This window comes from Nocardia brasiliensis, assembly GCF_011801125.1.
Classification (GTDB): Bacteria; Actinomycetota; Actinomycetes; order Mycobacteriales; family Mycobacteriaceae; genus Nocardia; species Nocardia brasiliensis_C.
The window spans coordinates 2,001,259-2,058,929 of the sequence record NZ_CP046171.1; the positions used below are offsets into that span (position 1 = coordinate 2,001,259).

A 57,671-nucleotide genomic window follows, 5' to 3' on the forward strand; every position below is an offset into this window, starting at 1 on the left:
CAGGTGTCGGAGGTGACCTCGCTCGGCCTGGTGCAGATGACCAGGAAGAAGCTGGGCACCGGTCTGGTCGAGGCGTTCTCCACCACCTGCGAGCACTGCCACGGTCGCGGCATCCTGGTGCACGCGTACCCGGTCGAGCCCTCCTCCGGTGAGGACGGCTCGGGACGCGGTGCGCGCGAAGGCGGTTCGCGTCGTCGGCGGGGCCGCGACAAGGGCGCCGCCCCGGCCGCACCCGCGGCGACGGCCAACGGAACCGCACCCGCGGAGTCCGAGGAGGACATCGCGGTCAAGCGGGCCCACCCGGTCGCGCTGGCGATGGCCGCGCACCACGGCGAGGATGCGGCGGCCGAGGAGTCGAAGGCGGTCGAGGAGTCGAAGGCGGTCGAGGAGTCGAAGGCGGTCGAGACCGAGGCGGACTCGGTCGCGGCGGCGGATGCGGCGGTCGGGGCGCAAACCCCTGCGGCCGAACCCGAAGCCGCCGACGCGCCGGAGGCCACGACCGAGGTCGTCGGCACCGAGGCCGCGGTGGCCGTGCCCGCGCAGGACGAGCAGACCGAACCGGCCGAGGTCGTCGAGGTCGAACCGGACGGGGCGCAGGCCGCTGCGCCGGCCCCCGAGCCGGAGCCCGTCGCCGCCCCACGGGTCGAGAGCCCCGCGGCGAGCAACGGCGCGCCGGAACCGGCGCCGCGCACCACGCGGCGGCGACGGGTGGCCCGCTCGGTGTCCGCGCCCGCCGCCGACAGCAGCGGCGCGGTGTTCGTGCTGCCGACCGCGGAGCACGCGCCCGCGCCCACCGTCGACTACACCGCCGATGTGCCGGTGGTGGTGCCCGAGCGCAGGCCGCGCAGGCGTGCGGTCGCGCGGCCCGCCGGGCCGCCGCCGGAAGAGTCGTAGCAGCTGATCCGTCAGCCTGATTCGGCCGGTCGCGCCCCCTGGGGTACGGCCGGCCGAATCGTTTGCCGGAGGGCCGGTTCGGCGGGCCGCACCGGGTGGCCTGTTCGGCTGCCCGGCACCGAAACCGCTGGCCGCCGGGTTGCTCGCGGGCTGCCGACGGCCGGATTGTGTCGTTGCCGGGGTGCTCTGGTAACCTTGGTCGGTCGCTGCCTGGCGATGGGCGTTATACCACGCCCCGCGCAGCAAGCCAGCCAAGAACATCTCGCGTCGCGAACTTGCGCCGCGAGAAGAAACATGACTGTACTTATTCGAGTGGAGGAAGCCGACCGATGGCAACGTACGCGATCGTCAAGACCGGCGGAAAGCAGTACAAGGTCGCGGTCGGTGACCTGGTGAAGGTCGAGAAGATCGAGGGTAAGCCGGGCACGTCCGTCTCCCTGGATCCGGTTCTCGTCGTCGACGGGGCCGACCTGACCACCGACGCCGCCAAGCTGGCCAAGGTCTCCGTGGCCGCGGAGGTCGTCGAGCAGACCAAGGGCCCGAAGATCCGCATCCACAAGTTCAAGAACAAGACCGGCTACCACAAGCGTCAGGGTCACCGTCAGCCGCTGACGGTCATCAAGGTCACCGGCATCAAGTAAGACATCCCGAGGAGATTCAGCTATGGCACACAAGAAGGGTGCATCCAGCTCCCGGAACGGTCGCGATTCCAACGCCCAGCGACTCGGCGTGAAGCGCTTCGGCGGCCAGAAGGTCAACGCGGGCGAGATCCTGGTGCGTCAGCGCGGTACCCACTTCCACCCCGGCGTGAATGTCGGCCGTGGCGGGGACGACACCCTGTTCGCCCTCGCGGCGGGCGCCGTCGAGTTCGGCACCAAGCGTGGACGCAAGACCGTCAACATCGTCGTCGCGGAGCCGGTCGAGGCCTAGGCCTTACCTCTCCAGACAACAGCCGAGCGGGTCAGGGTCGCGAACCCTGGCCCGTTTTGTGTTTTCCGCGGCCCCGTGCGTTTTCGGGCACCGCCTCAGCCAACGACCAGTCCTGAAGGAGGATGATCGCCACATGTCCAAGTTCATCGACCGTGTCGTACTGCACGTGCGGGCAGGCAAGGGCGGACACGGATGTGCCTCGGTGCTCCGCGAGAAGTTCATGCCGCTCGGCGGCCCCAACGGCGGCAACGGCGGCCACGGCGGGAACGTGATCCTCGAGGTCGACCCCAACGTGCACACCCTGCTGGACTTCCACTTCCACCCGCACGCCAAGGCGGGCAACGGCAAGCCGGGCGAGGGCGGCAACCGCGACGGCAAGCAGGGCACCGACCTGCTGCTCAAAGTGCCCGACGGCACCATGGTGCTCGACAACGAGGGCAAGGTCCTGATGGACCTCGTCGGCGCGGGCAACCGCTACATCGCGGCGCGGGGTGGCCGCGGTGGCCTCGGCAACGCCGCGCTCGCCTCGAAGGCGCGCAAAGCCCCCGGCTTCGCGCTGCTCGGCGAGGACGGCGAGGAGTGCGACCTCGTCCTCGAACTGAAGTCCGTGGCCGATGTCGGCCTGGTCGGCTTTCCGTCGGCGGGCAAGTCTTCGCTGGTGTCCGTGCTGTCGGCGGCCAAGCCGAAGATCGCGGACTACCCGTTCACCACCCTGGTGCCCAATCTCGGCGTGGTGCTCAGCGGCGACACCACCTTCACCGTCGCCGACGTGCCCGGCCTGATTCCTGGTGCGAGCGAAGGCCGTGGTCTCGGCCTCGACTTCCTGCGCCATCTGGAACGGTGCGCGGTACTCGCGCACGTCGTCGACTGCGCCACCCTCGAACCCGGCCGCGATCCCGTTTCGGACGTGGACGCGCTCGAAGCCGAACTCGCCGCCTACAAACCGGCGCTCAGCGCCGACGCCGCCCTCGGTGACCTCGCGGATCGCCCGCGTGTGGTGATCCTGAACAAGGTCGACGTCCCGGACGCCGCCGAACTCGCCGAGATGGTCACCCCGGAGTTCACCGCGCGCGGCTGGCCCGTCTTCGAGATCTCGGCGGTGAGCCGAGCGGGCTTGCGTCCCTTGACTTTCGCGCTCGCCGACCTGGTGCTCCAGTATCGTGCGGCGCATCCGAAGGCGGCGCCTGCGCGCCCGGTGATCCGGCCGATCGCGGTCAACGAGACCGGGTTCAGTGTCATCGCCGACCCGGAGGAGCCGGGCGGCTTCATCGTGCGCGGCCCGCAGCCGGAACGCTGGGTCAAGCAGACCCAGTTCGACAACGACGAGGCCGTCGGCTACCTCGCCGACCGGCTCGCGCGTCTCGGCGTGGAAGACGAACTGGTCAAGCAGGGTGCCGAGCCGGGCGCCCCGGTGACCATCGGCAACGTGACCTTCGAATGGGAACCGCAGATCTCGGCGGGCATCGACATGGTGCCCACCGGTCGCGGCACCGACATCCGCCTGGAGCAGGACAACCGGATCAGCGCCGCCGAGCGCAAGCACGCCTCCCGTGTGCGCCGCGGTCTGGTCAAGGACGACGAGGAGTAGACCCGTGTCCCGATCCGGCTTGCCCGTACCCGCGGCCGACCCGGATCGCCGGGTCGGCCCGGAGCGGATCGCGATGGTGCGGCTTGTGGGTGCGGTGTCGGTGGATTCGATTGCGGGGCAGGGAGTTCGAGGGCTATGACGGGGAATTCTGGTGTGACCGAGGTGGATTCGAACCTGAGCGCGGCGCGGCAGGCGATCGCGTCCGCGCGCCGGGTGGTCGTGAAGATCGGGTCGTCCGCGCTCACCAGCCTCGAGGGCGGGATCGACCTCGCCAGGCTGGACCGGCTCGCCGACGCGGTGGAAGCGCGGATGCGCGCGGGATCCGATGTGGTGGTGGTGTCTTCGGGTGCCATCGGGGCGGGCATCGCACCGCTGGGGCTCAGCAGCCGCCCGCGTGATCTCGCTACCAAACAGGCGGCGGCCAGCGTCGGCCAGCTCGCGCTGGCGCACGCGTGGGGTACTTCCTTCGCGCGCTACCGCCGTACGGTCGGCCAGGTTCTGCTCAGCGCGGACGATTTCGCGCGGCGCGAGCACCATCGCAACGCGCAGCGCACCCTGGACCGGCTGCGTTCGCTCGGCGCGGTCGCCGTGGTGAACGAAAACGACACCGTCGCAACCGAAGAGATCCGTTTCGGCGACAACGATCGGCTCGCGGCCCTGGTCGCGCACCTGGTCGGCGCCGACGCGCTTGTGCTGCTCTCCGATGTCGAAGGCCTCTACGACGGCGACCCGCGTAAGGGCGCCGCGAACTTCATCCCCGAGGTGCGCAGCAGCGCCGACCTCGACGGTGTGATCGCGGGCAGCGGTGGCGCGCTCGGCACCGGCGGTATGGCCTCCAAACTGTCCGCTGCCCGGCTGGCCGCCGACGCCGGCGTGCCCGTCCTGCTCGCCGCCGCCACCGCCGCGAACGTCGCGCTGACCAGCGGCACGGTCGGCACCGCCTTCGCCGCCCGCCCGGTTCGCCTGTCCGCCCGCAAGTTCTGGGTCCGCCATGCCGCCGACAGCCGCGGCGCGCTGCTCATCGATGACGGTGCCGCACACGCCGTGGTGGCCCGGCGCTCCCTGCTGGCCGCGGGCGTCACCGACCTCCGTGGCCGCTTCTACGGCGGCGACGTGGTGGATCTCGTCACCGCCGACGACCGTGTCGTCGCGCGCGGCGTGGTGGCCTACGACAGCACCGAACTCACCACCATGCTCGGCCGCTCCACGGCGGAACTCCCGGAAACCATGCAGCGCCCCGTGATCCACGCCGACGATCTGGTCAAGGTCTGATCCGCGCGGCTGCACCAATTCCGTTCGGCCGCACGCACGGTCAGGCGTAACGGCCGCCTATCGCGCGTGCGGACACGGCCGGTGCCGCTGGAATCAACGGCGGCCCAGGCGGATCGGGCCCTACTTCTGTGAGGGGACCACGCCGGGTTGGTTCGTGGTCGACGGGGGTTGCTGCTGTTCGTCTTCCGAGGGAATGGGGCCGGTGACACCGGGCTGGCCGCCCGGGTCGGGGAGCGGCACCGAGGACTGGCCGGGTGCCGGTGCCTGCGGTGGCGGAGCGACCGGCGGGGCGTCGCGGGTCGGCGGAGCCGGGGGTTCGTGGGTGGGCGGCGGCGGTGGTGGCGCCTGGGTGGTGGGCGCGGGCGGCGGTGCGTCCTGGGTGCTCGGCGGCGGTGCCTGGGTCGTCGGGGGAGCCTGCGTGGTCGGCGGCGCGGGGGTGGTCGGCGGCGCGGGTGCCTGGTCGGGCGCCGGTGTCGAAGGACGCTGTGGCGCTTGTGATTCCGGTGTCGAAGGCGCGTGGGGTTGCCCGTTCGGGGCAGTCGGCGCCTGACTGTTCGGGGCCGACGGCGAGCTGTCCTGCGGTATCGACGGCTGCGCGTCCTGCGGTAAGTGCCGGGGTGCCTGGCGCTGCGGCTGCGGCGGCGCCGACTGGATGCCGGGCTGCGCCGGCGGGGCCGGTAATGCCGGAACCGCCTTGCCCGCCGTGCCATACGCGGGCTTGTAGACCATGTTCATGGCCAGCACCGCTTCTTGGCGCAGTGCCTCCTCGGCCATCTGCGCATCGATGACGTGCGCGGCTTCCAGGAGCTTGGCGACGGTGCCGATCGGACCGGTGCCACCGGGCGGCGCGACGGCGATCTTGACCGCTTCGGCGGCCGCGGCGACCGCGCCGAGGCGGGCGCCGACCTGGCCCATGATCGCGGCGAGTTCGTCGACGGAGGCGGCGAAGCTGCGGGTGCTCTCGTAGGCGGCGTCGGCCGCGGCGCCTTGCCATTCCATCGAATTCATCACCCGGTCGGTGCTGGTGCGGGTGAGCGGGAAGGAGGTGCTGAGCGTGCCGGCCACCTCCAGCCATGCGACCGACGCGCGTAGCACCTCGGCGGCGTCGATCTGCTGAACCTTGGCGTAGATCTCCTCGTGCCGCATCGACTCGAAGTGCTCCATCGAGCTGATGTAGTCGGGGTCGACGCCTGTCATCGCGGCACCCGGGAGGCGACGGCGCGCAGCGCGGCGGCGTTGGCGGCATCGGCTTCTTCGAGTAACCCGCCGCTGATCAGGAAGGCTTCTTTCATCCGGTAGGCGGCCTCGATGTAGTGATCGAGCAACGCCGCGGCATCTCGTGCCTTGTGATTGAACCCGGCCTGTAACTGCTGGGCGGAGACGAATCCACCGAATCCACCGAGTTCAGCGGCGGATTCGAGGCGCTGCTGCAGGTAGCTCAGCCGCTCGGCCTGGCGTTCGTACATCTGCGCGCACTCCCGCGCCGCAGCCGGATCGAACTGGACTGTTCCTGCTTGGGCCGCCTGTTTGAACCGGGTGATATCGGCTCGGCTGGTCTCGATCGTCATCGCACACCCCTGAGATGGTCGGTCCGCCCCAGACTATCCCGAAGCCGAGCATCCGGTCAGCAGTGGTCGGCCGCTCATCGTCACGGCTGGATGCGTTTCTGCAATTGCGCGGCGATCTGCTCGGCCGAGGCGGGTGTGATGTGGACCTCCTTGCCCGCCCGGATCAAGTAACGTCCGTCACCTTTCACGTCGATCCAGGTGTAGTGGATAGGCGGTGCCGGCGTCGACTGATCCAGCTGTGGCTCGATCCGGATGTGGCCCTCCGCAGAGTGCGGCTTGAGCAGCAGCTTGCGGATGCGCGGCGCGGTGGGGCGCTCGGCGCGGACCACCTCTTCGTCGCGGACCGCCTCGGTGGGCGCGACACGCGCGGGTTCGTGTCCCGGTGGGGTACTGGGCAGCAGACCGGCGATCCTGGCCCCCAGCTTGCCGCTGTGGCCGATGGCCAGGCGTACCCGGCCACCGAACTGCGGCGTCGGGCCGGGCTCCTGTACGGCCAGGACAGCCCGGTCGTAGATGGCCGCGGCCAGCAGTCGCAGCTCACTGCCCGGCGTGTGCCCGCCGCCGATGGCCACGATCCTGGTCTGTGGCGCCGCCAGGATGCGCAGGCAGGCGCTCAGATCTGGATCGGCGCGCAGCGGCAACCGCTCGTCGAGGGTGGCACGCAGGCGATCGGCCTCGTCCTCGGTGCGCGGGGTCTCCAGGATGCGTAATGGATACGGGTGCCGATCGAGCTCGGTTTCCCGCCAGACGTGGGCGAACTCGTCCGGAGTGAAGGTCCAACTCACCGCCCGAATCACATCCTCACCGAACCCACCGACGCTGCTCGTAGCTTAGCGGTCGCGGTGCGGTCGGCGCACCGAGCACCTAAGATTGTGGGCTAACAATGCGGTGATTTCTCGGATATATCCAGACAACCCCTATTTGCTTTTGCTCGGCTCGCCCGTGTTGCGGCGGCTTGCCGCGACACGATGACCAAGGGGTGACGGGAGGAATCAGTGCACGTGCTTGGACCATGGACCGATACCGCGACGATCGCCGAGCTCGGCGGTGGTAAAGCGCGGGGCCTGCATAGCCTGGGGCAGTGCGGGTTTCGAGTCCCGGACTGGACCGTGCTCGGCACCGATGTGTTCGCGCGGTTCACCGCCGAGAGCGGACTCGCCCAGGCGGTGGACACGATCGTTTCACTCGATGATCTCGATGCCGCGCTTGCCGTCGCGGCCACTTTTCGAGCCGAAATCGCCGCGAAATCGTTACCTTCGGATATCGGTGTTTTGATCGCCGAGGCATATCGCAAGCTCGGTAGCGGGGCGATAGCGGTGCGCTCGTCCGTGGTCGCCGAGGACGGTCCTGACCACTCGTACGCGGGCCAGTTCGACTCGTTCCTGAACGTCAACGGCCTGGACGCGGTCCTCGACCGGGTGCGCGACTGCTGGGCCTCGGCCTTCTCGGAGCGGTCGCTGCGCTACGCGTTCGCGAACAAGCAACCGCCCGCCGCCGCGGTGGCGGTGGTCTTGCAACGGCTGGTCCCCGCGCGTGCCAGCGGTGTTCTGTTCACCGCGAACCCGATCAGCGGCGCGCGCGAGGAGTTGTTGCTCAGCGCGGTCTACGGATTGGGCGAGGGCCTGGTGTCCGGTGCGGTGGACGCCGACTCGGTGGTGATCGACAAGAGTTCGGGCACGGTGCTGGAAACCGTGCTGGGAGACAAGGATCAGTCCTACACGGTCACGGCCGATCAGGGGTACACGATCAGCGAGGTCGAGCCGGCTCGACGCGCGCAAGCCGCGCTCACCGCGGGCGAGATCGCCGAGATCGCGGAACTGGGCACAAAATTGGAAGCCGAGTTCGGGGCGCCGCAGGACGTGGAGTGGGCGATCGACGGCGACGGACTGTGGTTCTTGCAGGCACGCCCGATCACGACGGCGCTGACGAGCCTGCCGCCCGGCGCGGTGCTCCGCGGCGCGGGCGAGGCGGTGCCCGAGGGCGAGCGCCGAATCTGGGACAACTCCAACATCATCGAGAGTTTCAGCGGGATCACCTCGCCGCTCACCTACACCACCGCCGCCGACATCTACGGCCGGGTGTACGACGGCTACGCGCGCTCGCTGCGGGTGCCGAGCGCGCAGCTGCGCCAGACCGAGCAGTGGACTCCGGTGCTGCTCGGCTATTTTCACGGCCGGGTGTACTACAACCTGCTGCACTGGTATCGGATGGTCGGCATCGCACCCGGCTATCCGCTGAACCGCAAGGTGCTAGAGGCCGCGCTCGGCGTGGCCGAGCCGCTGCCGGACGACGTCGCGAAGACGTTGCGGCCGTTCACCTTCGGCAATCCGCTGGCCCGGCTGCGGTCGCGGGCGGTGACCACGGTGACCTACCTGCGCCGGTTGTTCGGCATCGACGAGCTGGTCGAGCAGTTCATGACCGAGTTCTACCGGGTCTACGACGAGTACGACGCGATCGACTACACCGCGCTCTCCGGCGCGCAAGCCTATGCGGCCTACCGGAAGGTGGATCGCGATCTGGTCGAGCGCTGGGGACCGCTGATGGTGCTCGACGCGATCCTGTTGACCTTGACCGGGTCGATGTTCCTGCTCACCAAGCTGTTCCTGCCGAAGGCGCCGGAGTGGTTCCTGTACGCGGTGGTCGGGCCGGGCGCCGATGTCGAGTCCGCGGAACCGGCCCGTGCGATGAAGGCGCTCGCCGATGCCGCCCGGCTCGATCCGGAACTCACGCGGCTGGTGAATTCGACTGCGCCGGAGCAGATCTACCCGGCCCTGGCACAGCACCCGGAGTTCCGCGCGCAGGTCGACGCCTACATCGACCGGTACGGCTACCGCAGCCTGGACGAGCTGAAGCTGGAAACGCCGGACCTGCGCGAAGATCCGGCGAGCCTGTTCATCATGCTGCGCAGCGCCCTGCCCGACGCGCCGCTCGGGCACCGCGACGAGGCCGAGGAGTACCTCGACGCGCACCTGGGCGGACTGCGTCGCCGGATCTATGAACGGTTGCGCGGCAAGGTTTCCCGCTGCGCGGCCCATCGCGAGCGGCTGCGGTTCTGCCGGACCCGCGCGTTCGGCATGGTCAAGCGGATGATCCGGGCGATGGGCCGGGATCTGGCCGGACGCGGCGTCATCGACGAATTCTCCGACGTGTTCTACTTGACCGTGCAGGAGTTGCGCGGCTGCTACGAGGGCGCCGACACCACGTCGATGCGCGCACTCGTCGCCGCCAGGAAGGCGCAGCGCGCCAAGGACGCCGGATTGGTGGCGCCCGCGCGGTTCGTCACCGTCGGTTCGGTGTTCGGCCGAGCCGAACTCGCGGAGCAGGGGTGGGTGCCGGTCACCGACACCCCGGCGGCCGAGGCGGGGACCGTGCTGGCGGGCACGCCGTCGGCTTCTGGCGTCGTGACCGGGACCGCGGTGGTCGTGGACGAGCCGCGCGACGTAGCCGGTGGCATCCTGGTGGCCTATCGCACCGATCCCGGTTGGGTGGCCGCGCTGCCCTCGGCGGCGGCGCTGGTCATCGAGCGTGGTAGCCCGCTCACCCATGTGGCGATCGTGGCGCGGGAACTGGGCGTGCCTACGGTGGTCCAGATCAAGGACGTCACCAAGGCGATCCGGACCGGTATGCGGATCCGGGTCGATGGCACCAGCGGCACCGTGACCGTGCTGGCCGAAGGAGAGGACCACGATGCGTGACGACAAAGATGTTGCCGCCGTCCGTAATTGGCTGGCCGATCCGGCCGGCGAGGCCGGGATCTACCTGGCCGACGAGGCCGACGGCTGGGAGTACCGCAGCTACGCCGAGCTCGCCGAGTCGACCTGGTCGATCGCGGCGCTGATGCGCGAGCACGGCATGAGCAGCGGCGACGGCGCCTGCGTGATCATGCCGACCGGATTCCCCTGTGTCGCCGCGTTCTACGCGGTCTGGGCGTGCGGCGGGGTGTTCACGCCGGTCGCGCCGCCGATGTTCGGCGACCTGGACCAGATCGTCGCGCACATCGCAGGGATCCTGACCCAGGCCGCGCCGCGGCTGGTGGTCACCTCGATCGAGTTCGAGCAGCTGGTGCGCCAGGCGGCGACCGCGGCCGGGCGCACCGACGAGCCGCTGGTGATCAACGCGGCGGCGCTGCCCGAATGCCCGCCCGCGCAACGGGAGTTCGGCGCACCCGACGAGTGCGCGCTGCTGCAGTTCACCTCCGGCTCCACCGCCGCCCCGCGCGGTGTGCGGGTGAGCTGGCACAACCTGGCGAACAACATCGCGATGATCTCCGCGCTGGTCGAGTGGCAGCCGGGCGAGGCGATGGTCTCGTGGCTGCCGCTCTACCACGATATGGGTCTGGTCGGCGCGTTCCTGACCACCGTCACCAATCAGGGCGATCTGTATCTGATGCGGCCGGACCAGTTCGTCCGCGACCCGGTCCGCTGGTTGCGCGCGATGGCGCACGCCCAGCACTCGCCGTCGCCCTCGTTCGCGCTCGGCTATGTGGCACACCGGGTTTCCCCCGCCGAGATCGCCGATCTGGACCTGTCCGGTTGGCGCACGCTGGCGGTCGGCTCGGAACCGGTCGAGATCGCCGATCTTCAGTCCTTCGCCGAACTCACCGGCCCGCAGGGTTTTTCGATGAGCGCCTACACGCTCGCGTACGGGCTGGCGGAGTCGACGCTGATGGTCACCTCCTCGGCGCGGCATCGCCCGATCACCGCGTTGCGCATCGATACGCCGACGCTGCGCTTCGGCGAGCCGATCACGGTGCTCGAGCAGCGGCTGCTGGATGACACCCACCGGGTCGAGGGCGCGGGCTGGATCACCGGCCTCGGCTACTCCACCCCGGAGTCCACCGTCACGGTGGTCGACGAGGAGGGCCGTCCGCTGCCGGACGGCACCCTCGGCGAGATGGTGGTGGTCGGCGATTCGGTCGCGCTCGGCTACTCCGACGAATCCGCGTCCGCATCCACCCGGATCAGCGACGGCGCACTGTACTCCGGCGACGCCGGATTCCTGCACCGCGGTGAGGTTTTCGTGCTCGGCCGGATGGGGTCGAGCCTGAAGGTGCGCGGCCGGTCGGTGTTCATGGAGGACATCGAGTCCCGGGTCGCGCAGGAAACCGGCATCACCAAGGGCAAGCTGGCCGCGGTCGCGATCACCGAGCCTGGCGCCCAGGGCATCGCGCTGTTCGCCGAGTCCAAGCCGGGGGACTGGATCGCCGAGGCACGCAAGATCATTCGCAGCGAGCTCGGTCCCGCCCAGACCGTCAGCATCGTCACCGGCCCGCGCGGCATCATCCGCCGCACCTCCAGCGGCAAACCGCGCCGCAGGCACATGTGGGAGCAGTTCCGCACCGGCGCACTGGCCGACGCGGTCGCTCACGAAGAAACGGTGGGCGCAGGCGAGCGGGCCGCCCAGGAGACCGACTCGGACCTACCCGTGCCGACCATGGCGATCGATCGGGCAGCCCAGCTGCTCGACAAAGCGATGGACAGCGTTGTCGTGCCGCGGGATTCGACCGTGCTGTTCGAGGGGTCGCTGGCCGAGGGCTTCGGCAACGACGGTTCCGACGTGGACTTCCTGGTGCTCGCGCCCGGCGACGAGGATCTGCCGACGCTGCCGACCGTGCTCTTCATCGACGGCCGCCGGGTGGAGGTGCGGACCCGCTCGGCCGCACAGCTGCGCGGCCAGCTCGAACAGGTCGCCAAGGCCACCACCGCGGCGGAACTGGACGAGGATCTGCTCAACCGCTGTCAGCGGTTCCTGCGGGCGACCGTGGTGCGCACCGGCAGTCAGGACGTCGGCGAATTGCGGGCGCTGCTCCCGCACGCCGCGTTCGCCGCGCTGCTCGCCGAGTGGTGGCACGACCGCGCCAGGCAGGCGCTGCGGTACGCCGTGGCGTTGCGTGCGCTGCACGCCCGCGACGAGGCGGTCGAATGGGCCCGCGACGGCCTGCTCCAAGCGATGAAGGGCTGGGCGGCGCGCCGCGGCGAGAGCTACGTGGAGACCAAATGGCTGCCGCGCCAGCTGGATCGGATCGGCGCCGACGATCTCATCGACCGCTACCGCGCGCTCGCCGATCCGGCGGCCTGGTCCGGTGCGGACACCGGCCGCGACACCGCGACGGCACCGGCCGAGGACGCGACCTGGGCCCAGTTGTTCACCCTGGCCGGGGAACTCGGGGTCGACGGCGTCGTCGACGATCCCGACCAGATCCTGTTCACCCGCGTGCCCGACGTGACCACCTGGCACATCGGCCCGCGCGTGCACGTCATGCGGGACAACAGCGACGTCTTCGTGCTTTCCGACGACGCCGCGCGCGCCTGGCGCTCGGTGGTGTTCCGGCATTCGATCGCGGCGGTGCTCGGGCGCGCTCAGCACGACAGCACCGCGGCCTTGGCCGAGTTCCTGCGGCTCGGGTTCGTCGGCCTGCAGTGGCGCGGCGGTGAAAAGCTCACGCCCGCTTTGGCGCTCTGCAAGCGCGCCAAGCCGTACACGCCGGTGCCCGCCGCGCTCGCACCCGCGCTCGGCGTGACCGGTGCGGCGCGCACGGACGTGCTCGTGACGCTCTCGCCGTTGCCCGCGCGCCGGTTCACCGAGTGCGCGTTGAACCTGGTGTGGTCGAACATCGTGCTGGAGAACGCCAGGGAGGACCTGGCGGGCGCGATCAAGAACGCGCAGGGCGCGGTCGCCGACATCGCCGCGCATCGGATGATCGCGATGGCCGTGCGGGTGGTGTTGTCCGCCTACGGTATTCACCCGCTGCCCGCCGATGTCGCCCCTGTGGCGACGCTGCACCGCCTGCTGCCGTCGACGTCCCGGCACCGGGACGAGCTGCTCGCCCGGCTGGAATCGGCACGGCGGGTGCGATTCTCGGAGCTGGTGGACGGCGGCGACGCGCTGGCCGGGCTCGCCGCTGTCGACGAGTTCGTCACGCTGGTGCGTTCGGTGGCCGCCGACCCGGCCGCCACCGGCTTCCCCGCCTCGTTCGACTCGCGCGAGCAATGGCGTCGCACGCTGGCGATCGGCTACGACTGGTTGCGCATCGCCGGCTATCTGAACACCGAGCTGCCCCTCGACGAGGCCCGCGACCTGCTGGCTTCCGGTGGGCAGCAACCGCATCTACGCAACGAGGAGGTGCAGGCATGACCGCAGTCGCCGATGCCGCGGTGGCCGAACGGGTCCGGGCGCTGGTCCAGCGGATGGCGCCCGACCCGCGGGCGGTCGCCACGGACGACCAGCGACTCGTCGAGGACATGGGCTTCGACTCGCTGCGTTTGATGGAGCTGACGGTGGTGCTGGAGCGGTCCTTCGACTTGCCCCGCTACCGGCCCGAGCAGCTCGTCGGCGTGCGCCGGGTCGGCGAGGTCGTCACGCTGGTCACCGGTACGCTCGCCGCGGAGGGACGCGCATGAGTGGGCGGGATACGGTGTTGCTCACCGGGGCCTCGGGCCTGGTCGGCGCGGAGGTCGTCGCGCGGCTTGCCGCGGCGAGCAGGCCGGTCGCCGCGGTGCTGCACAGCAATTCGCGGATCATCCGCAACGACGGCACGGTGCTCGGCGCGGGCCGCGCGGTCGCGGGCGACATCCGCGCCGCGGGACTCGGTCTGGCCGAGCCGGATCGGGCCGATCTCGCCGACCGCGTCGGCATCATCGTGCACTGCGCCGCGACGACCGCCTTCGACGCTTCCGCGACCGATTACGACGAGCTCAACGTGCGGGGCACGGCCAACGCGATCGAGCTGGCGCGGGCGTGGGACGTGCCGCTCGTGCACGTCAGCACCGCCTACGTGTGCGGTGAACGCAGCGGCACCGTCGCCGAGAGCGACCTCGACGCGGGCCAGTCGTTCGGAAACGGCTACGAGCAGAGCAAGTTCCGGGCCGAGCAGCTGGTGCGGGCGGCGGGGGAGCAGGGACTGCGCTGGGCGATCGTGCGGCCGGGCATCGTCACCGGCGCGAGCGACACCGGCGCGATCCGCGAGTACAAGAACCTCTACACCGTCGTCAAACTCATGGTGGAGGGCAAGCTGCGCTCGCTGCCCGGCCGCTACGACGCGACGCTCGCGCTGGCCCCGGTAGACCACGTCGCCGACGTGATCGCCGCCGCCGTACTGGATTTCGATTCCGCGTACGGGCGCACCTTCCACGCTGTCGGCCGGGATTCCCTGTCGCTGCGCGAGGTTTCGGACGTGCTCGCCGAGTACCCGTCGTTCGAGGTCGCGACTTTCGTGCCCGCCGGGACCTTCGACGAGAACGACCTCGACGGGATCGAGCGCGAGTACTACCGGCGCATCGGTGTGCTCTACACCAGCTATTTCCGCCGCCGGTTGCGTTTCGACACGGCGAATACCGAAGTGCTGCTGGGCAATCCCGCGCCGGAAAGTGGCAAGGAGTACCTGCGATCGCTGTTGGACTACTGCCTGGAGTCCGGCTACCTTGGCGTGCCGCTGCCTTCGATCGAAGAAGTGCTGGCGAGCACCGAGGTCGGCGAGGTGGCCCGATGAGCGCGCCGATCGAGCGGCTGCTCGCGACGCTGACTCCGCAGCCGGAGAAGGTGAAAGCCTATGCCGCCGACACCTATCTGCTGGAGACCGTCGACCAGCTCGACCGGCTGGGTGTGGACGCCGCGAAGTTCGCCCGTGAACATTCGCTGCTACTGCTCAAGCCGGACGCGATCGTCGCCAGAGCGGTCGGGCCGACCCTGAAATGGCTGGCCGACAACGACTTCCAGGTCGTCTCCGCGTTCCGGGCCGGTGTGGATCGGCACCTGGCCCGCGCGCTGTGGTACTTCGCGTGGAACATCGCCTCGCCCGAACGCCGCACGCTGGCCGATCTGCTCGTCGGTGTCTCCGACGTGCTGGTGCTGGTCGTGCGCGGCGCGGACGGGGAGCTGCCGGTCTCGGTGCGGCTCACCGAGGCAAAGGGACCGACCGATCCGCGTAAACGCGAGGCGGGCCAGCTGCGATATCTCCTCGGTAGACACAATTACCTGCTCAACCTGGTGCATTCGCCCGACGATCCGGCGGACGTGCTCCGTGAGCTCGCCATCTATCTGGACGAGCACCGGCGGGCGGCGGTGATCGCGCAGGCGAATGCGGGTGCGGATCGCTCGGCCGAGGCGCTCGCGCTCACCAATGCGCTGTACACCGCGGTCCCCGCACGCAGTTTCGATCGCGCGGACGCGACCGAACAGATCCTGGGCGACCTGAAACGGGCCGGTGCGCCTGCCCCCGATGACTTCGACCCACATGCGGACGACGAGTGCGCGCGGCTGCTGTACGCCGCGTGGGCCGAAGGCCGAGAACTCGATCCGTGGTCGGTGATCGTGCTCGGGTCTTATGTACTCCCGATGCGGGCCGGTACCCAGCAGCAGACGCTGCGACCGGTATCCGCTGACGATTGGTTGGAGGGACGACCGTGACGGCAAATGTGGAAACGGTGAAGACGGCAACCCATCTACGCACCATCTCGCGTGCGCTGGCGCACCGGTGCGCGGTGTCGGAGGTGTTCGTCACCTCGCTCGACGCCGTCGGCGAGCACGAGTTCGTGGTCGGTGCCCAATTGCCGCGGATGCACGCGTATTACAGCGACCACGCCGGAACGCTGGGTTTGCGTCACGATCCGCTGCTGGTGATGGAGGCGGCCAGACAGGCCGCGATCGCGCTCAGCCACGAGTTCTACGGTGTCCCCGCCGAAATGGGGTTCATCGTGCGCACCTTCAACGGCACCGGCGCCGACACCGCGGCCTGGACGGTGGGCACCGCGCCCGCCGACCTGGTCATGCGGGTGCGGGTGCCGCGCAGGCACGTGCGCGGTGACACGTTGCAGGGATTGGACATGGTGCTCGAAATCGATTGCGGCACTGAGTCGATGATGACCGTGGACGGGTCGTTCTCCTGGGTGACGCCGCGGCAGTGGGCGGCGCTGCGCTCGGCGTTCCGCAAGAGCATCGACCTCGGGGCGTACGTCGGTGCCTCGGCGCTCGGTGAGCGGGCCGCGGCGGCTGACGTCGGGCGGGAGAACTGGCGCAACGTCGTGATCGGGCCGCCGCGACTGGAGGGCAACACCGCAAGGGCGGTGCTCGTCCCGGATCTGGGGCATCCGTTCCTGTTCGATCACGAACTCGACCACGTGCCCGGCAGCCTGCTGATCGAGGCGTGCAGGCAGACCGCCTTGGCCATGGTGCTGCACCGCGCCCCGCAATTGGAATGTGTCGGAAGCTCTTTCGATCGTTTCGTCGAGCTGGACCGGCCAGCGGAATGCGTCGCCGAGATCACCGGGCAGCAGGCCGACCGCACCGTGATCCACTGCGAGATCTGGCAGGCCGACGCCGTGGCGGCCGAGATCGATCTCGAATTCGCCGACGACGAACTAGGTTTCGGCGCCGACGAGCCGGAGGCGAGCCGTTGACGGGCGCCGAACTGCTCACCACCACCCGGTCCACCCGCCGCCGTCTCGACCTGTCCCGTCCGGTCGATCGGCAGGACCTGCTCGACTGTTTGGACATCGCGGTGCAGGCGCCCAGCGGCAGCAATCGGCAACCGTGGCGGTTCCTCATCGTGCAGGACGGTGAAACGAAGCGGCAGATCGGGGAGTTCTACCGCAAAAGCTTCGCCGCCAACCTGTCCGGTCGCACACCGCGGCCCGACCAGCTCGGTGACCTCGCCTCGGGTCAGTACCTCGCCGATCATCTGGCCGAGGTGCCCGCGCTGGTGTTCGTCTGCTCGCTCGGCCGCCCGCCGGAGCCCGCCGCGCCGCCGCGCCTGGCCAGCTTCTACGGATCGATCTATCCCGCGGTGTGGAACTTCATGCTGGCGTTGCGCACCCGCGGACTCGGATCCTGCCTGACCACCGCGCACCTGGCCTACGAACGGGAAATCGCGGAGCTGCTCGGGATTCCGTACGACGAGGTGGCCCAGGTGGCCATGGTGCCGGTCGCGCATCTGCTGCCCGGCCGCGACCGGCCGGGGCGGCGCACCCCGGCCGCCGAGCTGACCAGCTGGGACCGGTGGGCGTGACCGGCCCGCTGGCCTCGATCGCGCGGATAGTGCGGTTCACCGCGGTGATGTACAAGCCGCACTATCTGCTCTACGGCGTGCTGTGGGTGCTGGCGCTGGAGGGCACGGCTTCGCTGGTGACACAGCCGGATTCGGCGTGGCGGCCGACCTGGCACACCGTGCTCCGGATCGTCGTCGTCGCGTTCGTGCTGCTGTACCTGCGCATGGTCGACGAGCAGAAGGACCTCGAGTACGACCGCGTGCACAATCCGGACCGGCCGCTGGTGACCGGCGCGGTGAGCGCGGGAGAGCTGCGGGCGGCGATGGGTGTCATCGCCGTCGGCGCGATCGCGGGCAGTCTCGTGCTTTCGGTCGGTTCGGCCGTGATGATCGCCGTGGCAATGGCTTACGGGTTGGCGCTGTGGGGCATGGAGCGCCTGTCCGGCACGGTGCGCGACGCGATCATGGTGAACCTGATCGTCACCTACCCCGTGCAGCTGCTCGTGACCGCCTACGTGGTGGTTTCGGCCATCGACACCGGTGAGGTCCGGGCGCATTGGCAGGCCGCGGCCGTGGCCGTCGTGTTCGCGGGCGCGTTCCTGCAATTCGAATTCGCCAGGAAGACTTCGCGGGAGCGCCGGCCGGGCGAGATGCTGTACTCGAACGCGCTGGGCGCCAACGGGAGTGTGGCGGCGATGCTGGCGTGCGCGGCGATCGCGGTGCTGTGCGACATCTTGCTGGTCCGACCGTGGGACTTCGCGGTGCCCGCGGCGTCGGTCGCGTGGGTGCCGGTGGCGTTGCTGTCGCTGCCGCTGCTCGGTGCGGTGAAGTTCCTGCGTTCGACGCGGACCGACTATCCCTTCGGGCCCGCGGTGCTGTTCATCCTGTCGTTGTATCTGACCTTGATCGTGCAGGCGTTGCTGCTGCCGTAGCGAACTCGTGCCGGTGCGGTCGGCCGTGTCGGCCGTTGTCGCGGGGGAATACCAGGGACGATCGGAGTTTCGGCGTCACACCACGGAAGAGAGGATCGCTGTGAGTATCCTGCTGAAGCGGATCGGCGGAGGTGGCTGTCTGGTCACACTCGCCTCCGGATTGCTGATCGCGGGCTCGGGGTCCGCGCAGGGCGACCCCGGCGCGTGCTACATCGACCAGGGGCTGACCGACGCGGTCGCGCGATGCCACGATGGGGACGGCGCCTCCGTCCTGGAGATCGAATGCGTCGGCCTGATGACACCGAGTACGCCGGACGGCCAGATCTTCGGCGCGTACTCGGGCACGGATTCCGTGCCTTCCCCGGTCGGCCAGCCCATGCGCGCCTCGTGCATCTCCGACGACACCCTCGGCTTCACCACCCGAGCCTTCGTCACCCCGAAGTAGCCGACCACTCATCGGGCACCCCGCAACGAAGCGGGTTGGCCCCTCCTAATTCCCTTGTACCACAACCAGATACGCGGGAAGGCATGTCGTGTGGGCCCAACTCGCTCGGCTACCACCGGAACGGATTACGCCGCCGGGGCGGCGGCGCGGATGTGTCCAGTCGCGCACCCGCACGAGTCCACCTGTCGACCAGGCGGCGGTGCGCGTCCGACTCGCAGTGCAGCACCACCCGGAACCCTCTCGGCGTAGGCGAGGTGACTCCGGAGCCGGTCGAAACCAGCCCCGACGGCTCCGCCGATTCCTGTCTGATGAATTCGAGTCTGTCGATCAGAACAGCCAAGGCCGCCTTGTCTTTCGCCAAGGTCGCATCCGCGTGCCACACCGAGACCGCGTATCCCTGCGGACGGGCGGCAGCCAATCATCGAGATCTGTCATGCATTCATCGAAGGCAGCCCAGTTCTGCCCGAAATACCAGGGAAACTGGAACGCGGCCGCGAACTCCGCGAACAGTTCGGTGGTCGTCCGCATTCGCTGACCGCGGACGTGTACAACCCGGTACCCCTCGTCCGCCACGCGGCCTTCCGTTTGACTGAAATCTGCCAGGCGTGCCTGCACGACCTCGAAGGGCAGGTCCGATGACCGGTCGACCATTGTTACCTCCGGAGCGTTGGGTGGGGCTCTTCGGGGCAGGGAGTTGTGGTGCGGTCGGGAGTCGGGCTCGTGTCGTCGACTGTAGCCAGGTGGTGGAGTGTCGGCGGGACAGCGGGCCGCGGGTGCTCAACTCATTTTGGTCGCGGTGAGCATGACGGTTGTGTAGTGGCAGACGAAATTGCCGCCGGATCGGTCTATGACCGCGCCTAGTTCGGTGCGGACCTCGTTGAGTGCGGTTTGCGGTAGGCGGGTGGTGGCGCCGGTGGTGGCGGCGTAGTCGAGCCATTCGTCGCGGGTGTAGGGCTGGGTCCATTCGAAGCTCCGGTGCTGTGGCTCGTCGAATGCGGCCGTCGCGCGGATGCCGTCGGCGGCCTTGTCACACATCGCGGTGTACATCTCGACGCCGGACATCTTGGGGAGACGGGCGATCGGGGAGTCGGGGAACATCCGCCGGAACACGTCGGTGAGCGCCTGTTCGAGTGCGGGCGGTGGTTGCTGCACGTTCCAGAACAGGGCGAGGGTGCCGCCGGGACGCAGCGCGGCGGCCGCTTTGTGCGCGCCCGCGACGGGATCGACCCAGTGCCAGGTCTGCCCGGCGACGACCGCGTCGAAGGCGCGTCCCGCCGGATCCCAGTTCTCGAAGGTGGCCACCTCGACCTCGGTGCCGGTGCGTCGCGCGAATTCGGCCATGCGCGAATCGGGTTCGACGCCGAGCACGGTACAGCCCGCGGCCTGGAACTGTCGCGCGACGATGCCGGTGCCGATACCCACGTCGAGGACATCGCGCCCCCGCCCGGCCGCGACGACCGCCGCGATCAGCTCGGCCGGATAGCGCGGGCGGGAACGGTCGTAGCGTGCGGCGTCGACACCGAACGATTCCGCGATCGCGCGGGCCTGATGTGCTTGCGGTTCGGCCGAGGGTGATTGCTCAGACGGTATAGTGGGCATGTGCCCACTATAAGTGGGCACATGCCCACTCGACAAGGGGTGGGCACGTCGACGAAGGAGACACACGGTGCCAACGGGAGTAGCGATGCGTGACGTGCGCGCACAGCTGTTCGACGCCGCCGAGCGGATCTTGCGCGAGGCCGGCCCGAGCGCGCTGACCAGCCGCGCGGTGACCACCGAGGCGGGGTGTGCGAAGGGCGTGCTGCACCGGCACTTCACCGACTTCGACGATTTCCTTGCCGAGCTGGTGCTGGATCGGGCCGCGAAGATCGAACAGCTCGCCGCGGGCTTGCAGGTGTCGGCGGGTAGCGGTGCGGTCGTCGAGAACCTCTCGGACGCACTGAGATCGGTGTTCGAGTCGGTCGCGGTGGCGATCGTCGCGCTGGTCGCGTTCCGGGACGAGCTGCGCGCCAGGCTACGTCAGCGCTGGCCGATCGGGCTGCCGCTGATGGCGGAGGCGACGGCCATGATCGGCGGCTACCTCACGGCCGAACGCGCGCACGGCCGGATCGCCGCGGCCGCCGACATCGACGCGCTCGCACTGGCTTTGATCGGCACCGGGCATCTGTTGTTCGCCGACCGCACGGGCCCGCCGCCGGATGACGCCGCCGTCACCAGGGCGGTGACGACGGTCGTCGGCGGTGCGCTGGCCGCCGAGTAACGGCGCGTACGTGTCAGGCTTCAGCTCGGCACGGCTTCCAAAATATTGTCCGGTGACACCGTCGGAATCACCCGCTGCAACGTGAAGCCGTAGCGCGCCAAGAACTCTCGATACTCCGCGGCCGTGCGTTCGCGCCCGCCGACGTTGACCAGCATCTCCAGATCGACGAACTTGCCCGGATGCGGGCGGTGATTCTCCGGCAGCACCAGTTCGACGATCACCAGGCGCGCATCGGGTTTCATCGCCGCGCGGACCGCGCCCAGAATGCATCCCGCGTCCTGCTCCGGCCAGTCGTGCAGGATGTGCTTGAGGATGTAGACGTCGCCGCCCTGCGGGACGGTGTCGAAGAACGAGCCGCGCTCGATGGTGCAGCGCTCGGCCACGCCGCGGACGGCCAGATGCGCGGCCGCGGCCTCGGCGACCTCCGGCAGATCGAACAGGATTCCGGTGGATCGCGGTGCGCCGCGCAGGATTTCGGCGATGAGCGTGCCCTCCCCGCCGCCGATGTCCACCACGGTGTCGATGCGGGTGAAGTCGTAGGCCGCGAGCAGCGGACCGAGCGAGAGGGTGCCGATGCTGGTCATCGCGTTGTCGAAGAGCTTGCCGAGCTGCCGGTTCGCCTGCACGTGTTCGAAGAACGACATGCCGTGCAGCGCTTGGCCGACCGGCTTGCCGGTGCGCACCGCGTCGACCAGATGGGACCAGTGGTCGCGGTGCAGTGCGGAGCCGAAGAACAGCGCGGCGTCGCGCAGCGAGACGGCGCTGTCGCTACGCAATGCCTTGGCCATCGGCGTGAGCGCGTACCTGCCGTCCCGGCGGCGGGCGAAGATGCCGTGCGCGATGAGCAGCCGCAGCAGCCGGTGCAGCCCGTCCTCGTCGGCCCCGATCCGTTCGGCCAGTTCGGCGCCGGTGCGCGGGCCGTCGGCGAGCGCGTCGGCGACGCCGAGTTCGGCGGCGGCGTGGATCGCCTGGGTGAGCCAGCCCGCGGCGAGCAGTTCCATCACCGCGATATGGCCGGGGACCAGCTTGCGATAGGCGACGGCCACCCCGTAGCGGATCAGCTCGACGGCGCGGACCACCACGTGCGGTGGAGTTCTCGATTGCCCGGATGCCATGGGTGGCTCCATCCCCTCGACGGTCGGCACCGCCGTGTCGGACCGGTGCCCGTGCGGCGTGTCGCCGCACCAGCGCTCATCGAGCTCCGCGCTGGTGCGCTGTGAACAAACGCGCCCCACGTAGCGTACGTGGTCGAGGTACGGCCGGCGGGCGATCCGAACGTCGTTCGAGCGCGACCCTCAGAACGTCCAGCGGGTGGCACCGCCGGGATCCACCGTGGACACCGCGGTGGCCGACTGAGCCGTGATCCGATAGACGTGCCACGGCGGCGAGCCCGCCGACGGCGCACTGTAGGCGGCGGTGAGTGCCAGTCCGGTCGCGTCCGGCGCGGCGGGCCATCCGTCGGCGGCGTACTTCGCGGCGACCGCGGCCACCACCGCCGGGTCGGTGACCTGGCTCGCTGTGCCCTCGACGGCGAGATCGAAGTCGTGCAGCGAGAGGCTGACCGCGCAGCGCGGATCGCGAGCGAGGTTGCGGCCCTTGCGGCTTCGCGCACCCGTCGTGAACACGAGCGTGCCCTCGTGCCACAGCGCGCCGACCGCGGTCATGTGCGGGCGGCCGTCCGGGTCGATCGTGGTGAGCCAATAGGTGTGGCGGTTCGGGCCGCCGGTATCGGGTGCCTGGGGAATGTTCTGCTCGAGCGCGGCCTGGATGTTCGCCCAATCCAGCGCGGGCACCGAGTAGAGGTCTGCGAGGTTCTTGGTATCCATACCTCTGCTGACGAGATCGCGCGGCCGATTTCATCGGTCACGGCGCGAGGTGCAACACCACCGGGATCCGCGTCGGCGCGGGCACGAAATCGCGGTTCGACGCGGTGACCTGGTAGAGCGGGTCGGCGACGGGCTGCCAGCGGGCGAAGAGCGCGGCGGTGGCCAGGGTGATGGTCATCAGGGCGAAGCCGCTGCCAGGGCAGTGCCGATGGCCGACGCCGAACGGCAGAATCGCCTTCTTGTCGATCTCCTCGACCCGGTCGGGCAGCCACCGGCCGGGGTCGAAGGTTTCCGGGTCGGGGTAGTGGCGCGGGTCGTGGTGGATCAGGTACGGGCTGAACGCCACGGTCGCGCCGTCGGGCAGGATCGTCTCGCCCAGCGTGATCGGCCCATCGGCGGTCTGCGTGCTGACCCACGGACCCCAGTAGCGCAGCGTCTCCATGATGACCGCGCGCAGGTAGGGCAGGCGCGTGACGTGTTCGGCGGTGACCGGTCCCGAGCCGACGACTTCGCGTATCTCCCTGCGTATTTCGGCGGCGATCCGGGGTTGGCGCATGATCTCGTGGCACACCCAGCCGAGGATCGATGCGGTCGAGCCGACACCGGCGGCGAGCATCAGCAGCAGTTCGTCGATGATCTCCTCGTCGGTGAGCCGGACTCCGGTCTCGGGGTCACGATGGCGGACCAGCTCGGAGAGCACGTCGTGGAAATCGCGGTCGGCGCGGCGATATTCGGCGACCACGGTGCCGAGTTGGGCGCGTAGCCGGCGCGCCGTGCGGGCGAAGCGGCGGTTGGCCAGTGGCCGCATCCCGCGGATCGGGGCAGGTAGCGCGGCCCGTTGGATCACCTGGCCGAGCAGCCACGGGATGTTCTGCTGCACTTCGTGTTTGGCCTGAGCGCCGAATTCGGCGGTGAACAAGGTCGAGGAGATGATGTCGAGCACCACGCGGTGTGCCTCGTCGGCGAGGTCGAGCTGTTGTCCCGGCCGCAGTGACGCCGACCAGGTGTTCGCGAGATCGGCCGCGACCACGGCGTATTCGTGCAGCCGGCGCTGCCGCAGGGCGGGCGCGATCATCCGGCGGCGCAACTCGTGCGGCTTACCGCTGAGCACATTGGACGCCTCGCGGATGACCCCCTCGATCGCCTCGCGCAGCTCCTCGCGATGGAATCGGCCCGCCTCGCCGAAACCCACCGCGCGGATCAACTCCGGGGTGGTGAGCAGATAGACCGGGCGTGACCCGAGATAGATCCGCACGATCGGCCCGAGTTCGGCAAGGCCGGTGACGAAACGCGGTCCGTCGCGCAGCACGACCGCGGTGTGGCCGAGCAGCGGTCGCCGGTGCGGCGCGGTGGGCACGTTCGGAACAGGCGGTGGCACAGCGGATTCGGCAGCGGTGCTCAGCTCGCCGTAGACCGCCAGGATCGCGGCGGTGAGCCGGGATTGGCGCGCGACGTCGGTGCGCTCGGTGAGGATCTTGCGCATCGGCGCCAGCAATTCGGGGTCGTCGGCCAGTTCCCGCAGGGTCGCGGCGATCGCCGCCACCGACGGGTCGGCGGTGCGGACGCCGCCGCCCTCGGGCACGGTCTCGGCGAGGTCGGGATCGCAGTAGACGACCGGAAGCCGCATCGCCGCCGCCTCCAGCAGCGCCATGCCTTGGGTATCGAAACCCGAAGAGGGGAACAGCAATACATCGTGGACGGCCATCGCGGCCAGGCACTCGGCCTGACCGACCCCGCCGTGCAGGCGCACCCGCGCGCCGAGATCGCGGGCCTCGATCAGCGCCTGTGCCCGATCGGCGAGATCGCCGGAGCCGTAGATGTCGAACTCGCAGTTCGGCACCGCGCCGACCGCCTCGATCGCCTCGATCAGGCGCTTCTCGCCGGAAAGCCGGGCACACCACAGCACCCGTAGCGATCGGGTAGGCGCGGGAGCGAGGTCGCCCGCGGCCGTCGCCCGCGCGCTGTCGAGCAGCTCGTCGTCGATGCCGTTGGAGATCACCCGGAGCGGACGATCCAGGCCGTGGGCGCGCAGTCGCTCGGCGAAATGATTGGTCGGCACGATCACCCGATCCGCCGCGTGTGCCTGGCCGACCATGGTGTGCCAGGCGTGCCTGGCCGCACGGGATTCGTCGTTGCGCGGCATCCGCTTCGGATGCGCGACGAAGCGGCCGTGCAGCCCGCGCATGGTGAGCGCGGCGAGGTACGGGGCGGGGGAGGTGTGCTGGATGAAGACGTCGTCGCGGCTGTGCACGGTGTGCACCACGGGGATGCCGTGCCTGCGGGCGGCGCGCAGCCCGGCGATGGCGACGCCGTAGGTGGTCTGGGTGTGCACCACGTCGACCGGGCCGCGCGCGGCGAACACCGCGTCGATCAACCGGGCGTTGGCCCTGGTCGGCAGCACCATCGCGAATCCGTTCACCACGACACCACCCAGCGCGGGCAACACCACCACGTCGGGGTCGGTATCGACGGCGCCGGGCAGCGGCGCGCAGAACAGGGTGACGCGGTGGCCGAGGCGTTGCAGACCCCGCCGCTGGGCATGCACTGAGGTCTGGATTCCGCCCATGGTGTCGGGATGGAAGTCGGTGAACATCGCGACGTGCATGGCACCACGGTACGGACCGGGCACCCGCTTCGGTCCGCATCCGCGGCCCGCGAGCCGCAGCCGCCCGCCGCGCATTTTCTGTCGTCCCGCGCGCGTGCCTGTCGAAGGACACGCGCGAAAGCATCCTCGGGTGTCCGTTGCGCGTGGGGCGACCTAGGGAGCCGGGTCGCTGCGGGCGCGTTCGCGCTCGGCGGCGGTGGCCAGGTAGTCGCCGAGTTCGCGGCGCAGGGTCACATCGAGCGATCGGGCGAGGGTGGCGTGCACCGAGGCCACGGCGAGCTCGCGCATCTTGCTCAACATCGTTGTGGTGTCGGCGATCTCGCTGCTGGTGTCGGGCAGCCAGCCGGGGCCGTGCTCGTCGATGATGTGCTGTTTGGCGGCCGTGATCATGATGTGGGTGATGTCGTCGATGCGGTCGGCCACTTTGGCGTAGATCTCGATGAGGGTGCGCAGTTCCAGGCCGTATTCGTGCAGCTCGGCGAACGAGGTGAGCAGCTGGGTGTCGGTGAACACCACGGTCTCGCCCTCGAGCCGGACCAGTTTCATCTCGCGCAGCCGGTCCACCAGCTCGTCGGCCTCGGTGCCGAGGATGGTGCCGATCAGCTCGCGCGGCACCTCGAACGTCTCGTCCTTGGCCCAGGACGCCGTCACCGCGTGCTGTAGGCCGAGCACCTCGGTGAGATCCTTTCCGGTCTCCCAGCTGGTGATGAAGTCGGCGATGTGCGCGGTGGTGAAACCGCGCTGCAGCAGTGCGTCGATCAGTCGCAACCGTTCCAGGTGCGAGTTGTCGTAGATGCTGGCCCGGCCGTCCTTGCCGACCGGCGGGGGCAGCAGTCCGCGCTCCTGATAGGCGCGCACGTTGCGGGTGGTGGTGCCCGCGGCGCGCGCGAGATCGTCGATCCGGTACTCCATCGCCTTCACCTCCTTGCCCGCCTCGGTGCCGGAGCCGAGTCTATCGGCCCCGGGCTCCGGCACCGATCAGTCGGCGTCGCGCCGGAAACATCGCCGCTGTGCCCGGCCTCGGCGGGCCGGACACCGCAAACCCGCAGGCTAGGAAACCGCCGCGATCCGCGCCCGGCGCACCTGACCGGCCGCGGGCACCACGGTGTAGTCGGCGAGGTCGACGGTGCGCAGGTGATTGACGTACTGGGTGGCGAAGCCCGGGTACATCGTCGCGTTGAAACCGTCCTCGGTGAGATACCAGCTCTTGCAGCCCGAGTTCCAGGTGGTGCCGGTCAGCCTGCGCTGCATGCCCGCGTTATAACGGTCCTGACGCTCCTGGCGCACGTCGAGGACGCGCAGGTTCTGCTTAAGGATGGTGTCGATGCCCTGCACCAGGTAGTCGATCTGGGCTTCCATGTACACCAGCGCCGAATTATGGCCAGGTCCGGAGTTCGGGCCGAAGGTGAGGAACAGGTTGGGGTACCCGGACACCGCGACGCTCTTGAACGCGTAAGCGCCGCGCGACCATTCGTCGGCGAGCACTCGGCCGTCCCGACCGACCACCGGGATCGGCGTTCCGGTCTTGGACACATCGAACCCGGTCGCGAACACGATGCAATCCGCCTGGTGCTCAATGCCTTCCGCGGTGCGGATGCCGCGCTCGGACAGCGTGGCGATGGGCCAGGTGATCAGCTTGCAGTTGTCCCGCTGCAACGCGGGGTAGTAGTCGTCGGTCATCAGCAGCCGCTTGCAGCCCGCCCTGAAGTCCGGGGTGAGCTGCCTGCGCAGCCACGGATCCCGGACCTGCCTGCGCAATTGAGCCTTGCCGACCAGCTCGACCACCCGGGTGAGCGGGGTGTTCCAGACCACGCCGAGCGCGACCGATTCGTGCCCGTAGAACCAGGCCTGCCTGGCCAGCTGCTCGGCGGCGGGCACCCGGCGATAGAGCTCCCTGGTGAGCGCGTTGGTCCTGCGGTTCACCCGCGGCAGCACCCAGCCCGGCGTGCGCTGGAAGACCTTGACCGAGGCGGCCTTGTCGACCAGCTCCGGAATGATCTGCACCGCACTGGCTCCGGTGCCGACGACCGCGACCTTCTTGCCGGTGAAGTCGTAGTCGTGATCCCAGCGCGCACTGTGGATCTTGTGTCCGGCATAGCTTTCGATGCCCCGGATGTTCGGGAAGCTGGCATTGGCCAGCGGGCCGGAGGCCAGCACCACGGCACGGGCGCGCACGGTCTCGGCGCGGCCCTCGATGGAGATCTCCCACTGCCCGGCAGGCTCGTCGAAGACGATGCCGGTCACGTTGTGGCCGAACCGCAGATGCGGCGCGATCCCGAACTGCGCCACCATCGTCTCGATGTAGCCGAGGATCTCGTTGCTGCCCGAGTAGGTGTGCGACCAGTCCGGGTTGGGTGCGAAGCTGTAGGAGTACAGCCGCGACGGAATGTCGCACGCCGCACCGGGGTAGGTGTTGTCGCGCCAGGTGCCGCCGATGGACTCGCCGCGTTCGAAGATGGCGAAGTCGTCGATGCCCTTCTGCTTCAACCGAATAGCGGCGCCGATGCCGGCGAACCCGCCGCCGATGACGGCGACGTCGAGTGTCTTGGTCGTCATGTCCATCCCGTCAGGCCGCAGGCTCGTAGGTGACTTCCTTGACCCAGGTGGGGTCGCGGCGCAGCAGGGCCTTCGGCACCCGTGCGGTGATCTTCACCAGTGCGTCGGCGAACAGGTGGTACGGGTGGCTGCGGTCGATCACCCAGCCGCCGTGCATCTTCACGATCTGGTACATCGGCAGCCTGCGCGCGAACTCGCTGCGCTCACCGACATTGGCGTAGCGCTTCAGCGCCGTGTACAGCTTCTCCTCGTCGACGCCCATCTCGACGATGTTGTCGCGCATCTTGTTCAGCAGCGGTACGTAACTCAGCACGCCGATGAGCAGCGAGGGCTTCATCCAGCCGCCGACCAGATCGATCAGCAGCTTGCGCACCTGGGAGTGGCCGAGCAGATCCATCACCGCGAAATCGACGGCGAGATGCCGGGATTCGTCGTTGTTGATCTTCTTGAAGGCCTCCTGGCAGACCGGGTCCTCGATCTCGTCCATGATGAATTTGACCAGCGCGCCGTCGAGTGCGACCTCGAGCATCGGGATCACGGTGCCGAGGAACGACAGCGACATGTCGTCGGCGTACTTGTCCAGGAAGTCGATCACCAGCTTGACGTTCACGTTCGGCTGCGGGATCTCGTCGCCCTCGAGCATGCCCCAGCGGCGCATCAGGGCCAGTTCGGCATTGGCGTGCCGCTGCTCCTCGGCATGGAAGTAGCGGTAGATCTCGCGCAGCGTCTCGGTGGGCGCCTTCTTGGCCATGGCGGCGAAGCCGCGCGCCCCGACGTTCTCGATCCACATCAGGTCGGCCATGAACGGCTTGAGCCGGGCGTGCAGTTCGGGCGAGATGGTCTCGGCACCCGGTGCGTCCCAGTCGATGTCGGCCAGCGCCCACTGCCGATTCTTGATCTTGGTGAGCATGTCGTCGAAGTCCATCGCGATGGCCATGTCAGACTCCTGTCTTGTCGGTGACCGACGCGGGGTCGGCGGCGGGGGAGTTGTCCTGGGGCAGTACGCGATCCAGGAGGCCGAGCACATAGGTGTACTGGGCCGGGAAGTAGCGCTTGAGCCGCCAGATCACGTGCGCGTCCAGCTGCGGCAGCACATAGAGCTGACCGCGGTCGTGCGCGTCGAGGGTGTAGCGGGCGACCGTCTCGGGGGAGAACCCGGTCCAGCGCATCAGGGCGTCGGCGAGCCGGGCGGACTGCTGGGTGATCCGGCCGTCCTTGGCCACATTGGTTTTCACGAACGTCGGGCACAGCACGGTGACGGCGACACCGGTGCCGCTCAGCTCGGCGGCCATCGTCTCCGACAGCGCGAGCACGCCCGCCTTCGAGACGTTGTAGACGGCCATCGAGGGCGCGGCGCTGAAGGCCGCGGCGGAGGCGACGTTGATGATGCCGCCGCGGCGGGCGGCGCGCAGCTTCGGCGTGAACACCTCGCAGCCGTGCACCACGCCCCACAGATTGATGCCGAGGGCCCACTCCCAGTCGTCGAAACCGACCTGCCCGACCCGGGTTCCGCCGATGCCGACGCCGGCATTGTTGATCACCAGGGTGATCGGCCGCTCGAACAGTGATTCGGCGAAGCGCGCAAGGTTTTCCACGTCCGCACGCTGGGCGACATCGCAGCGGAACGCGTGCGCGGCGCCGGGGTGTTTGCGTTCGATCAGGGCGACGGTCTCGTCGGCGCGTGTCTCGTCGATATCGGCGCAGATCACGTGCCCGCCGCGGGCGGCGATCTCGACCGCGAAGGCCCGGCCGATGCCGCTGCCCGCGCCGGTCACCACCGCTCGCGCGCCGTGGCTGCGCCGCGGTCGATTGCCCAGTGGCAGTAGGCTTTCCAGTCCGAACATGTCAGCTCACCTTTTCCGAGACGGGGTGGGAGGCCAGCGCGGCGGACAGGAAGTCGGCCGCGCGCGTCAGGGCTCGATCGGCCTCGGGTACCAGCAGCGGCAACGCCTGGAAGACGTGCATCTGGCCCGGCCAGATCTCCAGATCGGCGCTGCCGCCCGCGGCGCGCACCATCGCGCACAGCGCCCGTGCGTCGGCGCGCAGCATTTCGGCGCCGCCGACCTGCACCAGCAGCGGCGGCAACGCGATGCCGTCCGGAATGCTCAGCCGCACCCGCGGTGCATCGGCGGGCAGGCCGCGGGTGTACATGGCGGGCATCCGGCGCGCCGCCGCGGCGGTGATGAGCGGATCCGGTTGCAGCCGTTCCTGTTCGGCGGCCAGGCCAAGGCTCAGATCGAGCAGCGGGGAGAACAACGCGACGCCGGCGGGCGGGGCCATGCCGCGGCGCCCGTGCTCGACGAGCAGGTCGAGCGCGAGGTGCCCGCCGGCCGAATCACCCGCGATGACTAGGTTTTCCGGCGCGTATCCGTGCTCGAGCAGCCAGCGGTAGCCCGCCTCGACATCATCGGCCGCGGCCGGGAAACGGTGCTCCGGAGCGAGCCGATAGTCGATGACGAAGACGGGCAGGTTCGTCTTCCTGGACAGCTGTGCGGCGAGCGCCCGGTGGGTGCGGGCCGAGCAGATGACGTAGGCGCTGCCGTGCAGGTAGTAGACCGCGCGCGGGCCGAAGGGCACACCGGCGGCGCGTACCCATTCCCCGCGCACCGAGCCGGACCGGACCGGTGTGACCTGCGTACCGCGCGGCACCGGGCCCCCGACGGCCATGAAGGTGGCGACGAGCTTGCGAGCGAACCAGACTCCCGGTCCGTTCATCGGCACCGCGCAGTTGAGCTGCCGCAAGCCGAACCGGGTGGCCGTCGCGGCGAGCGTCGCCTGCACCGACGGTGCCGTGGGTACGTCGGGAACCGAGGTCCTCGTTGACCTTGTCATGTGCCCAGAATCATCGATGAATGTGCCAGTTGTCAATGGCACATTTGTTGCAGGCTGCTTGAATATGCGTCCTACCTGTGAAAACAAGCTGGGTACCAGCAGACCTGCTGGTACCCAGTGGGACGATTCGCGTGCCGACGCCTCGAACGGCCGGGCTAGTAGCCGCGTTCCGGATCGACCGGGGCGAGCAACTCCTCGCCCGCGACGAACCGCTCGACGTTCGCGCCGACGTGGTCCGCGAAGGCGGCCATGCGCAGCTGCGGCGGATTCGAATCATGCGGCGTAACAATGGCATTCGGGAGCACCCAGAGCGGATGTCCGTCGGGCAGCGGTTCCGGATCGGTCACGTCGAGCCCGGCGCCCGCGATCGACCCGGAGGCCAGCGCGGTGACCAGCGCGTCGGTGTCGATCAGGCTGCCGCGCGCGACGTTGATCACCCACGAGGACGGCTTCAAGCGCGCGAGCACCTCGGCATCGATGAGCCGGGTGGTCGCGGGCGTGGCCGGCGCCGCGACGACCACGTGGTCGGTGCGCGCCCACACCCTGGAGAGCTGGTCGGTGGCGACGGTCTCGATCGTGTCGGGGATGCCGGGACCGGTGACCGGACGGCCGGACCGATTCACTGCGATCACGTGCGCGCCGAGCGGGCTCACCAGCGGGATCAGCGCGCGGCCGATGCCGCCCGCGCCGACGATGGTGACGGTCTTGCCGCGCAGCGACCCGATGTGCGGCGTGAAGTCCTGCTGCCGCCAGCTCGCCGCGCGTAACTGCTCGGGCAGGTAGCGCACCCCGGCGAGCAGCAGCATCAGCGCGTGCTCGGCCACGCTGGCGGCGAAAGCGCCTGCGGCGGAAGTGAATCGGATCTTCGGATGCTTCGCGATGATGCCCGAGTCGAACCACTGCTCGACACCGGCCGCGGGCAACTGCACCCATTCGATCGACTCGGGCAACTCGTCGGGGAACTGTCCCGGCGTGCCCGACCAGATCAACCCGCGCGCCTCGGACAGCTCGCGCACCTGTGCGCCCGCCTCCACCACGGCCTTCGCCAGCAGTGCCTGCGGTGGGTCGGATGGTCCGATCGCTATCGCTGCCACGGGTCGGTTCATGGACATGGACCTCCTTCGAAGCAGCGCGACGGACTCGCGCGGCACCGTCGATCAGTGCCGCAGCGACGTTATCACCGCTGGCCAGGCGGCCCCGGCTCACGCCTGGTCGAGGTCGGTTTCCTGGTCCGGATCGTCGTCGACGTTGTCGCGGTCGGCCCATTCGAGCAGCGGATCTATCGCGAAGACCGCGTCATCGATGCCCGCGTGCAGATCGCCGAGATCGGCGAAACGGGCGGGCACCGTCTTCATGGTGAAGTCCCGTGGATCGATGTCGGGGATCTCGTCCCAGCGAACCGGGGTGGAGACGGTCGCGCTCGGCACGCCGCGCACCGAGTACGCGGCGGCGATGGTGTGGTCGCGGGCGTTCTGGTTGTAGTCGACGAACAGCATCTCGGGGTCGCGGTCCTTGCGCCACCAGGTGGTGGTGACGTCGTCGGGCGCACGGCGCTCGACCTCGCGGGCGAAGGCGAGCGCGGCGCGGCGCACCTGCTTGAAACCCCACTGCGGTGCGATCCGAACGTAGACGTGTAAACCCTTGCCGCCGGAGGTTTTCGGCCAGCCGACGGCGCCGAGCTCGTCGAGCACCTCGTGCACGACGCCCGCGACCCGCTGCACCCGCGACCACGGGCAGTCCGGCATCGGATCCAGATCGATCCGCCATTCGTCCGGGCTCTCGGTGTCGGCCGCGCGCGAGTTCCACGGATGGAACTCGACGGTCGACATCTGCACCGCCCAGATGACGTCGGCCAACTCGTGCACGCAGAGCTCGTCGGCATGTCTGCCGTAGCGGGGGAAGAAGACGCGCACGGTGGGAATCCAGTCCGGCGCACCGGCGGGCAGCCGCTTCTGATGCACTTTGTCCCCGGCCAGCCCCTTCGGAAACCGATGCAGCATGCACGGCCGGTCGCGCAGCGCGCGCACGATGCCCTCGCCCACGCTCAGGTAGTACTGCACCAGGTCGAGCTTCGTCGCGCCGGACTCCGGGAAATACACCCGGTCCGGGTTGCTGATGCGGACTGTGCGGTCGCCGACATCCAATTCGATGGCCGACGCCGCCGACTTGCTGGCCACGGGTCCGACGATAGTCGATCAACCGCCGCCGACGAGGCCGCGCCGAGTGCATCGATCTGGTATGCATGTGAGTATGAGCAAGGCGACGCGTGTCACCGTGACGCTGGACCCGCAGGTGGCCGAGTGGGCGAAACAGGCGGCCGACCAGCAGAAACGAAGCCTTTCCTCGGTGATCAACGCCTCGCTGCGGTCCGCGCTCGTGCACGACAGCCTGGCCAGGCTCGCGGTCGACGAGGAGGCCGAACGCGCCGCCGCCTACGACGACGTGCACGTCACCGAGGCCGCCGAGGCCGACGCCCGCGGCGCGGCATGAGACGCGGACAAATCTGGCGATACTCTCCCGCGCTCAGTGACGGCACGCCGCTGCCGCGGCGCATGACGGTGGTGCTTGTCTCCGATTCCGCGGTGATCACCTCGCCGTATCGCTGGCTGCACGTCGTCCCGCTGCGCGAGTCCGACCCCGGCCACGTGCTCGCCACCTACACCGAGCACGGCTGGGCCGACACACTCGAGCTGCACCGCGCCTACCGTCCCTGGCTCGCCGAACAACTCGGCGAGCTCACGGCCACCGAGTGCGAGTCTCTCGACGCGCGCCTGCGCGCCACCCTCAGCCTGTAGCGCGGCTCCTGCTCCGCCTTGCCAGGCGACGAGCTGAACCGCGGAGGCATCCGGCCGGACTCGAGACAGAACCTAGGTGACGGACGCGAGGGCGAACGGCAGGACGGCGTCGGCGCCCGCTCGCCGTAGCGCGTGGGCGGCCAGGGTCAAGGTCCATCCGGTGTCGGAGAGCGTGTCCACCAGCAGGATCGGTCCCGCGACGCCGGAAAGGTCGGGGACGTCCCAGGAGTCGTAGAGGCCCGCGACGCGGTGCGCGGAGTTGGCCGCGGAGACCGGCGGACGGTCGGGGCGGGTCGGCAGCGTGCCGAGATCGTCGAGCCGGCCCACCTCGGCGAGGCGCGCGGCAAGGGTCGCGGTGAGCACCGGGTAGCGCGGGGAGGCCAGGGCCATGACGGAGGTGGGGCGGGTCGCCCAATCCCAGTCGCGCAGTACCGCGATACACGCGTCGAAGACCGCGTCGGGGATCGGGTCGTCGGGCCCGTCGAGCAGTGCGCGCAGGCGCTGGCCCCAACCGAGATCGGTCAGCCTGCCGAGCACCCGTCCGGTCTCGGCGCCGTCGGTGATCTTGCCGGACAACGGAATCCCGAGTTTGGCCATGCCCGTCGGCCACTGCTTGCGCGGGCTCAGGTCCAGGCCGGGGCGATCGAGCCGGGCCCGGGTCGCGGCCACGGCCGCGGCGTCCACCGTGACATCGGGCCGGGTGCCGGTGCAGTTGTCGCAGCGTCCGCAACCGGGCGAATCCGTCGGTGTCGCAGGCAATCCCGGATCGTCGAGCTGGCGGCGCAGGAATTCCATCCGGCATTCGGTGGTCGACTGGTAGTCGATCATCGCCTGCTGCTCGACCTCTCTGGCCGCGGCCAACCGCTCGTAGCGTTCGGTGTCGTAGGTCCACGGCTGCCCGGTGCTGATCCAGCCGCCGCGCACCCGGCGCACCGCCCCGTCCACGTCGAGCACCTTGAGCACCATCTCCAGGCGGGACCGGTTCAGCTCCACCAGCGGTTCGAGCGCGACGGTGGACAGCGCGCGTTCGGTGTCGAGCGCGTCGAGCACCGCGCGCACGATGTGCTCGCGCGGGAAGGCAACGGAGGCAAAGTAACTCCAGATCCGCGCGTCCTCGGGACCGGGCAGCAGCACCACCTCCGCGCGAGCGGTGCCGCGGCCGGCGCGACCGACCTGCTGGTAGTAGGCGATGGGCGAGGACGGCGCGCCGACGTGCACGACGAAGCCGAGATCGGGCTTGTCGAAGCCCATGCCGAGCGCCGAGGTCGCGATGAGCGCCTTCACCTCGTTGTTCAGCAGCGCCGATTCCAACGCTTCGCGTTCAGCCGGGTCCGTCTGCCCGGTGTACGCGGCGACGGTGTGGCCGTGCGAGTTCAGCACGTCGGCCAAGTCGTGCGCGGCGGCGACGGTGAGGGTGTAGACGATGCCGGAGCCGGGCAGCCGGTGCAGCTGGGCGCTGAGCCAGGCGGTGCGTTCCACCGCGTCGTCGAAGCGCACCACCGAAAGGTGCAGCGACTCACGGTCCAGCGTGCCGCGCAACACCAGGGTGTCGGTGCCGATCTGGGTCGCCACGTCGGTGACCACGCGATCGTTGGCGGTCGCGGTGGTGGCCAGGACCGGCACGTCGGAGCCGAGGTCGGCGATGAGGGTCCGGATGCGGCGGTAGTCGGGCCGGAAGTCGTGTCCCCAGTCCGATACGCAGTGCGCCTCGTCGATCACCACCAGGCCCGCGTCGGCGGCGAGCCGCGGCAGCACCTGGTCGCGGAAGTCGGGGTTGTTCAACCGCTCCGGGCTGACCAGCAGCACGTCCACCGCACCGGCGGCGACCTGGGTGTGGATCTCGTCCCATTCGGTCATGTTGCCCGAATTGATGGTCGCGGCAACCACTCCCGCCCGCTGCGCCGCCGCGACCTGGTTGCGCATCAGCGCCAGCAGCGGCGACACGATGACCGTCGGTCCGCGGCCCGCGCCGCGCAGCAGTTTCGCGGCGATGAAGTACACCGCCGACTTACCCCAGCCGGTGCGCTGCACCACCAGCGCTCGCCGCCGCCGCACCACCAGCGCCTCGATCGCGGTCCACTGGTCCTCGCGTAGGCGAGCCTGCGCGCCCGCGAGTTCGCGCAGCAGCGCCTCCGCGCGCTCGCGCAGGTCGGGTGCGGTGAGGTCGATCGCCGGGACATCGGTCGCCGTGGTCATGGGCTTCATCGTGCCCGACGGTACCGACACCTGCGGCGCGCGTCGCGTCCGCCCGTCCGCCGCGCCGGTCGCGGGGTGCACTACCACCGAGCGACGCGACACGCCGAATCTCGTGCGAAACGGTCGGTATATCAGTGGTTCGGAAACTCGCGGTGTGCTTTACACTGCCTGAATTGCCGCGTCGTCGCCGGGTCCGCTTCGGCGTCAGGCGCCGGTGTTCACCGCATCAGGTGCGCTTTTCGTGGAGATACGAGGATTAGTCGACGCCGAGGACTTGTCGCAATGAGCGAACGGAGCGAGCGAACAACCAACCAGGCGGTGTGCGCGCAGGACGGAGCCGAGTCGCGGCGAGGCACGGGGCTGAGCGAATACCGCACGCTGCTGCGGGACTGGTGGCGCGACGGCGTCGACTATCGCTGGGTGGTGAACGCCCTCGAATCCCGTTCCGCGCTCGGGGTGGTGAAGGCCGCGATCGGCTTGTGCGGGCTGGCGACGCCGTTGATCAGCGTGCTCATCGTGACCTCGGCGGCGGGGCCGCAGCACCTGCTCGGCAGGCTGACGCTGTGGTGCATCACGGCGCTCTCGGTGGTGTGGGTCGCGCGCTGGTGGCTGCTGCCCTGGCCGAGCGTGCTGGAATCGCTGGCGCTCATCGCGGCGGGAGACGTGTGCATCAGCGTGGTCTGTCTGCTGAGCCCCGGCTATGTCGTGCGCGCGGTCGGCATGCTGCTACTGCTCATCGTGGGCATCTACGTCAGCGCGTTCCACAGTCCGCAGCTGCTCGCCGCGCACACCGCGTGGTCATTGGCCTCGGCCGTGGTGCTGGCCGTGCCGCTGTTCGGGGTGGGTGACGCGGCCTCGGCGACCATCATGATCCTCGGCATGGTCGCGGCGACGGTGGTGCCGCCGGGACTGCAGTTCTGCTATTGGGTGCTGCGCACCGACATGCTGTGCGATCCGTTGACGACACTGCTGAGCAGGCGTGGTTTCGAGTATCACTCCTCGCTGGTGGTCGCGCGGCCCGGCCCGGTTCCGGTCTGCGTCCTGATGGCCGACCTGGATCGCTTCAAAGCGGTCAATGACACCTTCGGGCATCACGCCGGGGACAAGGTGCTGGTGAGCACCGCGCAACGGTTGCTGGACCACGCACCGGCGCAGAGCATCGTCTCGCGCCTCGGTGGCGAGGAGTTCGCGATCGTCGCGCGACTGTCCCTGCCCGACGCGCTCGACGCCGCCGAGCGGCTGCGTGCCGCGCTCGCCGCGCCGATGGGGTCGATCGCGGTGACCGCCAGCATCGGCCTGGCCATCGGCGACGCGGACGTGGTCGGCTTCCACCGCACCCGCAGGCTGGTGCAGGACCTGATCCGCTGCGCGGACAGCGCGATGTACCAGGCGAAGCAACGCGGTGGCAATACCGTCGTCGTCGAGAACATCGCCGCGCTCTACGGCGTCGACGCCCGCGACTCGGCGTGACGAACACCGTTCGGACGGTGGTGGTTTCGGTAGTGCACCCAATCAGCCGAGTGCGGACCGGTGGCGGTGCCGCTGCCGCATACTCGATCGTAACCACAGGGAGGGCCGAACCATGTCGAGCAACTATCAGCCGCCCGCGAGCTGGTCACCGCCGGGCGCGCAGTTCCAGAACCGAAGTGGCTTCGGGCGCACACTGATCGGGTCGGTGGTCGGACTGGTGGTGACGCCGATCGGGATCGGGCTGGCCGCGCACGGCGCGTTGGATACGCGGCAGTGGGTGCTGCTCGGCACCGCCGCCGACCGGTGGGGGTCGAACTTCCAGATCATCGGCGGCGCGGTGTTGCTGTTCCTGGTCGCGGCACTGGCCGCGTACTCGCCGGCCGGGACGATGGTCGCCGGTCTGGTGTGGGGGCTGGTGCCCGGCCTGCTGCACATCCTGTTCCCGGAGGACACCTATCGGCAGATCGAGAACCTGCCGGAGCTGTCCGACGATTTCCATCTCGCGCTGCACAACTGGGTGCTCAACGGGTTCGCGCTGATCACCGGCCTGTTCCTGATCGGCGCCGGTATCGCGGCCACCTTGCGGCGCAGGTAGTTCCGGACCGCGCGCACCGTGCGGTGCGCGCGGTCCGGTCTCACCGTGCGCGGGCCGAGTTCAGCCCTTGACGCACAGCACCTGTCGCAGCGTCGCGACGACGTCGACGAGATCGCGCTGGGCGGCGATCACCTCGTCGATGTCCTTGTAGGCGGCCGGGATCTCGTCCACCACACCGGCGTCCTTGCGGGACTCGACGCCCTCGGTCTGGGCGACCAGGTCGTCGACGGTGAACTGCTTCTTCGCCGCCGTGCGGCTCATCCGCCGTCCCGCGCCGTGCGAGGCCGACTGGAACGAGGCTGGGTTTCCCTTGCCGCGCACCACATACGAGCGCGTGCCCATCGAACCCGGGATCAGCGCGAGGTCGCCTGCACCGGCCCGGACCGCGCCCTTGCGGGTCACCAGCATCGGAATGCCGTCGATGAGCTCCTCCGCCACGTAGTTGTGATGGCAGGAGATCGGCTGTTCGAAACGCACTTCGCGCCCGGCGAATTCGTCGCGCACCGCCCGGCAGGCCAGGGCGAGCATCACCGCGCGGTTGCGCGCGGCGTATTCCTGGGCCCAGGTCAGGTCGCGCCGGTAAGCCGCCATTTCCGGTGTGCCGGAAAGGAAGACCGCTAGATCTCGATCGGGTAGGTCGACGTTGTGCGGCAGGGCGCGCGCCGTGGCCATGTGCCGCTCGGCGAGTTCCTTGCCGATGTTTCGGCTGCCCGAATGCAGCAGGATCCACACCGCGTCGTCCTGGTCCAGGCAGACCTCGATGAAGTGATTGCCGCCGCCCAGCGTGCCCATCTGCTTGTGCGCCTTGGCCTCTCGCGTGCGCACCCCGGCGTCCAGGGACGTGAACGAGCCCCAGAAGCGGTCCCAGCCTGCCCGCAGGGTCGCGGTACTCGCGCCCAGCGCGGCGACCTCGGCACCGAGCTCGGTCACATCCACCGCGTGGTCGTGCGCCGTGAAGCCGACCGGCACCGCCGCCTCGATCCGCGACCGCAGCGAGCGCAGGTCGTCGGGGAGATCCGCGGCGGTGAGGTCGGTCTTGACGCTCTCCATGCCGCAGCCGATGTCCACCCCGACCGCGGCGGGGGACACCGCGTCCTTCATCGCGATCACCGAACCGACCGTCGCGCCTTTGCCGAGGTGCACGTCCGGCATCACGCGGACGCCGTGGACCCAGCGCAGCGCGGCGATATTCCGCAGCTGTCGCAGCGCCGCCTGTTCGACGGTGTGCTCCTCGGCCCACATCAGCGTCTGCGCCCTGGTACCGCGCAGCTCGACGGGAAACATCGGTTCGATCCTCTCGTTGTCGTTACCGCTCAACGGTAAGGATCGTGCCTGGTCGGCGCACTCGATTAAATCTTGGTCCGGCGTGCGGGGATGCTCGGATACACCGCCTCCGCGTTGCTGTGGGCGATGCCCGTGGCGAGGCGTTCGGCGTCGGTGACGGTGATCACGTCGTCGGAAATCCACTCGTCGAGCAGCCGGCCGAGACCGCGGCGCCACCACAGCGCGCCGAGATAGTGCAGTTCCGGCAGCCCGTAGCCGTCCGAGGAATAGCACAGCGATCGGAACGGCGCGAGCTCGAGCGTTTCGGCCAGCACCGCCTGCGCGCGATGGCCCACATACCCGACGGTGAGCCCGACATCCATTCGGACATGGGCGAACGTGTGCGCCAGGTACGCGGCATTGCGGTGAAACGGCCAGCAGTGCAGCAGCATCACCGTGAGGCCGGTGCCCGCGGTCTTGCGGAGAAAGTCGGTGAGCAGCAACGGATCCGCGCGGTGCAGTCGCAGATCGGAGTCGCCGAAGCCGGTGTGGAACTGCAGCGGCAGACCGTATTCGGCGCCGATGCGCGCGCCGAGACCGACCAGCCAGCCGAGCAGGTCGGGGTCGGCCAGGCGGCGCTCGGGCAGCACCGCGCGCGGTGGCCGATCGCGCAGCGGAAAGTCCAGGCCACACCGATAGGCGACGATGGTCTTGAGTCCCACCGCGTCGCGTGCGCGCTCCCGCAGCCTCGACTCGATCTGCTCGAAGACCGTGCGCCCCGCGCCGACCTCGGCGATGACCTGCTGCGCGACCTGCTCGATGCGCACGATCTCGCGCACCTCGCCCTTGGCGAGCGCGCCGAAATCTGCTGTGCCGCCGCCATATCCGGTGTCGAGGAACCAGCTGGTCGTCCCGGTGGCGCCGAGCAGGCGGATCGCGCTCTCGCGCCAGCCCAGCTCGGCCCGATGGGCCAGATAGGCGTCCGCGCCGACGTGTGGTGGCAGGTCGAGCGCGGGCGCGCACCAGCGGCGGACGGCGAGCCCGATCGCGGAGTCGAAGGTGCCGGTCGGGCCCTCGCTGAGCAACCGCTCGAATCCGGGGCGATCCAGGTCATCCGGCACCACGCCGTGGCAGTGGTGGTCGGTCAGGGCGAGGCGGTCGGTCAGCACGTCAGAACCGCCAACGGGTCAGTGCGACAAGCTCTTCCGGGCCGGTGTCGCGGTACCGCGCGGCTTCCGCGTTGCGCACGGTGAGCAGGGCGTCGTGCAGTTCGGGGCCCATGGCGTCGGCCAGAACCGCGGAGTCGGCCAGTCGATCGGCGGCTTCACCGGCGTTCATCGGCAGCCTGCGCACACCCGCGATCATCAGCCGCTCGGCGTCGAAATCCACCGGGTCGCCGGTGATTTCGGCGGGCAGCCGCAGCTCCTCCGCGATGCCGGCCAGCCCGGCGGCGATGATCGAGCCGACGATGAGATACGGATTGCCGGTCGCATCGAAGCATTTGACCTCGGCGTTGGCGGCCGACTGCTCGGTGCCGCGCACCCCGGTGACGAAACGCAATGCCGCCTCCCTGGTTTCGCGTCCCCAGCACTGCCACGCCCCGGCCCAGCGCGAGGGCACCAGGCGCAGGAAGCTGGCCGGGTTGCCCGCGCCGACCGCCACCAGCGCGGGCAACTCGCGCAGCACCCCGGCGAGGAAGGCCTCGCCTGCCGGGCGCATACCGTAGGGGCCCTGGCCGGTGGCGAACAGCGGTCCTTCCGCGTCCTGTGCCGAAAAGTGCAGGTGCGCACCGGAACCGGCGCCTTCGGGATCGATGCAGGGAGCCAGTTGCGCGCGCCAGCCGTACTGCGTGCTCACCTGCCGGATGGTGTGCCGCACCAGGATCGCGTCGTCGGCGGCGCCCACCGGGTCGGCAGGCTGTACCGACAATTCCAGTTGGCCTGGTGCGTACTCGGGATGGCACTGGTCGACCAGAATGCCTTGCCGCTCCAGCACCGCCACCAGTTCGCGCGCGTAGTCCGCGACCTGGCCGAGCCGCACCATGCCGTAGGCGGGCCCGTGCACGGCCGGGGTGAACTCGGTGGTGTCCTGGCCGATGGACCATTCCGTCTCGAACGCCATGGACAGCCGCAGCCCCGCCTCGTGCGCCGCCGCGGCCTGTCTCGTGGCGAACCCGCGCTGACAAGCGACGAAGGGGGTGCCGTCCTGGGTGTATTTGTCGGCGGGCGCCCAGGCCCAGCCGGGCTGGCAGGACAGCTCGGTCAGCACGGACAGATCCGGGACCAGGCGCAGGTCACCGTCCGGGCCACCCAGATATTTGCCGACCGTCATCAGATCATCGAATCCGAAGGTCTCGAAGCAGGGCGAAACGCCGATGCCGTACCGCGCGGCGTGGGCGAGCCTGCGCATCGGCACCGCCTTCACCCTGGTGATCCCGGCATTGTCGACGAAGGTGAGCGCGACCATATCGGCGTCCAACCTGCCGATCAGCGCCGCATGATCGTCATCGGACGGTATGCGCTCCGGCATGGTTGGCATGAATGTCAACGATAGCCCGCGAGCCCCGCCCGGGGGAACAACTCCGCAGAGCCGATTCCGGTGCCGCCCAGGGGATTCGCGGGTGCGGCTGCGGTCGTCCGCTGCGGGGCCGCTACTGCGCGGCGAGCGCGCCGGTGATCTCCTCGGCGGTGGGGATGGCGGTGCTGGCGCCGAGCTTGGTGGTGGCCAGGGAGCCCGCGGTGACCGCCCAGGCGAGCGCCCATTCCGGACCGCGGTGCCAGGCGGCGGCGAGCGCGCCGGTGAACGTGTCGCCCGCGCCGGTGGTGTCGACGACCGTGACCCGTGGACTCGGCTTGCTGATCTCGCTGTTCGGCCCGCGATAGTGCGCGCCGTCGCCGCCGCGGGTGGTCACCACGTGCGCGACCGGATCGAGGGCGGCTCCGAGCTGTGCGGCCTCGCCCGAATTGACCACCGCCACATCGACGTTCGCCCACAGATCGGCGGGAAGCGGTTGTGCGGGTGAGGGGTTCAGCAGCACCGTCGTGCCGTTCGCCCGCGCGTGCGCCGCGGCCTTGGCGACGGTCTCGATCGGAATCTCCAACTGGCACAGGAGGATATCGGCATCGGCGATGACGGCGAGATCCGCCTCGGTCAGCTCGGTCAGCCGTGCGTTCGCCCCGCCGATCACAATGATGCTGTTCTCGCCGCCGCCGTCCACCACGATGGCGGCGACCCCGCTCGGCCCGGCCACGGTGCGCAGCCGATCCACGTTCACCGCCGCGTCCGTCAGCGCGCGGCGCAGCTCGGCGGCGAACACGTCGTCGCCTACCGCCCCGACGAACCGCACCGACCCGCCCGCGCGCCGCGCCGCGATCGCCTGGTTCGACCCCTTGCCGCCCGGCACCATCGCGAATCCGGTGCCGAGCACCGTCTCCCCGGGCGCGGGCCGCTGTCGCGTCGTCGCCACCAGGTCCATGTTGATACTGCCGAGCACCGCGATCGAGGCAACGTCCGTCTTTTCGGCCATGCCGTCGAGGTTAGTGCCGCACCGGCACCGCCGCCCCGACCGGTAACGGCTCCGGCGGCGGTCGCGACCAGCGGTGGGATTCGGCCTGGACCGGGTCAGTAGGCTGTACCCATGACGGTAGAAACGGCGTCCGAAGTGGATGTCCGCGAGGTGGTGCACGAGGCCGCGCGCAAGGCCAGGGTCGCGTCGCGGGTGCTGGCCCAGCTCACCACGGCGCAGAAGAACGAGGCGCTGCACGCCGCCGCCGACGCGTTGCTCGCGGCGGCCGACACCGTGCTCGAGGCCAACGCCGAGGACCTGATGGCGGCGAAGTCCGCGGGTACCGAGGAGTCGCTGCTCGATCGGTTGCGGCTGACCAAGTCCCGCGTCGACGGCATCGCCTCCGGCCTGCGTCAGGTGGCCGGGCTGCCGGACCCGGTCGGCACCGTGGTGCGCGGCTCGGTGCTGCCCAACGGCCTGGAGGCCCGCCAGGTCCGGGTGCCGCTCGGCGTGGTCGGCATGGTCTACGAGGCCAGGCCGAATGTCACCGTCGACGCCTTCGGGCTCACCCTCAAGTCGGGCAACGCGGCCCTGCTGCGCGGCTCGTCCTCGGCGGCGCACTCCAATGCCGCGCTGGTCACCGTGCTGCGGGACGCGCTTGTCGCACAGGGACTTCCGGCCGATGCCGTGCAGCTGCTGCCCAGTGCGGACCGTTCCAGCGTCACCCACCTGATCCAGGCCCGCGGCCTGGTCGACGTGGTCATCCCGCGCGGTGGCGCGGGCCTGATCAACGCGGTGGTCCGGGACGCGCGGGTGCCCACCATCGAGACCGGCACCGGTAACTGCCACGTCTACGTGCACGCCGCCGCCGACCTGGAGATGGCCGAGCAGATCCTGCTCAACGCCAAGACCCGCCGCCCGAGCGTCTGCAACGCCGCCGAGACCGTCCTCATCGACGACGCCATCGCGACTACCGCGGTGCCGAAGCTGATCGAGGCACTGGAGCGGCACGGCGTCACGGTGCACGGCGATCTGCCCGGCCTGGTCCCCGCCGACGACAAGGACTGGGGCGAGGAGTACCTCACCCTCGATATCGCGCTCAAGGTGGTCGACGGCCTGGACGCGGCCATCGACCACATCAACACCTGGGGTACCGGGCACACCGAAGCCATCGTCACCGGCGAGGTCGCCGCGGCGCGGGAGTTCACCAGCCGGGTCGACGCGGCGGCCGTGATGGTGAACGCGTCCACCGCGTTCACCGACGGCGAGCAGTTCGGCTTCGGCGCCGAGATCGGCATCTCCACCCAGAAGCTGCACGCCCGCGGCCCGATGGCGCTACCGGAGCTGACCTCAACCAAGTGGATCGTGTGGGGCGACGGCCAGACTCGGCCCGTATAAGTAGAGGGGCGAGCGGTCCGCCTTCCGCTCGTCGCCGAAGGAAGGACTGCACGTGGCCCCCAATCCCGAGTCGCCCCAGGAGCCGATTTTCACCTCGGTCGACGATGTGATCGATCGGCTCGCGAGCACGGGCTATCTCGCCGACAAGGCCACGGCCACCTCGGTGTTCCTGGCCGACCGGCTGGGCAAGCCGCTGCTCATCGAGGGCCCGGCCGGCGTCGGCAAGACCGAGCTGGCCCGCGCGGTCGCGCAGACCTCCGCCGCGGAACTGGTCCGCCTGCAGTGCTACGAGGGTGTCGACGAGGCCCGCGCGCTGTACGAGTGGAACCACGCCAAGCAGATCCTGCGTATCCAGGCATCCAGCGAAAACGACTGGGAAGAAACCAAAGCCGACGTTTTCACCGAGGAGTTCCTGCTCTCGCGGCCGTTGCTCACCGCGATCCGCCGCAGCGATCCGACGGTGCTGCTGATCGACGAGACCGACAAGGCCGACGTCGAGATCGAGGGTCTGCTGCTGGAGGTGCTCAGCGATTTCGCGGTGACCGTGCCGGAGCTGGGCACCATCACCGCGAGCCGCAAGCCGTTCGTGGTGCTCACCTCCAACGCCACCCGCGAGCTGTCCGAGGCGCTCAAGCGCCGCTGCTTGTACCTGCACCTGGACTTCCCGGACGAGGACCTGGAGCGTCGCATCCTGGCCAGCCGGGTGCCCGAGCTGTCCGCCGCCGTCGCCGCCCAGCTGGTGCGGATCGTGCACGTGCTGCGCGGCATGCAGCTCAAGAAGCTGCCCTCGGTGGCCGAGTCGATCGACTGGGGTCGCACGTTGCTCGCGCTCGGCCTGCACGATCTGGACGACACCACCGTGCGCGCCACGCTCGGCGTCGTGCTCAAGCATCAGAGCGATCACCAGCGCGCGCTGGCCGAGCTGAAGCTGGCCTGAGCCGATGGCCGCGCGATCACTGCCCGCACCGGAGCCGCCGTTGCAGGCGCCGCACGGACTGCCGGGCCACCTGGTCGGGTTCGTCGAGGCGCTGCGTGAGCGCGGTATTCCGGTCGGTCCGTCGGAGACCGTGGACGCGGGCCGCGTGGTCACCGTGCTCGACCTGCTCGACCGTGACGTGCTGCGCGAAGGACTCGCGTGCGCGCTGCTGCGCCGCACCACCCATCGCACGACGTTCGACGGACTGTTCGACCTGTGGTTTCCGCGCGCCCTCGGCGAGCGCATCGCCGCCAGCGACGAGGTCGAGATACCGCGCGACGCGGCAGGGGAGATCGACATCGCGGCGCTGCGCGAACTGCTCGCCGAGCTGTTGACCGAGGAGTCGGCCGAGGCCCGGCTGGACGCGCTGGCCGCGCAGGTGGTCGATCAACTCGGCCAGTACCAGTCCGCGAGCGGTGCGTCGTTCTCGGCGTATCAGGCGCTGAAAGACGTACAGCCGCAGACCTTGCTGGCCAAGATCTTGGCCGGGCTCGCCGCCGGGCCGGACGTCAGCGCCTTCGACACCGAGATCGCCCGGCGGACCGCACGCGGGCGCATCGACGGATTCCGCGCGGCGGTGGAGGCCGAGACCAGGCGGCGGGTGGCCGAGCGGATCGGGCGCGAGCGCGTCGCGGGTTACGGCGTCGCACGGCAGGCCGAGGATGTCGATTTCCTGCGCGCCTCCGAGTCCGAGCTCGCCGAGCTGCGGCGCGGCACGCAACGGCTGGCGCGCATTCTCGCCTCGCGACTCGCGGTGCGCCGCAGGCATTCCCGGCGCGGCGAGATCGATCTGCGCAAGACGCTGCGCAAGTCGATGTCGACCGGCGGCGTGCCGATCGACCTGGTGAACCGCAAGCCACGGCCCGGCCGCCCCGAACTGGTGCTGCTGTGCGACGTGTCCGGCTCGGTGGCGGGCTTCAGCAACTTCACCCTGCTGCTGGTCAACGCGCTGCGCGAACAGTTCTCGCGGGTGCGGATTTTCGCGTTCGTCGATCAGACCGACGAGGTGACCCGGTTCTTCGATCCGCGCACCCAGTTGGACAAGGCGATGGCCCGGATCTTCACCGAGGCGGGCGTCGTCGGCATGGACGGGCATTCCGACTACGGCAACGCGCTGGCCGGCTTCGTCCGGAACTACCCCGACGCGGTCACCGCGCGCAGTTCGCTGCTGATCCTCGGCGACGCGCGCACGAACTACCGTGATCCCGATCTGGAGACGCTGCGGTCGCTGGTGCGGACCGCCAAGCACGCGCACTGGCTCAACCCGGAGATGCGCACCAACTGGGGCTCCGGGGATTCGGCCGCCGACAAGTATCAGGACGTCATCGAGATGCACGAGTGCCGCTCGGCCCGGCAGCTGACCGCGGTGGTATCGCGCCTGCTCCCGGTGTAGAACGGGGTCGCCATCAGCGATCGTTAAGAGAACCATTGGGCAGGCGGGGCACGATCGGCCACCATGGTGGAAAGAACGCCGAACGGGGCGGCGGCGGTGGCGGACAGTTATGCGTTCCAGGTGGATCTACGCGGGATAGTCGATCTGCTGTCGCACCACTTGTACTCGAGCCCGCGCGTCTACCTGCGTGAGCTGTTGCAGAACGCGGTGGACGCGGTCACCGCGCGGGCCGCGCGCGACCGGCTCGCGCCGACCGCGATTCGGATCAGCGTCGACGAGCACGGCCTGCGGATCACCGACCCGGGGGTGGGGCTGACCGAGGCCGACGTGCACCGCTTCCTGGCCACCATCGGCCGCTCGTCCAAGCGCGACGAGATCGAGGGCGCGCGCCGCGAGTTCCTGGGTCAGTTCGGGATCGGCCTGCTGGCCTGCTTCACCGTGGCGGAGACGATCCGGGTGGTCACGCGCTCGGCCGCGGATCCGGCGGCCGCGCCGGTCGAATGGCTGGCGGCCGCCGACGGCACCTATTCGGTGCGGGTGCTGGAACCCAAGACCAGCCCAGAGGCGGGCACGACGGTGCGGCTCACCCCGCGGGCGGGCGCCGAGTCGTGGTTCGCCCCGCGCCGGGTGATCGAACTCGCGCGCGAATTCGGCGCGCTGCTGCCGTACGCGGTGACGGTCGAGTCCGACGGGGTCGTCGTGCCGATCACCGACGGGCCCGCGGTGTGGCATCGCGACTTTCCGTCACCGGCCGAGCGCCGGGCGGCACTGCTCGAATTCGGCGAGCGCACGCTCGGTTTCGCGCCGCTGGACGTGATCGATCTGGACGCGGAGCTCGCGGGGGTCACCGGCGTCGCGTATGTGCTCGCCCAGCCGGGCAATCCGGCAGAGAGCAGCGCGCACCGCGTATACCTGAAGGGCATGCTGCTCGGGGACGCCGTGCGCGGTCTGCTGCCGGATTGGGCGTTCTTCGTGCGCTGCGTGATCGACACCGACTCGCTGCGCCCGACCGCCTCCAGGGAGGGGCTCTACGAGGACGAGCGGCTGGCCATCATCCGCGAGGTGCTCGGCGACCGAGTGCGCGACTGGCTCACCGAGATCGCCACCGAGCAGCCGCAGCGCCTGGCCGCGTTCCTCGCGGTGCACGCGCTCGGGGTCAAGGCGATGGCCAGGCATTCCCCGGAGCTGTTCCGGATCATGCTGCCGCACTTGACCTTCGAGACCTCCGATGGCCGGATGCCGCTCGCCGAGTTCGCCCGCAGTCACCCGGTTGTGCGGATCACCGCGACGGTGGAGGAGTTCCGCCAGGTGGCCGCGACCGCGGCCGCGCAGGGCATCGGCATCGTCAACGGCGGCTACGCCTACGACCGGGAGCTGGTGGAGCTACTCCCGCGATTACTACCCGAGGTCGAAGTGGCCGACCTCGACGTGCGCACCCTCACCGCCGCGCTCGACCCGGTCGATCCGAGCGAGGAGCTGGCCATGACGCCGGTCCTGACCGCCGCCCGCGCGGTGCTCGATCCGTTGTCCTGTGACGTGATTCTGCGTGCCTTTCACCCGCTCTCGGTGCCCGCGCTGTACCTGGACGGGCGGGCGGCACGCAACGAACGCACCAGGGCCGAGACCGCACTCGGCGCCGACGAGCTGTGGTCGGAGATCCTCGGCGCGCTCGATGCCGCCGCGCCGCGCGCGCAACTCGTGCTGAATCACCACAGCCCGATCGTGCGCAGGCTGTCCAGGATCAACGATCCCGCGTTCCTGAAGACCGCGGTGGAATCGCTGTACGGCCAGGCCTTGCTGATGACCCACCGCCCGCTGCGACCCGCCGACACCGCGCTGCTCAACCGCGCGTTCGGCGAGTTCCTCAGCTGGGCGACGCGCCGTGCCGCGGGCACCGGCGACGAAACGGAGTGAACGTGGACACCGCCGAGATCAAGGACGCACTGACGCAGGTCTATGCGCTGCCGCACGGCAGGCTTCGCGTCGAACGCCTGGAAACCCTTGCGGCGGCGGCCAAATCGGCTGCCGATCGGCAGCTCGAGGGACGGGTGCTGCTCGAGCTGGCCGAGTCGTACGCCTACGCGAGCGAGCGCGACCTCGCGCCGGTCGCCTACGGCAGGCTGTTGCGGATCTATGACGAGCATCCGGCCGAGCTGGGCCCGCTGACGTATTCGGTGCACTGGTACCTCAAATGGATGACCTGGGGGCTGATCGACAATCCGGCGATCCCGCTGCCGACCGTCGAGCGCTGGTTCGAGGAGCTCGAAAACCGGTACCGGCAGCGGGGTTACAGCCTGCGGCCGGTGCTCGCGCTGCGCGGTGAGCTGGCCCGCAAGCTCGGCGACGCCGCGCGGGGCGCCCGCATGCACGAGCAGGCCATGGCGGCGCCGCGCGACGCCATGTCCGACTGCGAGGCCTGCGAGTGCAACGAATGGGGTATCGGCAGTGCGGCGCTCGGCGACGACGAGGCCGCGCTCGCGCACTGGCGACCGGTGCTCGACGGCGAGCACAGCTGTAGCGAAGAGCCGCACCGGGTGCTGGCGCTGGCGCTGCTCCCGATGCTGCGCACCGGTCGCTTCGCCGAGGCGCGCAACGCGCATCTCACCGGATATCCGCTGGTGCGGCTCAACGACAGCCTGCGGCCATCGGTGGCCAAGCACATCGAGTTCTGCGCGCTCACCGGCAACGAGGGGCGCGGGCTCGAGCTCCTCGCCGAGCACGCGCGCTGGCTCACCGATCCCGGTGCCGACGTCGGAGGCCGGCTCGAGTTCATCAGCGGTGTCGGCGTCCTGCTGCGCCGGTTGGAGACGCTCGGTCTCGGCCATCTGCCGATCGGCGCGGGGACCGCGTATTCGCTGCTCGCCGAGCTCGATACCGAGATCGCCGGTCTGTGCACCCGCTACGACCTGCGCAACGGGAACACCGCGGTGAGCACCAGGATCGCCGCGCGCCTGGCGGCGCAACCCCTGGTGGAACGGCTGCCGCTCGGGTTGCGCAGCAAGCGGTCCGAGCTGGTCGGCGTGCGTGCGGCGGCGGGCGAGATCACCGTCGCCGACTGCGTGGAGCGCGCGGTGGCCGCCGCGGAATGGGAGGGCAGCTCGGCCGAGGACCGCAGGTCCGAGGCGCTGCGGCTCGCCGAACTCGGCACCGCGGAACTCTCCGTCGACCCGGCCGCGGCCGAAGGACATCTGCGCCAAGCGTTGGCCATCGGCGTCTCGGTGCTGCCCGCCGAGCACCTGGCCCGGCTGAGTTCGCAGCTGGTCATCGCACTGGCCGGGCAACCGGGACGCGAACTCGACCTCGCCGATGCCGCGGTGCGTGCGGGCGCGCGCTGGGAGGGGTTGTCCGAACCGGACCTGCTGCACCACACGGTGATCGCCGCGCGGGCCTTCCATCGGGCGGGCAGGCACGGCGAGGCGGTCGCGCTGTTCGAGGAGGCGCTGGCGGCGCAGGTGCCGTATCCGGCCGCCGAGCTGGCCACCGTGCGCGCGCAGTTCGGCGCGTCGCTGCGGGCGCTGCATCGGTACGAGGAGGCCGCGCGGCAGTTCGCCGAGGGCGCGCGACTGGTGGAACACGATCCCGAACGCCGCGCGCTGCACGCGGAGCTGGCCTGGTCCGTCGCGACGACCCTGGACTACTGCGAACGCCCCGAGGCGGCGCTTGCGGCCTATCTGCGGGCCGCCGCGCTGTTCGGCGAACTCGGCGAGGTGGTGCCGCGGGCCAGGTGCGTGCGCTCGGCCGCCTGGTTCCAGCTGTGGGGATACGGCTCCGAGCAGGACCGGTCCTGGTTCGCGGCGATGCGTGCCATGATCGCGGAACTGGAACAGGCCCCGAGCAGCGCGGAGGTGAGCGAGGAACTCGCCGAGACGCGCAGGCAACTGGACGAAATGCTGGACGGGGAGGCCACCGACGAATAGTCCGGTCGCGCACGGTCGCCCGGGGCCGCCCGTCCGGCGGCTTACCGCCCCCGGTGACCGGCACTCGACCCGTTAAGCTCGGCACTCATGCGAGAGACAGGCCGGCGCGGCCGCAAGCTCGGTGTGATGGGCGGGACTTTCGATCCCATCCACCACGGTCACCTGGTCGCCGCCAGCGAGGTCGCCGACCGGTTCGACCTCGACGAGGTGATCTTTGTTCCCACCGGTCAGCCCTGGCAGAAGGCGGACAAAAAGGTCAGTCCCGCCGAGGACCGCTACCTGATGACCGTGATCGCGACCGCCTCCAACCCGAGCTTCTCGGTCAGCCGTGCCGACATAGACCGGCAGAAGGTCACCTACACCGTGGACACCCTGCGCGAGATGCGCAGCCAGCACCCCGACGCCGAGCTGTTCTTCATCACCGGAGCGGATGCGCTGGCCAACATCCTGACATGGCAGAATTGGGCCGAACTGTTCGAACTGGCGAGGTTTGTCGGGGTGAGCCGTCCGGGGTATGAGCTGAATACCGATCATCTCGAAGAGCATCTGCGCGACCTGCCGGCCGACGCGGTGACCATGATCGAAATCCCCGCGTTGGCGATCTCGTCGAGCGAGTGCCGTCGCCGCGCCGCCGAGAACCGGCCGGTGTGGTACCTCGTCCCCGATGGCGTGGTGCAGTACATATCGAAGCGGCACCTGTACGTGGCCGCAGAAGCGGAAGGTAGCTGAGTGAAAATGCGTAGCGAGGGGCGGGCATGACGGCATCGGTCGAGTCGGTCGAGATCGCGCAGGTTGCTGCGCTGGCGGCGGACGAGAAGCTGGCCACCGACGTCGTGGTGCTCGACGTGTCGGAGCAGCTGGTGATCACCGACTGCTTCGTCATCGCCTCCGCGCCGAACGAGCGCCAGGTGAACGCCATCGTCGACAATGTCGAGGAGAAGCTGCGCGAAGCCGGGCACAAGCCGGTGCGGCGCGAAGGCACCAGGGAGGGGCGCTGGGCCCTGCTCGACTATGTCGACGTCGTGGTGCACATCCAGCACAATGACGAGCGCAATTTCTATGCGTTGGAACGGTTGTGGAAAGACTGCCCGGTGGTGCCGGTGGACGGCATCGGCGCGCCGGAGAACCGGCCCGCGGCGGTGGACGGTGACGCGGACAGCGACGCCGAGTGAACGAGGGGGAGTAGCCGGGTGGCAGTCGTGAACAAATATGCCAGCGTGCGCACGTTGATCCTGTTGCGCCACGGGCAGACCGAATGGAACGCCGCCGACCGGATGCAGGGGCAGATCGACACCGATCTCACCGAACTCGGTCGCAGGCAGGCGAAAGAGGCTGCGCGCGAACTCGTTTCCCGCAATGCCATCGCCATCGTCTCGTCGGATCTGCGGCGTGCCTTCGACACCGCGTCCGCGCTGGCCGAGCACACCGCTCTGGATGTGGTGCCCGATCAGCGGCTACGCGAAACCGATCTCGGTGACTGGGAAGGCCTGACGCATCTGGAGGTGGACGCCGATTACCCCGGCGCGCGCCTGGAATGGCGTCGTAACCCCGGCTTTCGGCCGCCCAACGGGGAGACCAAACTCGAGGTCGGCGCGCGGGCACTGCCGGTGGTGCGGGAATTGCTGGTCGAGCGGCAGGACTGGCCGGGCCGGACTATCATCCTGGTGGCGCACGGCGGGCTGATCGCAGGCCTCACGGCCGCGCTGCTCGACCTGCCGCCAGCCCACTGGCCGGTCCTCGGCGGACTGGCCAATACCAGCTGGGTGCAGCTCAGCAGCCACGGTCCGAGCATCGACCAGCCCGGCTGGCGTCTCGATGTGTGGAACGCAGCTGCGAAGGTGGCCCCGGATGTCCTCTGAAGATCCGATTCGGCAGGTGCCGGACGAACTGTTCCGGAAAGCTTCGGCGAAACCGGAACGTTCGATCCCGGATGCGCTGTTCGGTCCGCCGCAGGCCGCACCGGCCGCGGTGACCGAAACAGACTCCGACGGAACGGATTCGGACTCGGAACAGCCGGGGGGAGCCGCCGACGCGGACGACTCCGCCCGCCCCGCCAGCTCGGTGGACCCGCCACCCGAAGATCCCGTTGGCTCGGTTGTGGCGGCCGAGTCCGGCACGGACGCAACTGAATCCGGGGAACTCGACGCGCAGGCCGCCGAAGTGGTCGACGCAGCCGCGGACCAACCGCGACCGGCGGTCGCGACCTCCGGCGAGCGACCGGTGCTGCTGGTGATCGCCGATTCGCTGTCGTACTTCGGCCCCAAAGGCGGTCTGCCCGCGGATCATCCGCGGATCTGGCCGAATCTGGTCGGCGCCGAACTCGGCTGGGAGGTCGAGCTGGTCGGCCGGATCGGCTGGACCTGCCGGGACGCCTACTGGGCGTTGATCGGCGACCCGCGCGTGTGGGCGGCGGTGCCGCGTGCCGGTGCGGTGGTCTTCGCCGTCGGCGGCATGGACTCGCTGCCCTCGCCGCTGCCGACCGCCCTGCGCGAACTGATCCGCTACGTGCGCCCGTCCGGCGTGCGCCGCGGGGTACGCGCGACCTACAACTGGCTGCAACCGAAACTGTCGAAACTCGGTCGCCCCGTGGCACTTCCGCCGAAGGTGAGCGTCGACTACCTGGAGCAGTCGCGCGAAGCCTTGGCGCAGTTGCGACCCGACCTGCCGGTCGTCGCGGTGCTGCCGTCGGTTCACGACTGCGCGGCCTACGGGCGCGTGCACACCGGGCGCGAGCCCGCCGTGCGGGCACTGCGCGAATGGTCCGGGCGCACGGGCGTGCCGCTCGTCGACCTCGCCGAGGCCGTGCGCGACAACATCTTCTCCGGTGACGCCAACCCGGACGGAATCCACTGGGGCTGGGCCGGACACGAGGCCGTGGCCAACGCGATGGTGAAGGCTCTGCAGGAGGTTCGGTAGTCCGTGGCCGTCGTGGTCGTGACAGATTCGTCGGCCAGCCTTCCTGCCGAACTCGTCGATGAGCTGGAGCTCGCCGTCGTCCCGCTCCATGTCCTGATCGGGGACCGCGCGATCCGCGAGGGCGTCGACCCGATCGAGATCGACTACGCCGCCGACACGGTGACCACCTCGGCCGCCTCACCCGGCGAGCTGCGCGCTGTGTACGAAGAGGCGCTGGCCCGCAGCGACGGTGATGGTGTTGTCGCGGTGCATATTTCGCGCCAGCTCTCCGGTACCTGGGAGGCGGGCAGGCAGGCCGTGCGCGACATGGACGCCGCCGATCGGGTGCGCCTGGTCGACTCGCTCGGCGCCGGCCTGGCCACCGGCCTGCCGGTGCTCGCGGCGGCGCGGCGCGCTCGCACCGGTGCCGCGCTGGACATGGTCTACGACACCGCGGTCGCCGCGTCGAGTCGCGCCCGTACGTTCATCCTGGTCAATCGGACCGAACAGCTGCGCCGCGGCGGCAGGTTGAGTTCGGCCGCCGCCTTCTTCGGCAGCGAGCTGGTCACCAAACCGCTGCTGCACATCGTCGAGGGGCGGCTCGAACTGCGGGAGAAGGTGCGCACGCGATCGAAGGCGTTCGCGAAACTCGTCGCGGCGGCGGTCGACGCGGCGGGCGAGGACGGTGCCGCGGTCGCCGTCCAGCACCTGGGCGCCGAGGAGGCCGCGCAGACCGTGGCCGCGCAGCTGCGCGAGCTGGTGCCCGGCATCCGGGAACTGATGGTGGCCGAATTCGGGCCCACCCTCGGGGTGCATCTCGGTCTCGGTGCCGTCGGAGTGCTCGTCCTCCCCGGCGGCTGCGGGTAGCGGGCTCGCTCAGGGCAGGACGGGAGCGGACCGGCGGAGCACCTCGGCGCCGGCCCGGACCGCGGACCAGTCCGTCTCGGGTCGCGCGCACATGGCGCGGGCGAGCCAGTGCGCACGGTCGTCTTGTTCGAGCCGCAGCTGTTCGAGGTCGAGATCGACACCCGGTGGGGGACCTGAGGATTCGAACTCGCGCAGCCGGGTCGCGAGCGTCGCCAGCAGGGCGCGATCGAGTTCTGCTACCGCACTGCGGAATTCGTCGGTCGGTACGGTGATCTGCCCGGCTGCCGGTGCGGTGAACTCGATCTCGTGCTCGGGGTCTTCGGGGTGGCGCCAGGCGAGGGTGACGGTGTCGCGCTCCGCGTCGACCGTGCGCCACCAGCGCAGATGCGGGCCGAACCAGAGATAGCCGGTATCGAGGGTGTGCTCGCCGTACCAGGTGGCCGCGGCGTCGACCTCGGCCGACTCGGTCCAGTGCCAGGCCGCGGCGTCGGTGCCGATGAACTCGGCCAGGTCCGGGGGCACCGGCTCCAGTGCACTGGGTAAGAGCGCGAGCAGGTCCTCCCATAGGCGGGCCACGTAATAGGAGACGTAGCAGTCGTAGGGTGTTTCCGCGCCGCCGGACTGTGCCCGCAGGAGTTCGGTGGTGCGCGCGCCATAGCGCAGCAGGGTGTGCCCACCGAGGTCGATGCCGTACCAACCCTCGGTCAGCGCGAACCAGTGCAGCGTCCGGCGTTGCTCTCCCCACGGAGCGACTCGGTCCACCGGCGTCAAGCCGAAACGGAAGTGGATCACCCGCCAAGTCTGGCACCAGCCCGTGGAATCCGGGAGCGTGCGCACCGGTGACATCCGCCGATCCGCCCGCCGGGATGCGCGTCGGCAGCGAGTTGTCCCCATCCCGCGACTATCCACATGACAGGCGAAATACCTGTTCGGCCAGGACCTTTGCGTCACCCCCGTAACTAGTTTCGGCCCCATGTCACGACAGCGAGAGCGCGACCGAACCCACCGGCGACTCGGCACCCTGACCACCCGCGTGAGCGTCAGCAGCGCCGGTCGCGGCGCAACCCCGAAACCCCTCGGCACCCGGCGACCGCACGTGTCACGGGCGCTGGCGGTGAAACGCTGGGAGGCCGAGGGTCTGCGGCTGCTGCCCGGCGGGCGGACGTCGGCCGCCGACGCGCGGTCGGCGAACCGTGTCCCACCGCGATCGGTCCACCCGGCCGCCGACGCCACACCGTCCGCGTGGCCGCGCGCGTCGTCCCCCGTCGGCGCGCCGGATGGCCACGGTGGCTTGTCGGCCGACGGCTCGTCCGGCCCCGACCGGCCGTCGGTGCCGCGGGCATGTTCGGTCGCGGTGCGCGGGAATTCTGCGGAGCCGTCCCGTCCGGTGGCCGGTTCGGACCTGGAAAGCCCTGAGCAGGAGGGAAACTGGGACCTCGAGGTGCTGGCACCCGAATCGGTCCCCGCGGCTGCCGCCGACGCCGGGGTGGTGCGCTCGCCGGGGTGGTTGTCGGAGCCTGCGGCTCGGCGTGGGTGGCGGGATCGGTTGGTGCCGGAGCGTTTCCGTGGCATCCGGATCGACCCCGGGCGGCGCGGGGTGTGCACGTTGCTGGCGGTCGGGGTGGTGGCGATGGCGGTGACCGGGGTCGTGATATTTCGCGAGCGGCCGATCGCGCGGCCGGTGCCGCCGCTGCCCGCGGTGCACTCGACCGCCGCGGCGGACGCACCTGCCGCGGTGGCGGGCCCGGCGGATGCCGGTGCGCCGAACGGAGGCGGACCCGAGCCCGCCCAGCCCGGCCCGCCCGTCGGCGGTGAACTCGTGGTCAGCGTCGTGGGTTTGGTGCCGCGAGCCGGATTGGTGCGGCTGCCCGCCGGGGCGCGGGTGGCCGATGCGCTCACCGCGGCGGGCGGGCCCCTCGACGGCGCCGACATGACCGGACTCAACCTGGCGCAGCGACTGTCCGATGGCGACCAGGTGCTCGTCGGCAGGTCCGGGCCCAATCCCGGTGCGCCGCAACTCGGTAGCGCGACGATCAGCGCGGGCGGCCGCGCCCCGGCCGCGCCCGCGTCCGGATCCGCCCAGACGGCACCGGCTTCGGGCCGGGTCGATTTGAACACCGCGACCGAGGCCCAGCTCGACGCGCTCCCCGGCGTCGGTCCGGTCACCGCCAAGGCGATCATCGCCTGGCGCAATGCCCATGGCCGCTTCACCGACGTCGCTCAACTCGGCGAGGTCGACGGCATCGGCCCGGCCCGGCTCGCCCGGCTCCGCGAGCTGGTGCGGGTATGAGCACGACCGGCGTGACGGAAGCGATCGCCGCTGCGGTCGGCGGGCCGACACCGGCCGAGTCACGAGGGCCGGTGCGGCGGTGAGGGCGAGCGGTGCGGTGCGGGTCCGCGACGAGGCGGGGCGGGATCGGGTGCCGGAGGTGCTCGACGCGCGGTTGCTGCCCGCGGCACTGGGGTGTTGGGGCGCAACGATTGTGGCGTTGACCGCGGGGTGGCGGGCCGGGCTGTGGCTCGCGGTCGCGTTGGTGGTCTCGGCGATCGGGTTGTGGGTCTTGCTGCTGTGGGCACTGGCGCATCGGCGCGAGCGGCAACGGGCCGTGGCGGTGGTGGCGTTGGCGGCGGTGCTGCTGGCCGCCGGTTTCGCGGTGGCCGCGGCGTGGCGTGAGCATCGGGTGGCCGCGCATCCGTTGCGGTCGGTGATCGGGCACTCGGTGCGGGTGCAGGTGACACCGAGCGATGATCCGAAGCCGTTGCGCGGCACCGCGTTCGGCGGTGATCGATGGGTGTTGCGGGCGAACCTGCACGAGTACCGGTACGGCGCGCGGACCGTGCGCGCCGGTGGCGCCGTGGTGATTCTGGCCGCGGGCGCGGGCTGGGCGAACCTCGCGCCGGGCCAATCGGTGCAGTTCCCCGCCAAGGCCGAGCTGCCTCGGCAGCGCGACCTGACCGTCGTGACGCTGCGGGCGCTGGGCGAACCGCGGCCGGTGGGCCCGTTGCCTTGGTGGCAGCGCCTCGCGCGTGCCGTGCGTGCCGATTTCGCCACCGTAGCCGCCAATGCGTTGCCCGCCGAACCGGCCGGGCTGCTGCCCGCGCTCGTCGTAGGGGACACCTCGGCGCTGCCCGAGCACGTCCGGGACGAGTTCGACATCGCTGGGCTGCAACACCTTTGCGCGGTCAGCGGCACGAACTTCACGATCCTGCTCGCGGTGGTGCTCGGTGCCGTGCGCGGGCTCACGCTCGGCCCGCGTGCCGCCGCGGTGGTCGCGGGATCGGTGCTGGTGCTGTTCGTGATCATCGCACGGCCGGACCCGAGCGTGCTGCGTGCCGCGGCGATGGGAGCGATCACCTTGCTCGCGGTGGTGACCGGCCGGCGCAAGCAGGCACTTCCGGCGTTGTGCGCGGCGATCATCGGGCTGCTCGCCGTGTGGCCCGCGCTCGCGGTGTCGATGGGGTTCGCGTTGTCGGCGGTCGCGACCGGCGGGTTGATCCTGCTGGCGCCGAGCTGGGCGGACTGGCTGCGCGCTCGCGGCTGGTGGCGGCTGCCCGCGGAACTCTGCGCGGTGGCGGCCGGCGCGTTCGTGGTCACCGCGCCGCTCGTCGTCGCGCTGACCGGACGGCTCAGCTTGGTCGCGATCGTGGCGAACGTGCTGGTGGAGCCGGTGGTCGCGCCGATCACCGTGCTCGGGGCACTCGCCGCGGTGCT

General features: G+C 70.0%; 52 protein-coding genes (2 of these 52 only partly in view). 31 read left to right on the forward strand and 21 right to left on the reverse strand.

What is annotated here, in order from left to right; all coding sequences use genetic code 11:
* The 5 genes from F5X71_RS08965 to proB form a co-directional block, all read left to right on the forward strand.
* On the forward strand, positions 1-894 hold the end of the coding sequence (locus F5X71_RS08965; protein ID WP_167461524.1) for a translation initiation factor IF-2 N-terminal domain-containing protein. The gene continues 2,349 nt to the left of window position 1, outside the view; the window shows 894 of its 3,243 coding nt (coding positions 2,350-3,243); its start codon lies beyond the left edge, outside the window; its stop codon occupies positions 892-894.
* Positions 895-1,223: 329 nt separating this feature from the next.
* A complete protein-coding gene (gene rplU, locus F5X71_RS08970) occupies positions 1,224-1,535 on the forward strand; it encodes a 50S ribosomal protein L21 (RefSeq protein ID WP_014982625.1) in 312 nt (103 codons plus the stop codon).
* Positions 1,536-1,557: 22 nt separating this feature from the next.
* On the forward strand, positions 1,558-1,824 hold the full coding sequence (rpmA, locus tag F5X71_RS08975) for a 50S ribosomal protein L27 (RefSeq protein ID WP_014982626.1): 267 nt from the start codon (positions 1,558-1,560) through the stop codon (positions 1,822-1,824).
* Positions 1,825-1,957: 133 nt separating this feature from the next.
* Complete coding sequence (gene obgE / locus F5X71_RS08980; RefSeq protein WP_167461525.1) at positions 1,958-3,412, forward strand: GTPase ObgE; 1,455 nt, start codon at positions 1,958-1,960, stop codon at positions 3,410-3,412.
* A 174-nt stretch (positions 3,413-3,586) separates the two neighbouring features.
* Positions 3,587-4,684 (forward strand): glutamate 5-kinase, encoded by a 1,098-nt coding sequence (gene proB, locus F5X71_RS08985; protein ID WP_167466322.1) that lies wholly within the window; start codon positions 3,587-3,589, stop codon positions 4,682-4,684.
* A gap of 120 nt (positions 4,685-4,804) precedes the next feature.
* On the opposite strand, the gene F5X71_RS08990 is transcribed toward proB, so the two are convergent.
* The 3 genes from F5X71_RS08990 to F5X71_RS09000 form a co-directional block, all read right to left on the reverse strand.
* Positions 4,805-5,881, reverse strand: a complete 1,077-nt coding sequence (locus F5X71_RS08990; protein ID WP_167461526.1) for a hypothetical protein — start codon at positions 5,879-5,881, stop codon at positions 4,805-4,807.
* Positions 5,878-6,252, reverse strand: a complete 375-nt coding sequence (locus tag F5X71_RS08995) for a hypothetical protein (RefSeq protein WP_167461527.1) — start codon at positions 6,250-6,252, stop codon at positions 5,878-5,880. Before F5X71_RS08995 ends, F5X71_RS08990 begins: the two co-directional genes overlap by 4 nt.
* An 80-nt stretch (positions 6,253-6,332) precedes the next feature.
* Positions 6,333-7,037 (reverse strand): ESX secretion-associated protein EspG, encoded by a 705-nt coding sequence (locus F5X71_RS09000; protein WP_167461528.1) that lies wholly within the window; start codon positions 7,035-7,037, stop codon positions 6,333-6,335.
* 216 nt (positions 7,038-7,253) lie between these two features.
* Between F5X71_RS09000 and F5X71_RS09005 the strand changes: the two genes are divergently transcribed.
* From F5X71_RS09005 to F5X71_RS09045, 9 genes are all read left to right on the forward strand, one after another.
* Entirely contained in the window at positions 7,254-9,947 is a 2,694-nt protein-coding gene (locus tag F5X71_RS09005; protein ID WP_167461529.1) for a phosphoenolpyruvate synthase, read from the forward strand.
* Positions 9,940-13,386 carry an AMP-binding protein gene (locus F5X71_RS09010; RefSeq protein ID WP_167461530.1) on the forward strand — a complete coding sequence of 1,149 codons (3,447 nt, stop codon included), beginning with the start codon at positions 9,940-9,942 and terminating at the stop codon, positions 13,384-13,386. Before F5X71_RS09005 ends, F5X71_RS09010 begins: the two co-directional genes overlap by 8 nt.
* Positions 13,383-13,652, forward strand: a complete 270-nt coding sequence (locus F5X71_RS09015) for an acyl carrier protein (RefSeq protein ID WP_167461531.1) — start codon at positions 13,383-13,385, stop codon at positions 13,650-13,652. Before F5X71_RS09010 ends, F5X71_RS09015 begins: the two co-directional genes overlap by 4 nt.
* Entirely contained in the window at positions 13,649-14,740 is a 1,092-nt protein-coding gene (locus F5X71_RS09020) for an SDR family oxidoreductase (RefSeq protein WP_167461532.1), read from the forward strand. The genes F5X71_RS09015 and F5X71_RS09020 overlap by 4 nt, the downstream gene beginning before the upstream one ends.
* A complete protein-coding gene (locus F5X71_RS09025; protein WP_167461533.1) occupies positions 14,737-15,657 on the forward strand; it encodes a nucleoside-diphosphate kinase in 921 nt (306 codons plus the stop codon). Before F5X71_RS09020 ends, F5X71_RS09025 begins: the two co-directional genes overlap by 4 nt.
* Complete coding sequence (locus F5X71_RS09030; RefSeq protein WP_238815792.1) at positions 15,654-16,646, forward strand: ScbA/BarX family gamma-butyrolactone biosynthesis protein; 993 nt, start codon at positions 15,654-15,656, stop codon at positions 16,644-16,646. The genes F5X71_RS09025 and F5X71_RS09030 overlap by 4 nt, the downstream gene beginning before the upstream one ends.
* Positions 16,643-17,254 (forward strand): nitroreductase family protein, encoded by a 612-nt coding sequence (locus tag F5X71_RS09035; protein WP_167461534.1) that lies wholly within the window; start codon positions 16,643-16,645, stop codon positions 17,252-17,254. The genes F5X71_RS09030 and F5X71_RS09035 overlap by 4 nt, the downstream gene beginning before the upstream one ends.
* Positions 17,251-18,165: a hypothetical protein gene (locus tag F5X71_RS09040; RefSeq protein ID WP_238815793.1), complete on the forward strand. Its 915-nt coding sequence runs from the start codon at positions 17,251-17,253 to the stop codon at positions 18,163-18,165. Before F5X71_RS09035 ends, F5X71_RS09040 begins: the two co-directional genes overlap by 4 nt.
* Positions 18,166-18,265: 100 nt before the next feature.
* Positions 18,266-18,610: a hypothetical protein gene (locus F5X71_RS09045; protein WP_167461536.1), complete on the forward strand. Its 345-nt coding sequence runs from the start codon at positions 18,266-18,268 to the stop codon at positions 18,608-18,610.
* A 327-nt stretch (positions 18,611-18,937) separates the two neighbouring features.
* Here F5X71_RS09045 and F5X71_RS37420 read toward each other — a convergent pair whose 3' ends face one another.
* Positions 18,938-19,261, reverse strand: a complete 324-nt coding sequence (locus F5X71_RS37420) for a barstar family protein (protein WP_167461537.1) — start codon at positions 19,259-19,261, stop codon at positions 18,938-18,940.
* A 126-nt stretch (positions 19,262-19,387) separates the two neighbouring features.
* Entirely contained in the window at positions 19,388-20,209 is an 822-nt protein-coding gene (locus F5X71_RS09055; RefSeq protein ID WP_167461538.1) for a class I SAM-dependent methyltransferase, read from the reverse strand.
* 67 nt (positions 20,210-20,276) lie between these two features.
* On the opposite strand from F5X71_RS09055, the gene F5X71_RS09060 reads away from it, so the two are divergent.
* Positions 20,277-20,870 (forward strand): TetR/AcrR family transcriptional regulator, encoded by a 594-nt coding sequence (locus tag F5X71_RS09060; protein ID WP_167461539.1) that lies wholly within the window; start codon positions 20,277-20,279, stop codon positions 20,868-20,870.
* Positions 20,871-20,890: 20 nt separating this feature from the next.
* Here F5X71_RS09060 and F5X71_RS09065 read toward each other — a convergent pair whose 3' ends face one another.
* The 10 genes from F5X71_RS09065 to ligD all read right to left on the reverse strand — a co-directional run bounded on the left by F5X71_RS09065 (position 20,891) and on the right by ligD (position 32,866).
* Positions 20,891-21,985: a methyltransferase gene (locus F5X71_RS09065; RefSeq protein WP_167461540.1), complete on the reverse strand. Its 1,095-nt coding sequence runs from the start codon at positions 21,983-21,985 to the stop codon at positions 20,891-20,893.
* 180 nt (positions 21,986-22,165) lie between these two features.
* Positions 22,166-22,696 carry a pyridoxamine 5'-phosphate oxidase family protein gene (locus tag F5X71_RS09070; RefSeq protein ID WP_167461541.1) on the reverse strand — a complete coding sequence of 177 codons (531 nt, stop codon included), beginning with the start codon at positions 22,694-22,696 and terminating at the stop codon, positions 22,166-22,168.
* Positions 22,697-22,733: 37 nt separating this feature from the next.
* On the reverse strand, positions 22,734-25,301 hold the full coding sequence (locus F5X71_RS09075; protein ID WP_167461542.1) for a cytochrome P450: 2,568 nt from the start codon (positions 25,299-25,301) through the stop codon (positions 22,734-22,736).
* Between the two features lie 153 nt (positions 25,302-25,454).
* A complete protein-coding gene (locus F5X71_RS09080) occupies positions 25,455-26,276 on the reverse strand; it encodes a MerR family transcriptional regulator (protein ID WP_238815794.1) in 822 nt (273 codons plus the stop codon).
* Positions 26,277-26,351: 75 nt separating this feature from the next.
* The gene (locus tag F5X71_RS09085) at positions 26,352-27,857 is read right to left on the reverse strand and encodes a flavin-containing monooxygenase (RefSeq protein WP_167461543.1); all 1,506 of its coding nucleotides are present in this window, start codon (positions 27,855-27,857) and stop codon (positions 26,352-26,354) included.
* 10 nt (positions 27,858-27,867) lie between these two features.
* Positions 27,868-28,788, reverse strand: a complete 921-nt coding sequence (locus tag F5X71_RS09090) for a ferritin-like domain-containing protein (RefSeq protein ID WP_167466325.1) — start codon at positions 28,786-28,788, stop codon at positions 27,868-27,870.
* 7 nt (positions 28,789-28,795) lie between these two features.
* Positions 28,796-29,701: an SDR family NAD(P)-dependent oxidoreductase gene (locus tag F5X71_RS09095; RefSeq protein WP_167461544.1), complete on the reverse strand. Its 906-nt coding sequence runs from the start codon at positions 29,699-29,701 to the stop codon at positions 28,796-28,798.
* A 1-nt stretch (position 29,702) separates the two neighbouring features.
* Entirely contained in the window at positions 29,703-30,689 is a 987-nt protein-coding gene (locus tag F5X71_RS09100) for an alpha/beta hydrolase (RefSeq protein WP_167461545.1), read from the reverse strand.
* A 155-nt stretch (positions 30,690-30,844) separates the two neighbouring features.
* Positions 30,845-31,801, reverse strand: coding sequence for a D-isomer specific 2-hydroxyacid dehydrogenase family protein (locus F5X71_RS09105; protein WP_174817030.1), 957 nt, complete (start codon positions 31,799-31,801; stop codon positions 30,845-30,847).
* Positions 31,802-31,891: 90 nt separating this feature from the next.
* Positions 31,892-32,866 carry a non-homologous end-joining DNA ligase gene (ligD, locus tag F5X71_RS09110; RefSeq protein WP_167461547.1) on the reverse strand — a complete coding sequence of 325 codons (975 nt, stop codon included), beginning with the start codon at positions 32,864-32,866 and terminating at the stop codon, positions 31,892-31,894.
* A 73-nt stretch (positions 32,867-32,939) separates the two neighbouring features.
* Here ligD and F5X71_RS09115 point away from each other — a divergent pair, with 73 nt between their 5' ends.
* Both F5X71_RS09115 and F5X71_RS09120 read left to right on the forward strand, forming a co-directional pair.
* Positions 32,940-33,179: a DUF6364 family protein gene (locus F5X71_RS09115; protein WP_167461548.1), complete on the forward strand. Its 240-nt coding sequence runs from the start codon at positions 32,940-32,942 to the stop codon at positions 33,177-33,179.
* Positions 33,176-33,484 (forward strand): hypothetical protein, encoded by a 309-nt coding sequence (locus tag F5X71_RS09120; protein WP_238815795.1) that lies wholly within the window; start codon positions 33,176-33,178, stop codon positions 33,482-33,484. Before F5X71_RS09115 ends, F5X71_RS09120 begins: the two co-directional genes overlap by 4 nt.
* 72 nt (positions 33,485-33,556) lie before the next feature.
* Here F5X71_RS09120 and F5X71_RS09125 read toward each other — a convergent pair whose 3' ends face one another.
* Complete coding sequence (locus F5X71_RS09125) at positions 33,557-35,680, reverse strand: RecQ family ATP-dependent DNA helicase (protein ID WP_167461549.1); 2,124 nt, start codon at positions 35,678-35,680, stop codon at positions 33,557-33,559.
* 282 nt (positions 35,681-35,962) lie between these two features.
* Between F5X71_RS09125 and F5X71_RS09130 the strand changes: the two genes are divergently transcribed.
* Together F5X71_RS09130 and F5X71_RS09135 are read left to right on the forward strand one after the other, a co-directional pair.
* Positions 35,963-37,150, forward strand: a complete 1,188-nt coding sequence (locus tag F5X71_RS09130) for a GGDEF domain-containing protein (RefSeq protein WP_167461550.1) — start codon at positions 35,963-35,965, stop codon at positions 37,148-37,150.
* A gap of 112 nt (positions 37,151-37,262) precedes the next feature.
* Entirely contained in the window at positions 37,263-37,745 is a 483-nt protein-coding gene (locus F5X71_RS09135) for a hypothetical protein (RefSeq protein ID WP_167461551.1), read from the forward strand.
* Between the two features lie 60 nt (positions 37,746-37,805).
* Here the strand turns inward: F5X71_RS09135 and F5X71_RS09140 are convergent, their stop codons facing one another.
* The 4 genes from F5X71_RS09140 to F5X71_RS09155 all read right to left on the reverse strand — a co-directional run bounded on the left by F5X71_RS09140 (position 37,806) and on the right by F5X71_RS09155 (position 42,534).
* Positions 37,806-39,029: an RtcB family protein gene (locus F5X71_RS09140; RefSeq protein WP_167461552.1), complete on the reverse strand. Its 1,224-nt coding sequence runs from the start codon at positions 39,027-39,029 to the stop codon at positions 37,806-37,808.
* A 65-nt stretch (positions 39,030-39,094) separates the two neighbouring features.
* Positions 39,095-40,177 carry an amidohydrolase family protein gene (locus tag F5X71_RS09145; protein ID WP_167461553.1) on the reverse strand — a complete coding sequence of 361 codons (1,083 nt, stop codon included), beginning with the start codon at positions 40,175-40,177 and terminating at the stop codon, positions 39,095-39,097.
* A 1-nt stretch (position 40,178) separates the two neighbouring features.
* A complete protein-coding gene (locus tag F5X71_RS09150) occupies positions 40,179-41,546 on the reverse strand; it encodes a glutamine synthetase family protein (RefSeq protein WP_167461554.1) in 1,368 nt (455 codons plus the stop codon).
* Between the two features lie 112 nt (positions 41,547-41,658).
* Positions 41,659-42,534 (reverse strand): ribokinase, encoded by an 876-nt coding sequence (locus F5X71_RS09155; protein WP_167461555.1) that lies wholly within the window; start codon positions 42,532-42,534, stop codon positions 41,659-41,661.
* A gap of 111 nt (positions 42,535-42,645) precedes the next feature.
* On the opposite strand from F5X71_RS09155, the gene F5X71_RS09160 reads away from it, so the two are divergent.
* The 10 genes from F5X71_RS09160 to F5X71_RS09205 all read left to right on the forward strand — a co-directional run bounded on the left by F5X71_RS09160 (position 42,646) and on the right by F5X71_RS09205 (position 53,959).
* The gene (locus tag F5X71_RS09160; protein WP_167461556.1) at positions 42,646-43,911 is read left to right on the forward strand and encodes a glutamate-5-semialdehyde dehydrogenase; all 1,266 of its coding nucleotides are present in this window, start codon (positions 42,646-42,648) and stop codon (positions 43,909-43,911) included.
* 52 nt (positions 43,912-43,963) lie between these two features.
* The gene (locus tag F5X71_RS09165; RefSeq protein ID WP_167461557.1) at positions 43,964-44,848 is read left to right on the forward strand and encodes an AAA family ATPase; all 885 of its coding nucleotides are present in this window, start codon (positions 43,964-43,966) and stop codon (positions 44,846-44,848) included.
* A 4-nt stretch (positions 44,849-44,852) separates the two neighbouring features.
* A complete protein-coding gene (locus F5X71_RS09170) occupies positions 44,853-46,280 on the forward strand; it encodes a vWA domain-containing protein (protein WP_167461558.1) in 1,428 nt (475 codons plus the stop codon).
* 63 nt (positions 46,281-46,343) lie between these two features.
* The gene (locus F5X71_RS09175; RefSeq protein ID WP_167461559.1) at positions 46,344-48,194 is read left to right on the forward strand and encodes an HSP90 family protein; all 1,851 of its coding nucleotides are present in this window, start codon (positions 46,344-46,346) and stop codon (positions 48,192-48,194) included.
* 2 nt (positions 48,195-48,196) lie between these two features.
* Positions 48,197-50,197, forward strand: coding sequence for a hypothetical protein (locus F5X71_RS09180; RefSeq protein ID WP_238815796.1), 2,001 nt, complete (start codon positions 48,197-48,199; stop codon positions 50,195-50,197).
* Positions 50,198-50,284: 87 nt separating this feature from the next.
* Complete coding sequence (nadD, locus tag F5X71_RS09185; protein WP_167461561.1) at positions 50,285-50,926, forward strand: nicotinate-nucleotide adenylyltransferase; 642 nt, start codon at positions 50,285-50,287, stop codon at positions 50,924-50,926.
* A 26-nt stretch (positions 50,927-50,952) separates the two neighbouring features.
* Positions 50,953-51,369, forward strand: a complete 417-nt coding sequence (gene rsfS / locus F5X71_RS09190) for a ribosome silencing factor (protein ID WP_167461562.1) — start codon at positions 50,953-50,955, stop codon at positions 51,367-51,369.
* Between the two features lie 27 nt (positions 51,370-51,396).
* Positions 51,397-52,056 (forward strand): histidine phosphatase family protein, encoded by a 660-nt coding sequence (locus F5X71_RS09195; RefSeq protein ID WP_167466328.1) that lies wholly within the window; start codon positions 51,397-51,399, stop codon positions 52,054-52,056.
* A 301-nt stretch (positions 52,057-52,357) separates the two neighbouring features.
* Positions 52,358-53,113, forward strand: a complete 756-nt coding sequence (octT, locus tag F5X71_RS09200) for a diglucosylglycerate octanoyltransferase (protein WP_167466327.1) — start codon at positions 52,358-52,360, stop codon at positions 53,111-53,113.
* 3 nt (positions 53,114-53,116) lie between these two features.
* A complete protein-coding gene (locus F5X71_RS09205; RefSeq protein ID WP_167461563.1) occupies positions 53,117-53,959 on the forward strand; it encodes a DegV family protein in 843 nt (280 codons plus the stop codon).
* 9 nt (positions 53,960-53,968) lie between these two features.
* On the opposite strand, the gene F5X71_RS09210 is transcribed toward F5X71_RS09205, so the two are convergent.
* Positions 53,969-54,751 (reverse strand): DUF5984 family protein, encoded by a 783-nt coding sequence (locus F5X71_RS09210; protein WP_167461564.1) that lies wholly within the window; start codon positions 54,749-54,751, stop codon positions 53,969-53,971.
* Positions 54,752-55,466: 715 nt separating this feature from the next.
* Here F5X71_RS09210 and F5X71_RS37700 point away from each other — a divergent pair.
* Entirely contained in the window at positions 55,467-56,249 is a 783-nt protein-coding gene (locus tag F5X71_RS37700) for a helix-hairpin-helix domain-containing protein (protein WP_428981481.1), read from the forward strand.
* 79 nt (positions 56,250-56,328) lie between these two features.
* On the forward strand, positions 56,329-57,671 hold the 5' portion of the coding sequence (locus F5X71_RS09220) for a ComEC/Rec2 family competence protein (RefSeq protein ID WP_194250762.1). 1,246 nt of this gene lie beyond the right edge of the window; the window shows 1,343 of its 2,589 coding nt (coding positions 1-1,343); the start codon lies at positions 56,329-56,331; its stop codon lies beyond the right edge, outside the window.

Coding starts and splice junctions, on each gene's coding strand:
- F5X71_RS09075 (WP_167461542.1), bottom strand. CDS start 25,301: ATGCACGTCGCGATGTTCACCGACTTCCATCCCGACACCATGGGCGGA.
- F5X71_RS37420 (WP_167461537.1), bottom strand. CDS start 19,261: ATGGTCGACCGGTCATCGGACCTGCCCTTCGAGGTCGTGCAGGCACGC.
- F5X71_RS09105 (WP_174817030.1), bottom strand. CDS start 31,801: ATGTCCATGAACCGACCCGTGGCAGCGATAGCGATCGGACCATCCGAC.
- F5X71_RS09055 (WP_167461538.1), bottom strand. CDS start 20,209: ATGCCCACTATACCGTCTGAGCAATCACCCTCGGCCGAACCGCAAGCA.
- F5X71_RS09025 (WP_167461533.1), top strand. CDS start 14,737: ATGAGCGCGCCGATCGAGCGGCTGCTCGCGACGCTGACTCCGCAGCCG.
- F5X71_RS08990 (WP_167461526.1), bottom strand. CDS start 5,881: ATGACAGGCGTCGACCCCGACTACATCAGCTCGATGGAGCACTTCGAG.
- F5X71_RS09020 (WP_167461532.1), top strand. CDS start 13,649: ATGAGTGGGCGGGATACGGTGTTGCTCACCGGGGCCTCGGGCCTGGTC.
- F5X71_RS09095 (WP_167461544.1), bottom strand. CDS start 29,701: ATGTTCGGACTGGAAAGCCTACTGCCACTGGGCAATCGACCGCGGCGC.
- F5X71_RS09150 (WP_167461554.1), bottom strand. CDS start 41,546: ATGCCAACCATGCCGGAGCGCATACCGTCCGATGACGATCATGCGGCG.
- rsfS (WP_167461562.1), top strand. CDS start 50,953: ATGACGGCATCGGTCGAGTCGGTCGAGATCGCGCAGGTTGCTGCGCTG.
- F5X71_RS09135 (WP_167461551.1), top strand. CDS start 37,263: ATGTCGAGCAACTATCAGCCGCCCGCGAGCTGGTCACCGCCGGGCGCG.
- F5X71_RS09115 (WP_167461548.1), top strand. CDS start 32,940: ATGAGCAAGGCGACGCGTGTCACCGTGACGCTGGACCCGCAGGTGGCC.
- F5X71_RS09120 (WP_238815795.1), top strand. CDS start 33,176: ATGAGACGCGGACAAATCTGGCGATACTCTCCCGCGCTCAGTGACGGC.
- F5X71_RS09100 (WP_167461545.1), bottom strand. CDS start 30,689: ATGACAAGGTCAACGAGGACCTCGGTTCCCGACGTACCCACGGCACCG.
- F5X71_RS09085 (WP_167461543.1), bottom strand. CDS start 27,857: ATGACGACCAAGACACTCGACGTCGCCGTCATCGGCGGCGGGTTCGCC.
- F5X71_RS09140 (WP_167461552.1), bottom strand. CDS start 39,029: ATGTTTCCCGTCGAGCTGCGCGGTACCAGGGCGCAGACGCTGATGTGG.
- F5X71_RS09065 (WP_167461540.1), bottom strand. CDS start 21,985: ATGGCATCCGGGCAATCGAGAACTCCACCGCACGTGGTGGTCCGCGCC.
- F5X71_RS08995 (WP_167461527.1), bottom strand. CDS start 6,252: ATGACGATCGAGACCAGCCGAGCCGATATCACCCGGTTCAAACAGGCG.
- F5X71_RS09155 (WP_167461555.1), bottom strand. CDS start 42,534: ATGGCCGAAAAGACGGACGTTGCCTCGATCGCGGTGCTCGGCAGTATC.
- nadD (WP_167461561.1), top strand. CDS start 50,285: ATGCGAGAGACAGGCCGGCGCGGCCGCAAGCTCGGTGTGATGGGCGGG.
- rplU (WP_014982625.1), top strand. CDS start 1,224: ATGGCAACGTACGCGATCGTCAAGACCGGCGGAAAGCAGTACAAGGTC.
- F5X71_RS09010 (WP_167461530.1), top strand. CDS start 9,940: ATGCGTGACGACAAAGATGTTGCCGCCGTCCGTAATTGGCTGGCCGAT.
- F5X71_RS09170 (WP_167461558.1), top strand. CDS start 44,853: ATGGCCGCGCGATCACTGCCCGCACCGGAGCCGCCGTTGCAGGCGCCG.
- F5X71_RS09015 (WP_167461531.1), top strand. CDS start 13,383: ATGACCGCAGTCGCCGATGCCGCGGTGGCCGAACGGGTCCGGGCGCTG.
- obgE (WP_167461525.1), top strand. CDS start 1,958: ATGTCCAAGTTCATCGACCGTGTCGTACTGCACGTGCGGGCAGGCAAG.
- F5X71_RS09160 (WP_167461556.1), top strand. CDS start 42,646: ATGACGGTAGAAACGGCGTCCGAAGTGGATGTCCGCGAGGTGGTGCAC.
- F5X71_RS09175 (WP_167461559.1), top strand. CDS start 46,344: ATGGTGGAAAGAACGCCGAACGGGGCGGCGGCGGTGGCGGACAGTTAT.
- F5X71_RS09125 (WP_167461549.1), bottom strand. CDS start 35,680: ATGACCACGGCGACCGATGTCCCGGCGATCGACCTCACCGCACCCGAC.
- F5X71_RS09070 (WP_167461541.1), bottom strand. CDS start 22,696: ATGGATACCAAGAACCTCGCAGACCTCTACTCGGTGCCCGCGCTGGAT.
- F5X71_RS09130 (WP_167461550.1), top strand. CDS start 35,963: ATGAGCGAACGGAGCGAGCGAACAACCAACCAGGCGGTGTGCGCGCAG.
- rpmA (WP_014982626.1), top strand. CDS start 1,558: ATGGCACACAAGAAGGGTGCATCCAGCTCCCGGAACGGTCGCGATTCC.